The 57,051-nt window shown below is 65.2% G+C and carries 52 protein-coding genes, 2 tRNA genes and 1 pseudogene (2 of these 55 cut by a window edge); 31 read left to right on the forward strand and 24 right to left on the reverse strand.

Going from position 1 to position 57,051, the window contains the following annotated elements; genetic code table 11:
- The 3 genes in view from RIC54_RS24530 to RIC54_RS24540 are tightly spaced (at most 17 nt apart) and all read right to left on the reverse strand, a layout consistent with a single transcriptional unit that may run on beyond the window.
- Window positions 1–282 carry the 5' portion of a CinA family protein gene (locus RIC54_RS24530; protein ID WP_350094847.1) on the reverse strand. The gene continues 231 nt to the left of window position 1, outside the view, so the window shows 282 of its 513 coding nt (coding positions 1–282); the start codon lies at window positions 280–282; its stop codon lies off the left edge, out of view.
- Between the two features lie 17 nt (window positions 283–299).
- Window positions 300–782: a phosphatidylglycerophosphatase A family protein gene (locus RIC54_RS24535; protein ID WP_350094850.1), complete on the reverse strand. Its 483-nt coding sequence runs from the start codon at window positions 780–782 to the stop codon at window positions 300–302.
- Window positions 775–1,944 carry a bifunctional 2-C-methyl-D-erythritol 4-phosphate cytidylyltransferase/2-C-methyl-D-erythritol 2,4-cyclodiphosphate synthase gene (locus RIC54_RS24540; protein ID WP_350094853.1) on the reverse strand — a complete coding sequence of 390 codons (1,170 nt, stop codon included), beginning with the start codon at window positions 1,942–1,944 and terminating at the stop codon, window positions 775–777. The genes RIC54_RS24535 and RIC54_RS24540 overlap by 8 nt, the downstream gene beginning before the upstream one ends.
- A gap of 98 nt (window positions 1,945–2,042) precedes the next feature.
- On the opposite strand from RIC54_RS24540, the gene ccsA reads away from it, so the two are divergent.
- The 14 genes from ccsA to RIC54_RS24610 all read left to right on the forward strand — a co-directional run bounded on the left by ccsA (window position 2,043) and on the right by RIC54_RS24610 (window position 18,009).
- Window positions 2,043–2,840, forward strand: a complete 798-nt coding sequence (gene ccsA, locus RIC54_RS24545) for a cytochrome c biogenesis protein CcsA (RefSeq protein WP_350094856.1) — start codon at window positions 2,043–2,045, stop codon at window positions 2,838–2,840.
- Window positions 2,841–2,914: 74 nt separating this feature from the next.
- Window positions 2,915–3,901 carry a tRNA dihydrouridine synthase DusB gene (dusB, locus tag RIC54_RS24550; RefSeq protein WP_350094859.1) on the forward strand — a complete coding sequence of 329 codons (987 nt, stop codon included), beginning with the start codon at window positions 2,915–2,917 and terminating at the stop codon, window positions 3,899–3,901.
- Window positions 3,898–5,061, forward strand: coding sequence for a two-component system sensor histidine kinase NtrB (locus tag RIC54_RS24555; protein ID WP_350094862.1), 1,164 nt, complete (start codon window positions 3,898–3,900; stop codon window positions 5,059–5,061). Before dusB ends, RIC54_RS24555 begins: the two co-directional genes overlap by 4 nt.
- Window positions 5,058–6,530 carry a nitrogen regulation protein NR(I) gene (gene ntrC / locus RIC54_RS24560; RefSeq protein WP_350151531.1) on the forward strand — a complete coding sequence of 491 codons (1,473 nt, stop codon included), beginning with the start codon at window positions 5,058–5,060 and terminating at the stop codon, window positions 6,528–6,530. The genes RIC54_RS24555 and ntrC overlap by 4 nt, the downstream gene beginning before the upstream one ends.
- A gap of 57 nt (window positions 6,531–6,587) precedes the next feature.
- The gene (locus RIC54_RS24565) at window positions 6,588–8,909 is read left to right on the forward strand and encodes a sensor histidine kinase NtrY-like (RefSeq protein WP_350094868.1); all 2,322 of its coding nucleotides are present in this window, start codon (window positions 6,588–6,590) and stop codon (window positions 8,907–8,909) included.
- Window positions 8,899–10,296, forward strand: coding sequence for a nitrogen assimilation response regulator NtrX (ntrX, locus tag RIC54_RS24570; RefSeq protein WP_350094871.1), 1,398 nt, complete (start codon window positions 8,899–8,901; stop codon window positions 10,294–10,296). Before RIC54_RS24565 ends, ntrX begins: the two co-directional genes overlap by 11 nt.
- 9 nt (window positions 10,297–10,305) lie before the next feature.
- The gene (gene trkA, locus RIC54_RS24575) at window positions 10,306–11,682 is read left to right on the forward strand and encodes a Trk system potassium transporter TrkA (protein ID WP_350094874.1); all 1,377 of its coding nucleotides are present in this window, start codon (window positions 10,306–10,308) and stop codon (window positions 11,680–11,682) included.
- Between the two features lie 49 nt (window positions 11,683–11,731).
- Window positions 11,732–12,595, forward strand: coding sequence for a D-amino-acid transaminase (locus RIC54_RS24580; RefSeq protein ID WP_350094877.1), 864 nt, complete (start codon window positions 11,732–11,734; stop codon window positions 12,593–12,595).
- Window positions 12,592–13,245, forward strand: a complete 654-nt coding sequence (locus tag RIC54_RS24585; RefSeq protein WP_350094880.1) for an HAD family hydrolase — start codon at window positions 12,592–12,594, stop codon at window positions 13,243–13,245. The genes RIC54_RS24580 and RIC54_RS24585 overlap by 4 nt, the downstream gene beginning before the upstream one ends.
- Before the next feature lie 120 nt (window positions 13,246–13,365).
- Window positions 13,366–13,614 (forward strand): RNA chaperone Hfq, encoded by a 249-nt coding sequence (hfq, locus tag RIC54_RS24590; protein ID WP_007675125.1) that lies wholly within the window; start codon window positions 13,366–13,368, stop codon window positions 13,612–13,614.
- Between the two features lie 10 nt (window positions 13,615–13,624).
- Window positions 13,625–14,938 carry a GTPase HflX gene (hflX, locus tag RIC54_RS24595; RefSeq protein WP_350151533.1) on the forward strand — a complete coding sequence of 438 codons (1,314 nt, stop codon included), beginning with the start codon at window positions 13,625–13,627 and terminating at the stop codon, window positions 14,936–14,938.
- Between the two features lie 147 nt (window positions 14,939–15,085).
- On the forward strand, window positions 15,086–15,373 hold the full coding sequence (locus tag RIC54_RS24600) for a co-chaperone GroES (protein ID WP_007675129.1): 288 nt from the start codon (window positions 15,086–15,088) through the stop codon (window positions 15,371–15,373).
- A gap of 37 nt (window positions 15,374–15,410) precedes the next feature.
- Window positions 15,411–17,069 carry a chaperonin GroEL gene (groL, locus tag RIC54_RS24605; RefSeq protein WP_350094888.1) on the forward strand — a complete coding sequence of 553 codons (1,659 nt, stop codon included), beginning with the start codon at window positions 15,411–15,413 and terminating at the stop codon, window positions 17,067–17,069.
- A 103-nt stretch (window positions 17,070–17,172) separates the two neighbouring features.
- Window positions 17,173–18,009: an inositol monophosphatase family protein gene (locus tag RIC54_RS24610; RefSeq protein ID WP_350094891.1), complete on the forward strand. Its 837-nt coding sequence runs from the start codon at window positions 17,173–17,175 to the stop codon at window positions 18,007–18,009.
- A gap of 15 nt (window positions 18,010–18,024) precedes the next feature.
- On the opposite strand, the gene argC is transcribed toward RIC54_RS24610, so the two are convergent.
- From argC to mazG, 3 genes are all read right to left on the reverse strand, one after another.
- Window positions 18,025–18,990 carry an N-acetyl-gamma-glutamyl-phosphate reductase gene (argC, locus tag RIC54_RS24615; RefSeq protein ID WP_350094894.1) on the reverse strand — a complete coding sequence of 322 codons (966 nt, stop codon included), beginning with the start codon at window positions 18,988–18,990 and terminating at the stop codon, window positions 18,025–18,027.
- A 137-nt stretch (window positions 18,991–19,127) separates the two neighbouring features.
- Window positions 19,128–19,883 (reverse strand): SDR family NAD(P)-dependent oxidoreductase, encoded by a 756-nt coding sequence (locus RIC54_RS24620; RefSeq protein WP_350094897.1) that lies wholly within the window; start codon window positions 19,881–19,883, stop codon window positions 19,128–19,130.
- Between the two features lie 16 nt (window positions 19,884–19,899).
- Window positions 19,900–20,754 carry a nucleoside triphosphate pyrophosphohydrolase gene (mazG, locus tag RIC54_RS24625; RefSeq protein WP_350094900.1) on the reverse strand — a complete coding sequence of 285 codons (855 nt, stop codon included), beginning with the start codon at window positions 20,752–20,754 and terminating at the stop codon, window positions 19,900–19,902.
- A gap of 444 nt (window positions 20,755–21,198) precedes the next feature.
- Here mazG and RIC54_RS24630 point away from each other — a divergent pair, with 444 nt between their 5' ends.
- Entirely contained in the window at window positions 21,199–23,049 is a 1,851-nt protein-coding gene (locus RIC54_RS24630; RefSeq protein WP_350094903.1) for a flavin monoamine oxidase family protein, read from the forward strand.
- 132 nt (window positions 23,050–23,181) lie between these two features.
- Here the strand turns inward: RIC54_RS24630 and RIC54_RS24635 are convergent, their stop codons facing one another.
- Complete coding sequence (locus RIC54_RS24635) at window positions 23,182–23,874, reverse strand: hypothetical protein (RefSeq protein ID WP_350094906.1); 693 nt, start codon at window positions 23,872–23,874, stop codon at window positions 23,182–23,184.
- Between the two features lie 104 nt (window positions 23,875–23,978).
- On the reverse strand, window positions 23,979–24,227 hold the full coding sequence (locus RIC54_RS24640; RefSeq protein WP_007675141.1) for a hypothetical protein: 249 nt from the start codon (window positions 24,225–24,227) through the stop codon (window positions 23,979–23,981).
- 33 nt (window positions 24,228–24,260) lie between these two features.
- Here RIC54_RS24640 and RIC54_RS24645 point away from each other — a divergent pair, with 33 nt between their 5' ends.
- Complete coding sequence (locus tag RIC54_RS24645) at window positions 24,261–24,860, forward strand: hypothetical protein (RefSeq protein ID WP_350094909.1); 600 nt, start codon at window positions 24,261–24,263, stop codon at window positions 24,858–24,860.
- Here the strand turns inward: RIC54_RS24645 and RIC54_RS24650 are convergent.
- The 10 genes from RIC54_RS24650 to RIC54_RS24695 form a co-directional block, all read right to left on the reverse strand.
- The gene (locus tag RIC54_RS24650; RefSeq protein WP_350094912.1) at window positions 24,818–25,330 is read right to left on the reverse strand and encodes a GNAT family N-acetyltransferase; all 513 of its coding nucleotides are present in this window, start codon (window positions 25,328–25,330) and stop codon (window positions 24,818–24,820) included. The two genes, RIC54_RS24645 and RIC54_RS24650, sit on opposite strands and share 43 nt — an antisense overlap.
- Window positions 25,327–26,115 carry an MBL fold metallo-hydrolase gene (locus RIC54_RS24655; RefSeq protein ID WP_350094915.1) on the reverse strand — a complete coding sequence of 263 codons (789 nt, stop codon included), beginning with the start codon at window positions 26,113–26,115 and terminating at the stop codon, window positions 25,327–25,329. The genes RIC54_RS24650 and RIC54_RS24655 overlap by 4 nt, the downstream gene beginning before the upstream one ends.
- Window positions 26,112–26,918 carry a TatD family hydrolase gene (locus RIC54_RS24660; protein ID WP_350095058.1) on the reverse strand — a complete coding sequence of 269 codons (807 nt, stop codon included), beginning with the start codon at window positions 26,916–26,918 and terminating at the stop codon, window positions 26,112–26,114. The genes RIC54_RS24655 and RIC54_RS24660 overlap by 4 nt, the downstream gene beginning before the upstream one ends.
- An 11-nt stretch (window positions 26,919–26,929) precedes the next feature.
- Window positions 26,930–28,480, reverse strand: coding sequence for a methionine--tRNA ligase (metG, locus tag RIC54_RS24665; RefSeq protein ID WP_350094918.1), 1,551 nt, complete (start codon window positions 28,478–28,480; stop codon window positions 26,930–26,932).
- A gap of 29 nt (window positions 28,481–28,509) precedes the next feature.
- Window positions 28,510–29,664, reverse strand: coding sequence for a DNA polymerase III subunit delta' (locus tag RIC54_RS24670; protein ID WP_350094921.1), 1,155 nt, complete (start codon window positions 29,662–29,664; stop codon window positions 28,510–28,512).
- On the reverse strand, window positions 29,661–30,314 hold the full coding sequence (gene tmk / locus RIC54_RS24675; RefSeq protein WP_350094924.1) for a dTMP kinase: 654 nt from the start codon (window positions 30,312–30,314) through the stop codon (window positions 29,661–29,663). The genes RIC54_RS24670 and tmk overlap by 4 nt, the downstream gene beginning before the upstream one ends.
- Window positions 30,307–31,464, reverse strand: coding sequence for a D-alanyl-D-alanine carboxypeptidase family protein (locus RIC54_RS24680; protein WP_350094927.1), 1,158 nt, complete (start codon window positions 31,462–31,464; stop codon window positions 30,307–30,309). The genes tmk and RIC54_RS24680 overlap by 8 nt, the downstream gene beginning before the upstream one ends.
- A gap of 79 nt (window positions 31,465–31,543) precedes the next feature.
- Window positions 31,544–32,545 (reverse strand): septal ring lytic transglycosylase RlpA family protein, encoded by a 1,002-nt coding sequence (locus RIC54_RS24685; RefSeq protein WP_350094930.1) that lies wholly within the window; start codon window positions 32,543–32,545, stop codon window positions 31,544–31,546.
- Between the two features lie 58 nt (window positions 32,546–32,603).
- Complete coding sequence (locus tag RIC54_RS24690) at window positions 32,604–33,605, reverse strand: lytic murein transglycosylase (protein WP_350094933.1); 1,002 nt, start codon at window positions 33,603–33,605, stop codon at window positions 32,604–32,606.
- Between the two features lie 144 nt (window positions 33,606–33,749).
- Window positions 33,750–34,286, reverse strand: a complete 537-nt coding sequence (locus RIC54_RS24695; protein WP_350094936.1) for a histidine phosphatase family protein — start codon at window positions 34,284–34,286, stop codon at window positions 33,750–33,752.
- Between the two features lie 330 nt (window positions 34,287–34,616).
- Between RIC54_RS24695 and RIC54_RS24700 the strand changes: the two genes are divergently transcribed.
- The 6 genes from RIC54_RS24700 (at window position 34,617) to yghX (ending at window position 38,767) form a co-directional block, all read left to right on the forward strand.
- Window positions 34,617–35,234: a BRCT domain-containing protein gene (locus RIC54_RS24700; protein ID WP_350094939.1), complete on the forward strand. Its 618-nt coding sequence runs from the start codon at window positions 34,617–34,619 to the stop codon at window positions 35,232–35,234.
- A gap of 156 nt (window positions 35,235–35,390) precedes the next feature.
- The gene (locus tag RIC54_RS24705) at window positions 35,391–35,990 is read left to right on the forward strand and encodes a hypothetical protein (protein ID WP_350094942.1); all 600 of its coding nucleotides are present in this window, start codon (window positions 35,391–35,393) and stop codon (window positions 35,988–35,990) included.
- A gap of 255 nt (window positions 35,991–36,245) precedes the next feature.
- Window positions 36,246–36,335, forward strand: a tRNA-Ser gene (locus RIC54_RS24710).
- A 353-nt stretch (window positions 36,336–36,688) separates the two neighbouring features.
- A complete protein-coding gene (locus RIC54_RS24715; protein WP_350094945.1) occupies window positions 36,689–37,075 on the forward strand; it encodes a carboxymuconolactone decarboxylase family protein in 387 nt (128 codons plus the stop codon).
- A 189-nt stretch (window positions 37,076–37,264) separates the two neighbouring features.
- Window positions 37,265–37,762, forward strand: coding sequence for a PAS domain-containing protein (locus RIC54_RS24720; RefSeq protein WP_350094948.1), 498 nt, complete (start codon window positions 37,265–37,267; stop codon window positions 37,760–37,762).
- 117 nt (window positions 37,763–37,879) lie between these two features.
- Window positions 37,880–38,767 (forward strand): YghX family hydrolase, encoded by an 888-nt coding sequence (yghX, locus tag RIC54_RS24725; protein ID WP_350094951.1) that lies wholly within the window; start codon window positions 37,880–37,882, stop codon window positions 38,765–38,767.
- A gap of 25 nt (window positions 38,768–38,792) precedes the next feature.
- Here yghX and mdoH read toward each other — a convergent pair whose 3' ends face one another.
- Window positions 38,793–40,631 (reverse strand): glucans biosynthesis glucosyltransferase MdoH, encoded by a 1,839-nt coding sequence (gene mdoH / locus RIC54_RS24730; RefSeq protein ID WP_350094954.1) that lies wholly within the window; start codon window positions 40,629–40,631, stop codon window positions 38,793–38,795.
- Window positions 40,632–40,764: 133 nt separating this feature from the next.
- On the opposite strand from mdoH, the gene RIC54_RS24735 reads away from it, so the two are divergent.
- Complete coding sequence (locus RIC54_RS24735) at window positions 40,765–41,421, forward strand: DUF6655 family protein (protein WP_350094957.1); 657 nt, start codon at window positions 40,765–40,767, stop codon at window positions 41,419–41,421.
- Window positions 41,422–41,503: 82 nt separating this feature from the next.
- On the opposite strand, the gene RIC54_RS24740 is transcribed toward RIC54_RS24735, so the two are convergent.
- Window positions 41,504–43,069 carry an OpgD/OpgG family glucan biosynthesis protein gene (locus RIC54_RS24740; protein WP_350094960.1) on the reverse strand — a complete coding sequence of 522 codons (1,566 nt, stop codon included), beginning with the start codon at window positions 43,067–43,069 and terminating at the stop codon, window positions 41,504–41,506.
- A gap of 732 nt (window positions 43,070–43,801) precedes the next feature.
- The gene (locus RIC54_RS24745; RefSeq protein ID WP_350094963.1) at window positions 43,802–44,722 is read right to left on the reverse strand and encodes a ketopantoate reductase family protein; all 921 of its coding nucleotides are present in this window, start codon (window positions 44,720–44,722) and stop codon (window positions 43,802–43,804) included.
- 109 nt (window positions 44,723–44,831) lie between these two features.
- Between RIC54_RS24745 and RIC54_RS24750 the strand changes: the two genes are divergently transcribed.
- From RIC54_RS24750 to RIC54_RS24775, 6 genes are all read left to right on the forward strand, one after another.
- Entirely contained in the window at window positions 44,832–45,590 is a 759-nt protein-coding gene (locus tag RIC54_RS24750) for a tetratricopeptide repeat protein (protein WP_350094966.1), read from the forward strand.
- Window positions 45,591–45,788: 198 nt separating this feature from the next.
- Window positions 45,789–47,255, forward strand: a complete 1,467-nt coding sequence (locus RIC54_RS24755; protein WP_350094969.1) for an NAD(P)-binding domain-containing protein — start codon at window positions 45,789–45,791, stop codon at window positions 47,253–47,255.
- Between the two features lie 13 nt (window positions 47,256–47,268).
- Window positions 47,269–48,564 carry an NAD(P)/FAD-dependent oxidoreductase gene (locus RIC54_RS24760; RefSeq protein WP_350094972.1) on the forward strand — a complete coding sequence of 432 codons (1,296 nt, stop codon included), beginning with the start codon at window positions 47,269–47,271 and terminating at the stop codon, window positions 48,562–48,564.
- Window positions 48,531–50,564: a CocE/NonD family hydrolase gene (locus RIC54_RS24765; protein WP_350094975.1), complete on the forward strand. Its 2,034-nt coding sequence runs from the start codon at window positions 48,531–48,533 to the stop codon at window positions 50,562–50,564. The genes RIC54_RS24760 and RIC54_RS24765 overlap by 34 nt, the downstream gene beginning before the upstream one ends.
- The gene (gene gnd / locus RIC54_RS24770) at window positions 50,551–51,951 is read left to right on the forward strand and encodes an NADP-dependent phosphogluconate dehydrogenase (RefSeq protein WP_350094978.1); all 1,401 of its coding nucleotides are present in this window, start codon (window positions 50,551–50,553) and stop codon (window positions 51,949–51,951) included. The genes RIC54_RS24765 and gnd overlap by 14 nt, the downstream gene beginning before the upstream one ends.
- On the forward strand, window positions 51,948–52,454 hold the full coding sequence (locus RIC54_RS24775; protein ID WP_350094981.1) for a gluconokinase: 507 nt from the start codon (window positions 51,948–51,950) through the stop codon (window positions 52,452–52,454). Before gnd ends, RIC54_RS24775 begins: the two co-directional genes overlap by 4 nt.
- A 1-nt stretch (window position 52,455) precedes the next feature.
- Here RIC54_RS24775 and RIC54_RS24780 read toward each other — a convergent pair whose 3' ends face one another.
- The 3 genes from RIC54_RS24780 to RIC54_RS24790 all read right to left on the reverse strand — a co-directional run bounded on the left by RIC54_RS24780 (window position 52,456) and on the right by RIC54_RS24790 (window position 55,337).
- A complete protein-coding gene (locus RIC54_RS24780) occupies window positions 52,456–53,952 on the reverse strand; it encodes an NAD(P)H-hydrate dehydratase (RefSeq protein ID WP_350094984.1) in 1,497 nt (498 codons plus the stop codon).
- Window positions 53,953–54,016: 64 nt separating this feature from the next.
- Window positions 54,017–54,093, reverse strand: a tRNA-His gene (locus RIC54_RS24785).
- 77 nt (window positions 54,094–54,170) lie between these two features.
- Window positions 54,171–55,337: an aminotransferase gene (locus RIC54_RS24790; RefSeq protein ID WP_350094987.1), complete on the reverse strand. Its 1,167-nt coding sequence runs from the start codon at window positions 55,335–55,337 to the stop codon at window positions 54,171–54,173.
- A 203-nt stretch (window positions 55,338–55,540) separates the two neighbouring features.
- Between RIC54_RS24790 and RIC54_RS24795 the strand changes: the two are divergent.
- Window positions 55,541–56,686 (forward strand): annotated as a pseudogene (locus tag RIC54_RS24795) (pyridoxal phosphate-dependent aminotransferase).
- A 201-nt stretch (window positions 56,687–56,887) separates the two neighbouring features.
- Window positions 56,888–57,051, forward strand: the 5' portion of a protein-coding gene (locus RIC54_RS24800; protein ID WP_007675205.1) for a P-II family nitrogen regulator. 175 nt of this gene lie beyond the right edge of the window; the window shows 164 of its 339 coding nt (coding positions 1–164); its start codon is at window positions 56,888–56,890; the stop codon falls past the right edge of the window.

The raw sequence follows: 57,051 nt of genomic DNA on the forward strand, positions 1-57,051 counted from the left end.
CGAGCGGGCCAGCGCGCCGATCGCCATTGCCTTGGCAACTTCCTCCGAAACCGCGCCATGGCGGCTGATCATCGGCGCCGGCACGCCGAGCTGCTCGGTCTTGGCATCGTTCGAGTAGGTCACGAAGCCGCGCTCAAGGACGTCGGACGATCCGGGCACCTCGGTCAGGCATCCTGCCACCAAGCCGCCGGTGCAGGATTCCGCGGTAGCGATCGTCAGCCCGGCCTCCCGGCAGGCGTCGATCAGGGCGGAGGCGGCATCGGTCAAGGCCACGGGCAGCATGTGGATCTCCGGCAATCTCAGGCGGTCGGGGCGATCGCCCAGCGGGCGAGCAGGATGATGGCGAAAGCGTAGAACCCGGCCACCAGATCGTCGAGCATGACGCCTTCGGCAGTCTTCATCCGTTGGTCGATCCAGTTTGCCGGCGGCGGTTTCAGGATATCGAGCGCACGAAACGCCAGGAAGGCGCCCAGCCACCACAGCGGGTCCGGCGGGCAGGCGGCCAATGCCAGCCACTGACCGGCGACCTCGTCGATCACGATGGCGCCGGGGTCGACCCGGCCGCTCTGGTTCTGATAGGCGCGGATTGCCGGGATTCCGGCGACGGCCGCCAGCATGGCTGCGGCCAGCAGGGCGAGCGATCCGCCGAACTCGGCGATCGGCCATGCCAACGCAACCGCGACGGCCGAGCCCCATGTGCCGGGCATGCCTGGCAGATAGCCGCTGCCAAGCCCGGTTGCGATCAGGATCCGCGGATTGGCAAGGGAAGGGCGATCACGCACCACTGCCCTCCGGAGTCGGCAGCAGCAGAGTTGCGACGGCCTGAGCGGCCACACCCTCCTGGCGCCCGGTGAAGCCGAGCCGCTCGGTCGTCGTCGCCTTGACCGACACGCGCTCCAGGTGAACCCCGCAGATCTCGGCGATGCGCGCCCGGATGGTGTCGCGGTGTGGCCCGATCTTGGGTCGCTCACAGATGATCGTCAGATCCAGATGGCTGATACGGCCCCCTCGCGCCACGACACGGCGCACGGCATCGGCCAGGAACCGGTCCGACGGCGCGCCGCGCCACTGCGGGTCGCTGGGTGGGAAATGCGCGCCGATATCGCCGTCGGCCATCGCGCCCAGGATTGCGTCGGTCAGTGCATGCAGGGCAACGTCGGCATCGGAGTGACCGACCAACGCTCCATCATTCGGAATCGAGACCCCTCCGAGAATCATTGACGTCCCGGGGCCGATCCGATGCACGTCGAACCCGGTGCCGACCCGCGTCTCGAGGTGGTTGGTCAACCGCGCTTCGGCGCGCGCCAGGTCATCGCCGGTTGTCAGCTTCATGGCGTCCTCCGAACCTTCGACCAATGCGACTGCAAGACCGGCCCGTTCGGCCAGGGCCGCATCGTCGGTAGCTGGCGGCGTACCGACAGCCGCACGATGAACTGCAAGCGCCTCGGCATACCGGAACCCCTGCGGCGTCTGGGCCCGCCACAGCCCGTCGCGCGACACGGTCTCCGCCACCTTGCCGTCGCGGCCGCGCTTCAGCGTATCGACCACCGGCAGGACCGGCACTGCCGCCGGCGATGCCGAGAGCGCGTCGAGCACCCGGTCGATCATCGCCGCCGGCACGAATGGGCGCGCGGCATCGTGAATCAGAACGATGTGGGGCGTGTGGTCGGCAAGGGCCTCCAGCCCGCGCCGCACCGAGTCCTGACGCTCGGCCCCGCCGATCACCGGGTCAAGCAGCCTCAGCCCGCAGGTAGCAGCAGCGTAGAGGTCCTGATGACCGTCGGCGATCACCACCCCGACCGAGTCGACCCGCGGATGATCCAGAAACGGCTTCAGGCAATGCCGAAGCACCGGCACGCCGCCGAGCGGCCGATACTGCTTGGGCAAGCCGCCGCCGGCTCGCTCGCCGCTTCCGGCGGCCACGATCAGCGCGATGGTCGTCACGTGCTGGATTTCCTCGTCGTCGGTCGGTCCGTGGCCGGGCAGGCCTTCGCATCTGGCGCCCCTGGAGCGGTGAACGATCTTAGTGTAGGCATCGGCTCATGTCTCTTGCCCTGAACCTGTCGGCGCTTGCCTCTCTCGTCCCGGCCGCCCTTATGGCGCTGCGCCCGGAGTCGGGCGCCGGCCCGCGACTGTGGGCTGCAGTGCTCATTGCCGGCGTCGGAGCCATCGGCTGGAGCGTAAACCGGTTGCTGGGGCACTGGGATCCTGGCCTCGGCACGGCATTGTGGATCAGCGTGGCGGCGACGCTGGTGGTCTACGCCGGAACGGTGCTGGTCCGCCCCTGGGCCGGTCGGTTGATTTGCCTGCTGGGGCCTTACCTGCTGCTTGTCGCGTTGCTTGCGACGATGACCGCAAGGCCGACACCGGCCGGGGTCGTCGACTCGTTGCCGAGTGCCTGGGTGGTCATCCATATCCTGGTATCGCTGACGACCTATGCCCTTGCCACGCTGGCGGCGGTGGCCGGCCTTGCGGTGGTGCTCAAAGAGGCTGCGCTCAAGGCCAAGAACGAGGACGGGTGGCGTGCCGGTCTGCCGGCGGTCGCCGATGCTGATCGCCTGCAGTTCCAGTTGCTGCTGATGGCGCTGGTGGTCCTCGGTGTCGGCATCGCCAGTGGCACGGTGTTGGAGCTTTCGGAAACCGGCCGACCGCTGATCCTGGATCACAAGACGGTGCTGTCGGTTATCGCGTTCGCGATGGTTGCGACCGTTCTTGTGCTCCACGCACGGTCCGGCCTGCGCGGCCGTCGGGCGGCGCGGGTGGTGCTTTTGGTCTACCTGCTGTTGACCCTGGCCTATCCTGGCGTGAAGGCGGTTCACGCGCTCCTGCTCGGGCCGTAACGCCGCGCTTGCCATTCCCGTCGACGACGTTACCATTGCCCAAGAATTCATCAACGAATTGTCATGCCCAAATTATGAGCATATCGATCGGACCGATCTCCCTGCGGGACCCAGTGTTGCTTGCGCCGATGTCCGGCGTGACCGACCGGCCGTACCGTCGGATCGTGCGGAGCTTTGGGGTCGGCTTGGTGATTTCCGAGATGATCGCCAGCGACGCCATGTTGCGGGAGGTTCGCGAAGAACTCCTGAAGGCCGAGATCGACACCGACGATACCCCGGCCGTGGTTCAGCTCGCCGGTTGGGATCCAGCCACGATGGCGGAAGCGGCGCGGCTGGCGGTCGAAGGTGGCGCTGCCGTCATCGACATCAATATGGGATGCCCCGCCAAGAAGGTGGTCAATCGCCTGGCCGGATCGGCGCTGATGCGCGACGAAACCTTGGCCGGCCAGATCATTTCAGCGGTCGTGAACGCGGTCGCTGTGCCGGTGACGCTGAAGATGCGTACCGGCTGGGACGACAACGACCGCAACGCGCCGCGCCTGGCAAAGATCGCCGAAGACGCCGGCGTGCGCATGATCACCGTTCACGGCCGCACGCGCTGCCAGATGTACACAGGCCAGGCCGATTGGGCGTTCATCCGCCAGGTCAAGGACGCGGTTTCCGTACCTGTTGTCGCCAACGGTGACATCGCCTCGCCGGAGGATGCCGCGCAGTGTCTGAGGGAATCCGGTGCCGATGGCGTTATGATCGGTCGCGGCGCCTATGGCCGGCCCTGGATCCTCAAGCAGGTCGCCGCCCGGCTTGCCGACGAAGCACCGGTTCCGGCGCCCTCGCTCGACGAACTGAAATTGCTCATCGTGCGGCACCTGGATGCGATGCTGTTGCACTACGGCGTCCATTCCGGGTTGCGCAACGCCCGCAAACACATCGGCTGGTACAGCCAAGGCCTGCCGGACTCCGCCGGGTTTCGCCAGGCAGTGAACAACACCGTCGAGCCGCAGCGGGTGTTCGTCGCGATCGACCGGTACTTCGACCCCCTGATCGAGCGGAGAGCGGCGTGAGCGCTGGAACGGCCAGGACGGCGCGCCGGCGGCGTGGCAATCCCGCAATAGACGGGACATCGGTCTTGAACGCGCTGTCGTCGGCGGTGGTGGTGGTCGATGCCGACAACCACGTGATCTCGCTGAACATGGCGGGAGAAGACCTGATCGGGGCCAGCGCCGCGCACGCAGCTGGCCGTCCATTGTCTGACTGGATTCCTGACGACAGTCCGTTGACCAGCATGGTCGAACAGGCACGTGTCACCCAGTCCAGCCTGTCGGACTACGACCTGGTGATCGAATCGCCGAAGCTCGGCCAACGCACCGTGAACGTCCAGATTTCACCGATTCCGGAAACGGCCGGCTGCGTCGCCATAAGCCTCCAGGAGCGCTCGATCGCCTTCAAGATGCACAGACAGCTGTCATACCGAGGTGCGGCGCGTTCGGTAACGGCGATGGCGTCGATGCTGGCGCATGAGGTGAAGAATCCGTTGTCGGGCATCCGGGGGGCTGCACAGCTTCTCGAACAGTCAGTGTCGGCCGAAGACGCCACGCTGACCCAACTGATCTGCGATGAAACCGACCGGATCTGCGCTCTGGTCGACCGCATGGAGGTGTTCTCCGACGAGCGCCCGATCCAGCGCGGCCCCGTGAACATCCATGAAGTGCTGGAGCGCTGCCGTCGGATTGCGCAGAACGGTTTCGGCCGGCACGTCACGTTTGTGGAACGCTACGATCCGTCACTGCCACCGGTTCTCGGCAACCGGGATCTGCTGGTTCAGGTATTCCTGAACCTGATCAAGAACGCGTGCGAGGCGGTTCCCGGGGACGGTGGCGAAATCACGCTGACCACCAGCTACCGTCACGGCATGCGGGTCGCCGTACCCGGCTCGCGCGAGCGGCTGCACCTGCCGCTGCAGGTTGCTGTCCAGGACAACGGACCCGGCATATCCGAAGACCTGCGCGCGAACCTGTTCGAGCCGTTCGTGACCACCAAGATCAACGGATCCGGCCTCGGCCTCGCATTCGTCGCCAAGACCGTCGCCGATCACGGCGGTGTCATCGAGGTGGACTCGGCCGCTCGCCGTACGACGTTCCGCCTGACCTTTCCGATCACCGACGAGCCGAAACCGCGGCGGGTCCGGCGACGGGCCGGAGTCGAGGAAGAGAGCGTGCCATGACCGATCAGCGCGCATCCATTCTGGTCGCTGACGACGATCGAGCGATCCGGACGGTGCTGAACCAGGCGTTGGCCCGACTGGGTTACGACGTGAAGAGCACGGGCACGGCCGCAGGGCTGTGGCAATGGGTTGAGGAGGGCGAGGGCGATCTGGTGATCACCGACGTGGTGATGCCCGACGAGAACGGGCTCGACATGCTGCCTCGCATCCGCAGGGCCCGGCCCGACCTGCGCGTGATCGTCATGAGCGCCCAGAACACGCTGCTGACCGCCGTCAAGGCGAGCGAGCGGGGCGCTTTTGAGTATCTGCCGAAACCGTTCGATCTGAACGAGTTGATCGCCACCGTTCGAAAAGCGCTGTCGGCGCCGACCGCAGCGCCTGTCGTGACGGCCGATCAGGCGGAACCGGCGCTTCCGACGGAGGAGCCGCTGCCGCTGATTGGCCGGTCGCCGGCGATGCAGGACATCTACCGGGTATTGGCCCGGCTGATGGGCACCGACCTGACCGTGATGATCACGGGTGAGTCCGGAACGGGAAAGGAATTGGTGGCGCGCGCGCTGCACGACTACGGCAAGCGTCGCGACGGCCCGTTCGTCGCCATCAACATGGCGGCGATCCCGCGAGAATTGATCGAATCGGAACTGTTCGGACACGAGAAGGGGGCGTTCACCGGCGCGACCGTACGGGCCACCGGACGGTTCGAGCAGGCCCAGGGGGGGACGCTGTTCCTGGATGAGATCGGCGACATGCCGCTGGAAGCGCAGACCCGCTTGCTGCGGGTACTGCAGGAAGGCGAGTACACGACGGTCGGCGGCCGACTCCCGATCCGGGCCGATGTGCGCATCGTTGCAGCCACCCACCGGGATCTCAGGCAGTTGATCCGCCAGGGGCTGTTCCGCGAAGACCTGTTCTACCGTCTGAACGTGGTTCCGATCCGATTGCCGGCGCTGCGAGAACGGGTTGAAGATGTTCCGGATCTCGCACGGCATTTTTTCCTGCAGCTTCCTCAGGAAGGTCTGCCGATCAAGCACCTGGACCCGGGAGCCTTGGCCCGTCTTCAACGTTACGCGTGGCCGGGCAACGTGCGGGAACTGGAGAATCTGTGCCGACGGCTGTCCGCACTGTACGCCGAAGAGACCATCGGCGAGGAAGCGATCGATGCCGAACTGGCCGACACGGTCGAGCGCGAGACGCTGTCCGGCGACAGCAGCCCAGACAACCTGTCCAGCGCCGTCGAACACCACTTGACCCTGTATTTCAGCGCCCATCAGGACGGGCTGCCGGCACCGGGCCTGTACGATCGGATCCTGCGGGAGGTCGAGCGTCCGCTGGTCACGTTGTGCCTCAACGCGACGCGCGGCAATCAGATCAAGGCGGCCGAAGTCCTTGGCCTGAATCGAAACACCTTGCGCAAGAAGATCCGCGAGTTGGACATCCCGGTAATCCGTGGCGTACGTTCCGACCTGTAACGCGCCGATGACCGCACGGCACTTCATGGTCGCGACCGCACACAAGCCTCGGGCTCGATGACCGACGCCACAACACCGCCGATACAGGCTGAGTCCGCCGAAGCGCCGGCCGCGCATCCGGCCGCGCCGAGCGCCATTGGCACGCCGCGGCTGAATGCCTTCCTGCGCTGGGCCCGGCGGGTCGACCTTGAGCGCCGGCTGGCGCTTGCCCTGGCCGCCCTGGCCATCATCTCTGGCGTTGGCACCGCGGTGATCCTGACCGGCTCGGGACCGCTCGGCCCCGAGCCGGACATGGTGCTGGCCGCCGTTTACCTCAACATTGCGTTCCTGCTCGCCCTTGGTGCGCTGGTCACCCGGCAACTGGTCCGGATCTGGCTCGAGCGGCGGCGCGGCCAGGCCGGGTCGCGCCTGCACGTTCGCCTGGCGGTCATGTTCGCCGCCGTCGCCGTCACCCCGACCCTGATCGTATCGATATTCTCGGCGGTTTTCTTCGACTTCGGGCTGCGCAGCTGGTTCAGCGAGCGGGTCGCTACCGCTGTGAAGAGTTCAACCGCGGTTGCCGAAGCCTATCTGGACGAGCACCGGCAAACGATCCGTGGCGATGCGTTGGCCATGGCCAATGACCTGAACCGGGAGGCGCCCTTCCTGTTGTCGGACACCCGGCGCTTCAATCAGATCATGTCCGCCCAGGCTGCGGTTCGGAACCTGACGGAAGCCGTGGTCTTCGACGGTTCGGGGCGCCCGCTCGCCCGGTCCAGTCTCTCGTTCTCGTTCGAATTTGAGCCGCTACCCGAAAGGGCAATGGCGCAGGCGAGAGACGGCGAGGTGGTCATCCTGACGAGCGAGAACGACGATCGAATTCGAGCGCTGGTAGCGCTAAATCAGTTCGTCGACGCGTTTCTGTTCGTGGGCCGTTTCGTTGACCCGGCACTGCTGGCCCACGTCGAGCGCACCCAGGAAGCCGTGTCGCAATACCGGGCGCTGGAAGGCAAGCGGTTCGATTTCCAACTGACGTTCGCGATCGTGTTCGCGCTGGTGGCCCTGCTGCTGCTGCTCGCGGCAAGCTGGGTCGGCCTTCTGTTGGCAGACCGGATCGCGCGGCCGGTCAGCGCGCTGATCCGCGTGGCCGAACGGGTTCGTGCCGGCGACCTGTCGATCAGGGTGTCGCCCTCCGAGGCAGTGGACGAACTGGCCACCTTGAGCCGGGCGTTCAACCGGATGACCGCACAGCTTGAATCCCAGCGCACGGAGTTGATCGACGCCAATCAACAGCTCGATGAGCGGAGGCGCTTCTCGGAGGCGGTACTGGGCGGGGTTTCGGCGGGCGTCATCGGCCTCGATCCGGCCGGCAACGTCAATCTGCCCAACCGATCGGCGAGCCGACTGCTTGGGCTCGATCTGGACGCTGCGATCGGCCAGCCGCTCCAGGACCTGCTCCCGGAATTTGCTCCCCTGATCGCCGAGGCACGCCGCCGGCCATGGCGCGATGCCGAGGATCAGGTCGTCGTTCACGGTGCCGACGATCAGCGCAAGACGCTCCTGGCGCGGATCGCGGCGGACAGCGCGGCCGGCCAGATCACCGGGTTTGTGGCGACATTCGACGATGTGACGGAACTCCTGGCGGCACAGCGCAAAGCCGCCTGGGCCGATATCGCACGCCGCATCGCACACGAGATCAAGAATCCGCTAACCCCGATCCAGTTGTCGGCGGAGCGTCTGAAGCGCAAATATCTCTCCGAGATCGTATCCGACCCGGAAACGTTCGAGCGGATGACCGATACCATCGTTCGTCAGGTCGGGGACATCGGTCGTATGGTCGACGAGTTCTCGGCGTTCGCTCGGATGCCGACACCGGTCATGCGGCCTGAGACCATCGGTGAACTGATCACCAGTGCCGTGGACCTGCAGCGGGCTGGCCGAGCGGACATCACGTTCACCACCACCCTTCCTGCCGAGCCGATCACCGTCATCTGCGATTCGCGGCAGATCCGCCAGGCGCTGACCAACCTTCTGCAGAATGCGATGGATGCGATCGAAGGGCGACGCCAGGAGCTCGGCGACACCGGCGAGGGTCCGGCGCGCGACGAGATCGAGGTGGCGGCGCAGTACCAGGACGCCCGGCTCTCCGTGGTGATTTCGGACAATGGGAGAGGGCTTCCCGAAACCGACAGGGACCGTTTGACCGAGCCGTACGTCACCACGCGGGAGAAAGGAACCGGGCTCGGACTGGCAATAGTGAAGAAAATCATGGAAGATCACGGAGGATCCGTCGAGCTAAGAGACCGTCCCGGCGGCGGTGCTATTGTCAGCTTGATGTTTGAAACGGACGCACCGACGCAGACCGAAACCGACCCGGCATCCGAGTCCCATGGCGAATGACATTCTGATCGTCGACGACGAAGCCGATATTCGGATGCTGATCGCCGGAATCCTCGAAGACGAAGGCTATGATACCCGGTCGGCCGCGAACGCTCGCGAAGCGCTGGATGAGATTCGCCGGCGGATGCCGTCGCTGGTCGTTCTCGATATCTGGCTGCAGAACAGCCACCTCGACGGCATCGGAATCCTTGATGAAGTCAGACGCGATCACCCGGACCTTCCGGTCATCATGATTTCCGGGCATGGCACGATTGAAACGGCCGTGGCGGCGATCAAGAAGGGCGCGTACGACTTCATCGAGAAGCCGTTCAAGGCTGATCGCCTGTTGTTCATGATCGAACGCGCGGTCGAGTCCGCCAAGCTGCGGCGGGAGGTGCACGAACTCCGCCGCCGGGCTGGCTCGGCGACCGATCTGATCGGATTGTCCACCGGCCTCAACGCCGTGCGCAGCGCCATTGAGAAGGTGGCGCCGACCGGCAGCCGCGTCCTGATCACCGGGCCTGCCGGCGCCGGCAAGGAAGTCGTTGCCCGCCGCATTCATGAGCGCTCCCGGCGGGCCGACGGGCCTTTCGTAGTTCTCAACTGCGCCACGCTGACGCCGGACCGCCTGGAGTCGGAACTGTTCGGCACAGAGCCCGGCGGGCGCGAGGCGCGCACCGTCGGTACGTTGGAGCTTGCGCACAAAGGCACGCTGCTGCTCGACGAAGTTGCCGACATGCCGATCGAGACCCAGGGCAAGATCCTCCGCGTCCTGCAGGAGCAGGCGTTTCGGCGGATTGGCGGCGAGACCGAGGTCGAGGTCGATGTCCGGGTCGTGGCTGCCACGAACCGTGACCTGCAGTTGGAAATGGGGGCAGGCCGGTTCCGCGAGGATCTGTTCTACCGACTGAACGTCGTGCCGATCCGCGTGCCGCCGCTGCGGGAACGTCGCGAGGATGTTCCCATCCTGGCGAGGCATTTCGTACGCCAGACGGCTGAAAACGGCGGCATGGTGGTTCGCACCCTCGGAGAGGATTCTGTCGCTGCACTGCAGGCCTATGACTGGCCGGGCAACGTTCGGCAGTTGCGCAACGTGATCGACTGGGTGTTGATCATGGCGGCCGGTGATCCACGCGAACCGATCCGCGCCGACCAACTGCCGCCGGAGATCGGGTCGACAACTCCCGCCACCCTGAAATGGGACAAGGGGAGCGAGATCATGGGCATGGCGTTGCGCGAAGCCCGAGAGACGTTCGAGCGGGAGTACCTGATATCCCAGGTCAATCGGTTCGGCGGCAATATTTCCCGGACCGCCACCTTCATTGGCATGGAACGCTCCGCACTGCATCGCAAGATGAAGTCACTTGGGGTGTTCCAAGGGGAGAAGCTGGTCCGCCCGGCCGGTTGAGGACAACCCATGAAAGTCATCATCTGCGGCGCCGGCCAAGTCGGCACCAGCATCGCCCGTCATCTTGCGGGCGAGAACAACGACGTGACGGTGATCGACCAGGAGCCAGCGCTGATCCAGAAAATCAGCGACACCCTGGACGTCCGCGCCATCAATGGCTTCGCGTCCCATCCCGGCACCCTCGAACTGGCCGGTGCCCGAGACGCCGACATGCTGATCGCCGTGACCTATTCCGACGAGGTCAACATGGTGGCCTGTCAAGTCGGCCACTCGCTGTTCAACGTTCCGACCAAGATCGCCCGCGTCCGCAACCAGAATTACCTGCTGCCGATCTGGGCGGATCTGTTCTCCCGCGAGCACATGCCGATCGACGTCATCATCTCGCCGGAACGCGAGGTGGCACGCGCGATCGGCCGTCGTTTGCAGGTTCCCGGCGCCCTTGACGTGGTGCCGATGGCCGACGGCAAGGTCCGCGTTGTCGGTGTGCGCTGCGACGAGAACACGCCGATCGCCAACACCCCGTTGCGGCAGTTGACGTCCCTGTTCACCGACCTGGCGATCGTCATCGTCGGCATCCTGCGCGATGAGCGTGCGATCGTCCCGAAGCCCGAAGACCAGATGCTGCCGGGCGACGAGGTCTATTTCGTCTGCGACAGCACGCATCTGTCCCGTGCGCTGGCCAGCTTCGGCCACGAAGAACCCGAAGCGCGCAGCGTGGTCATTGCCGGGGGCGGGAACATCGGCCTAACGCTGGCCCAGGAAATCGAGCGCGACCATCCAGGGGTCAACACCAAGATCATCGAGTTCTCCCGGGATCGGGCGCGATACATTGCCCAGACGCTGAACCGGACCATGGTCCTGAATGGCGACGTGCTCGATCCGGAAATCCTCGATGAAGCAAACATCGCCCAGACCGAAACGTTCGTCGCGGTATCAAACGATGACGAGGTCAACATCCTGAGTTCGCTGCTGGCCAAGCGCTCGGGTTGCGGCCGTACAGTTACGCTGATCAACACACTGACCTATGCGCCGTTGATCACGCAGCTCGGCATCGACGCGGTCGTCAACCCCAGGGCGATCACCGTATCGTCGATCCTGCAGCATGTGCGGCGTGGTCGAATCCGCAGCGTTTACTCGCTGCGCGAGGATTTCGGTGAGGTCATCGAGGCCGAAGCTCTCGACACCTCGCCGCTGGTCGGACGGCCGCTCAAGGATGCGCGTCTGCCATCGGGGGTCATCATCGGCGCCATCGTTCGTGACGGTCAGGTCATCGTTCCGCGCGGCGAAACGGTGGTCGAAGCGAAGGATCGCGTCGTCGTCTTCGCGACCTATGAGGCGGTCAAAAAGGTCGAGAAGCTGTTCACGGTCAGGCTGGACTTTTTCTGAGACGCGTCGGGGTGTAAGGGAAGGCACTTCTCACGCGCGGAGACCCGGAATGTCACGCATCGCCTATGTCAACGGACGCTACGTCCCACACGCGGACGCTGTCGTTCACATCGAGGACCGCGGCTATCAGTTTGCCGACGGTGTGTACGAGGTGGTGCTGATCCACAATGGCGCGATGGTCGATGAGCTCCCGCACCTCGATCGTCTCGACCGGTCGCTTCGCGAGCTGCGCATCGCGGCTCCGATGACTCGGCCGGCGCTGCGGTCCGTCATGCGCGAGCTGCTGCGCCGCAACCGTATCCGCACCGGGTTGATATACATGCAGGCGACGCGTGGTGTGGCGCGCCGCGACCATCCGTTTCCCAAGAACCCCGTGACGGCGCTGGTGATGACGGCGAAGCGGGTTTCGCTTCCGTCGGCGGCGGCCGTGGAAAACGGCGTGAAGGTGATATCCATCCGCGACATCCGCTGGGAACGCTGTGACATCAAGACCGTGGCCTTGCTTCCCAACGTGCTCGGCAAGCAGCAGGCGAAAGAGGCGGGCGCCTATGAGGCCTGGCAGGTCGATGACGACGGCTATGTGACCGAAGGAACGTCGACCAATGCGTGGATCGTTACCAAGGACGGTGAACTGGTTACCCGCAATGCCAACCAGTCGATCCTCAACGGCATCACGCGGCTGTCACTCCTGAAACTGGCAGAACGCGAGAAACTTCGGTTCGTCGAGCGCGGCTTCACTCTGGATGAGGCCAAGCAGGCGCGGGAGGCCTTCGTCTCGTCCGCAACGTCGTTCGTTACACCGGTCACCCAGATCGACGACGCGGTCGTCGGGAACGGCAAGGCGGGCTCGGTTGGCCTTGGGCTGCGCGAGGCCTACCTCGCCTATGCGGCGGGCGAGGGACGGACGGAATGATGATCCTGCCGGCGCCGCGAGCGGTCGTTTTCGACTGGGATTCGACGCTGGTCGACAATTGGGGTGCGATTGCTCGAGCGCTTGAGCGGACCTTCACGGCCATGGGGCACGTGCCCTGGACCGAGACGGAAGTCAGGGCCCGTGCCAAGAAGTCGCTTCGGGATACCTTTCCAACCCTGTTTGGCGACCGGGCGGAGGAAGCCACCCGGTTGTTCTATGCCGGCTTCGAGGCAGTGCACCTGGAGACACTGACGGTACTGGAAGGTGCTGCGGACCTTCTTGACGGTCTCGCAAGCCGCGGCATCCCGGCAGCGGTGGTCAGCAATAAGTCCGGCGGCTATCTCAGACGCGAGGCGGCGCACCTCGGGTGGGATCGCTACTTCCACAGGATCGTTGGCGCCACCGATGCGCCCCGCGACAAGCCGGCGCCGGATCCTGTCCATATGGCCCTGGCGGGTACCGGGGTTGCGGCGGGTCCCCACGTCTGGTTTGTCGGCGACTCGGCGGTTGACTTGGCCTGTGCGCACGCTGCCGGCTGTACCGCGGTCTTGATTCACCCGGACAATCCGCCTCCGGAGGATGTGTCCTTGCATCCCCCCGCCATGCATTTAGCGGACTGCCGCGAGCTTTTGCTGCAGTTACGGGATTGAGTGGCCGCCGCGCCTCATTATATGTTTAGCTGACATCTCGCAGGTGCGAGATAGAAATGGTGGGCCGCTTCACTGCGGTACCACCGCCGAGCCTTGGGCTCTAACGATAAGGAATGCAAGATGGCCGCCGAGAAGAGCCAAAGCGTTCAGGACGTGTTTCTGAACAAGATCCGCAAGGACAAGACGCCGGTTACCGTGTTTTTGGTCAACGGCGTGAAACTGCAGGGCATCGTCACGTGGTTTGACAATTTCTGCCTGTTGCTGCGTCGGGATGCGCATTCGCAGCTTGTTTACAAGCACGCGATCTCGACGATCATGCCGCAGCATCCGGTGTCGCTGTTTGACGCCAAGGAGGAAGGCGAAGGTTGACGAGGCGGTCATGGGTACCCGAGCGCTCGTTGTCCATCCACGCCTGAAGACCAGGGACGACGCCTCAGCCGACAGTGTCCGCGACCCCGAGGCTCGTCTTGAGGAAGCGGTTGGCCTGACATCGGCCATCGACTTGCTGTCGGTGCACGCGGAGGTCGTGACGGTCAACAAGCCGCGTCCGGGTTCGCTGCTCGGAGGTGGCCAGATCGAGCGCATCGCCCAGATGGTCGAGGCGCTGGAGATTGAAGTGGTGGTCGTCGACCGGCCGCTGACTCCGGTTCAACAGCGCAATCTTGAAAAAGAACTCGACGCCAAGGTCATCGACCGGACGCAGTTGATCCTTGAGATTTTCGGCGCCCGGGCGCGGACCCATGAGGGCCGGCTTCAGGTCGACCTGGCGTCGCTGACCTTTCAGCGCTCCCGACTGGTCCGGTCCTGGACCCACCTCGAGCGGCAGCGCGGTGGCGGCGGCTTCCTGGGGGGGCCGGGTGAGCGCCAGCTGGAAATCGACCGCCGGCTGATCGACGACAAGATCATCCGGATCCGTCGTGAGCTGGAGGAAGTCAAGCGAACCCGCGAACTGCACCGGGGCGCCAGGCGGAGGGTGCCTTACCCGATCGTGGCCTTGGTCGGCTACACCAATGCCGGAAAGTCGACCCTGTTCAACCGGCTGTCCGGGGCTTCGGTCGTGGCCGAGGACCTACTGTTCGCCACCCTCGACCCCACGATGCGACGCATCGAGGTTCCAGGCGGACGCACCATCATCCTGTCGGACACCGTCGGCTTCATTTCGGACCTGCCGACCCATCTGGTGGCGGCATTCCGGGCGACCCTCGAAGAGGTCACCGAAGCCGACGTCGTCGTGCATGTGCGGGACATCTCACACCCTGATTCCAACGCACAGAAGGCCGATGTGGTCGGGGTTCTTGCCGGTCTCGGGATCGATGAGACCACCCGGTCCGGTCGCATGCTGGAAGTGCTCAACAAGATCGACCGCTTGCCGGATGACCAGCGCATTGCCGTGAAGCAGCGGGCCGGATCGGGGAATGAGCCGGTTGCTGCGGTTTCGGCGATTACCGGCGAGGGGATCGGCGAACTGACGTCCGCGATCGCCCAGCTGTTGGGCGTCAACGACCAGGTTTGCACGTTCACGCTCGATCTGTCGGACGGTGCGGCGATTGCTTGGCTGTACGCTCACGGCGAGGTTGTGGAGCGCACCGACGATGCCGAAGGCTCCGCGGCGGTCAGCGTAAGGCTCTCCGTGGCGGACGCAGATCGCTTCGAGAAGCGGTTCGGATCGTCAATCCGGCATCGTGCGTCCTGAATACCGGCTGGGAATCGGCCAATCGCTGCGATTGACAGCGACCAATTGACGCTTCTATACCCTCTAGCACTCGACAAAGGTGAGTGCCAACAGCACCGCCGACCGCCGTGCCTTGCTTGGCCGGGGTCATCAACACGGAGGTTTCCCATGAAGTTTCGCCCGCTGCACGATCGCGTCGTGATCGAGCCGATCGAGTCCGAGACCAAGACCGCCGGTGGAATCATCATTCCGGACAACGCCAAAGAGAAGCCGTCCCAGGGCAAGGTGCTTGCCGTCGGTCCCGGCGCTCGCGACGAGGCCGGCAAGGTCCACAAGCTTGACGTCAAGAAGGGCGACACCGTGCTGTACGGCAAGTGGTCCGGCACCGAGGTCAAGCTCGACGGCAAGACCGTCATGATCATGCGCGAAAGCGACCTCATGGGAATTGTCGGCTGAACCGACACTCCTCATTGAATCGGTTACGGAGGAAGACATGGCTGCCAAGGACGTGAAGTTTAACGTCGACGCGCGTGATCGCATGCTGCGCGGCGTGGACATTCTGGCGAACGCGGTGAAGGTCACGCTGGGCCCCAAGGGCCGCAACGTGGTCCTGCAGAAGTCGTTCGGCGCGCCGCGGATCACCAAGGACGGCGTCACCGTCGCCAAGGAAATCGAGCTCTCGGACAAGTTCGAGAACATGGGCGCGCAGATGGTGAAGGAGGTTGCGTCCAAGACCTCCGACGTGGCCGGCGACGGCACCACCACCGCGACCGTTCTGGCCCAGGCGATCGTCCGCGAAGGTGTGCGCGCGGTTGCCGCCGGCATGAACCCGATGGACCTCAAGCGCGGCATCGACATGGCGGTCGACGCCGTCGTGGCCGACGTGAAGGGCCGCACCAAGAAGATCAAGACCTCCGACGAGATCGCGCAGGTCGGCACCATCTCGGCCAACGGCGCGCGCGACATCGGCGAGATGATCGCCAAGGCGATGGACAAGGTCGGCCGTGAAGGCGTGATCACCGTCGAGGAAGCCAAGTCCCTGGGTACGGAACTCGACATCGTCGAGGGCATGCAGTTCGACCGTGGCTATCTGTCACCGTACTTCGTGACCAACGCCGACAAGATGGTGTGCGAGCTCGAGAGCCCGCTGATCCTGATCCACGAGAAGAAGCTGTCCGGTCTGCAGGCGATGTTGCCGCTGCTGGAGCAGGTGGCGCGTGGCCAGCGTCCGCTGCTGATCATCGCCGAGGACATCGAGGGCGAGGCCCTGGCCACCCTGGTCGTGAACAAGTTGCGCGGCGGCCTGAAGGTCTCGGCCGTGAAGGCCCCGGGCTTCGGCGATCGCCGCAAGGCGATGCTCGAGGACATCGCGATCCTGACCGGCGGTACCGTCGTGTCCGAGGATCTCGGGATCCAGCTCGAGAATGTCACCCTCGAGATGCTCGGGACCGCCAAGAAGGTGTCGCTGACCAAGGACACCACCACGATCGTCGACGGCGCCGGCAAGAAGAAGGACATCCAGGCGCGGTGCGCTCAGATCCGTGCGCAGATCGAGGACACCACCTCGGACTACGACCGTGAGAAGCTGCAGGAGCGGCTGGCCAAGCTGGCCGGCGGCGTCGCGGTGATCCGCGTCGGCGGTGCGACCGAGATCGAGGTGAAGGAGCGCAAGGATCGCGTCGACGACGCGATGCACGCCACCCGCGCCGCGGTCGAGGAAGGCATTGTGCCCGGTGGCGGTACCGCGCTGCTGTACGCCGCCAAGGCGATCGACAAGCTGACCCCCGGCAATACCGACCAGCGTACCGGCTTCGACATCATCCGGCGGGCCCTGCAGGCTCCGGCCCGGCAGATTGCCGAGAATGCCGGTGCGGATGGCTCGATCATCGTCGGCAAGCTGCTCGAGCAGAAATCGACCAGCTTCGGCTACAACGCCCAGACCGGGGTGTTCGAGGATCTGATCAAGGCCGGCGTGATCGACCCGACCAAGGTCGTCCGCACTGCCTTGCAGGACGCGGCGTCGATCGCCGGCCTGCTGATCACCACCGAGGCGATGGTCGCCGACAAGCCGGAGCCGAAGCCGGCTGGCGGCGGCATGCCGGACATGGGCGGTATGGGCGGTATGGGCGGTATGGGCGGCATGGACTTCTGATCCACAGTCCGTTCGGCTTCCGGCCACGACAGGGCCGTGATAGGGAAGGGCTGCGGCATTGCCGCGGCCCTTTCGCTTTCAAAGAGCAGTTTCGGAGCATGCGATGACGACCGTCGATCTCGACCGGGTGGCGCAGGCGCTTGCAGAGGTGGCCGAGCAGGAGATCATGCCGCGTTGGCGCAATCTGGCGGCCGGCGATGTGCGGGAGAAGACCGGCCCGAACGATCTGGTGACGGTCGCCGACGAAGCCGCCGAACATGCCCTGGCGGCGCGGCTGCCCGACCTTCTGCCCGGCTCGATCATGATCGGCGAAGAATCGGTCGAGAAGGACCGTGGGTTGCTGGACGTCCTGAAGGGCGACCACCCGGTCTGGATTGTCGACCCAGTCGATGGCACCAAGAACTTCGCCGAGGGCAGCGACCGGTTCGGGGTGATGGTGGCGCTGGTCGAACGGGACGTGACGATCGCCGCGGTGATCTACGAACCGGTGACCGGCCGGGCCCTGATGGCCGAGGCGGGCGGCGGCGCGGAACTGATTGATCGCGCAGGCGAACGCACGCGGCTGAGCGTCACCGATCCGACCGGGTTGGAGACCATGCAGGGGGCGTTCAACTTCCGTTTCATCCCGGACGAGACGGTGCGCAAGGCGGTCCGCGCCAAGGCGGATGCCATCCTGACCGACCGGCACTACCGCCGCGGCTGCGCCGCCTACGACTACCGCATGCTGGTCACCGGCGAATGGGATTTCGCCTTCTACTGGAAGAACATGCCCTGGGACCATGCGCCCGGCCTGCTGATCCACCAGGAAGCCGGCGGCTACAGCGCGCGCTTCGACGGCAGCCCGTACCGCGCGAGCGAACTTGCCGGCGGCATCCTCGCGACCCCGGACCCAGCAAGCTGGCGCGACTTCCGCAGCGCCGTGCTGGCGCCGATCGGGTGAGGGAAGGCGGCGGCTTCAGGCCGCCTGCTTCATTTCCAGTCCGGCGTCTTCCGGAAGGCCGAGCAGCAGGTTCATGTTCTGGACTGCAGCACCCGACGCGCCCTTGCCGAGGTTGTCGAGGCGGGCGGTGACCACTGCACGCCCGCTTTCGGCGTGAGCGAACACGAACAACTCCATCATGTTCGTGCCGTTCAGCGCCTGCGGGTCGAGCTCCTTGAGTCCCTCGGCCTCGCCCAGCGCCGCCACCCGGACGAACCGCGCGTCCGCATAGCGCTCCGCCAGCACCGCATGAATGTCCGACGCACTCGGCTTCTTCGGTAGTGCCCACAGGGCGAGCGGCACGCTGACCAGCATGCCCTGGGCATAACGGCCTACCGCCGGCTGAAAGATCGGCGGATGGCCGAGGCCCGTCCACCGGGTCATTTCCGGCACATGCTTGTGGGTGAGGGTCAGGCCGTAGGTCCAATAGGCGTCGGGCTTGTAGCCGTCCTGGCCCTCGGCCTCGTAGCGCTGGATCAGCGCCTTGCCGCCGCCGGTATAGCCGGAGACCGCGTTGACGGTCACCGGGAAGTCAGCCGGGACGACCCCGGCGGTGACCAACGGCGCCAGGATGGCGATGGCGCCGGTCGGATAGCATCCGGGGTTCGACACCCGGCTTGCCGCCGCTATGGCCTCGCGCTGTCCCGGCTTGAACTCCGGAAAGCCGTACGCCCAGCCGTCCGCCGTGCGGTGCGCGGTCGAGGCGTCGATCAGCTTGGTGTCGGCGCCTTCCACCAGTAGGGCCGCTTCGCGGGCCGCATCGTCCGGCAGGCACAGGATCGCAACATCGGCGGCGCGCAATGCGTCGCGGCGGGCCGAGGGATCCTTCCGACGCGCGTCGTCGAGCGAAATCAGCTCGATGTCGCGGCGCGCAGCGAGACGATCCCGGATCTGCAGACCCGTCGTTCCCGCTTCGCCGTCGATGAAGATCCGTGCTGCCATAACCGCCTCCCGGCCGGAAAGTCGCCTGTGAAAAGGGGGCTGACCATACTGCAATCCCGCATGGATGTGGAGATATTAACCAGCCGGTTTCAAGCGAGTCCGCGCGCGATCCTGAGGACAGGCAAAGGCGAGTGTCGTCAGGTCAGCCCGCGGACGATGTTGAACGACGCGAAAGCCTGGCAGCCGGCCATCATCTCGATCCGGTTAATGTTGACATTGCGCGGGCGCGATGCCGCCCAGTACACCGCGTCAGCAATATCCTCAGGCCGCATCGGCTGGGTATCCGTGTAGACCTGCGAGGCCTTGTCTGCGTCACCCTTGAAGCGTACCTGGCTGAACTCGGTCTCGGACAACCCGGGCTCGATGTCGGTGGCGTGGATGTTCTTGCCGACCAGGTCGGCCCGCAGATTCAGCGAGAACTGGCGCACGAAGGCCTTCGTGGCGCCGTAGACGTTGCCACCCGGATAAGGCCAGTTGCCGGCGATCGAGCCGATGTTGACCACATGGCCGTACCCGTTATCGATCATCTGCGGCAGGATCGCCTTGGTGCAATACAGGACGCCCATGATGTTGGTTTCCACCATGGTCTCCCAGTCGGTGATGTCGGCCTGGTCGGCCGTTCCCAGCCCCAGCGCCAAGCCGGCGTTGTTGACCAGTACATCGATCGGCGTGAAGGCGGCGGGCAGGGCGGCCACCACCGCGTTGACCGCGGCCTTGTCGGTCACGTCCATGACTGCCGCATGACACGGGGTTTTCAACTCGGCCTTCAGGGCATCGAGCCGCTCGCCGCGCCGGCCGGTTATGATCGTCTGCCAGCCCTCGGCGGCGAACCGGCGGGCGGTCGCCATGCCGAACCCCGAGGTCGCGCCGGTGATGAAAACGGTCTTTGTCATCTGACTACTCTCCCAATTAATCAGTAGGCTCGGAGGTTTTCTTAAACCTCTCGGCGGCCTTGACGCGCTGCCAGTGAGCCTCCATGACGCTCAACGGCACCGCGTCGATCGCCTGACCGTCGGCGCGCACCCCGTCCTCGACCCCGCGAAAGCGGCGCTCGAACTTGGCGTTGCAGCGCCGCAGCGCCGTTTCGGGATCGACGCCGAGATGCCGGGCCAGATTGACCACCGTGAACAGCACGTCGCCAATCTCGTCTTCCAACCGGTTCGCATCGCGCTCGCCGTCGACTTCGGTCTGCAACTCACCGAGTTCCTCGTGGATCTTGGCGACAACGTCCGAGGTGTCCGGCCAATCGAAGCCGACCCGCACCGCCCGCCGCTGCAGTTTGACGGCGCGCATCAGCGCGGGAAGGGCGGTGGACACCCCGTCAAGCACGCTTGCCGTGCGGCCTTCGGCCTTGGCCTTGCGGGCCCGTTCGTCGGCCTTCTGCTGCTCCCAGGCGCCGGTCTGCGCCTCAGCGTCGGCGACCGTCTCGTCGCCAAAGACATGCGGGTGCCGGCGTATCATCTTTTCGGCGATGGCGGTTGCGACGTCGTCGAAGCCGAAGCTGCCTTCCTCCTCGGCCATCCGCGCGTGGTAGGCGACCTGCAGGAGGAGGTCGCCCAGTTCGTCCTTCAGTGCGGCACGGTCTCCGGTGGTGACCGCCTCGGCGACCTCATAGGCTTCTTCGATGGTGAAGGGCGCAATGGTCTCGAATGTCTGTTCAAGGTCCCATGGGCACCCGCCATCCGGGTTGCGCAGCCGGGCCATGACGGCAATCAGCCGGGCGATCGGAGGTCCGGGGGGCAGGTCGTCGGACGAGTGGGTCATGTCACCGGGCACTGCTCAGGTTGAGTCGGCGGCAGACTAACCGCCGGAACCGGCAGGGGAAAGCGTGGAGGCCGAATGCCAGGTGACAACGCGGTGGCGGCGCCACGAGCCTCAACTCGGACGCCGCCTCACGCACATGGAGATGCGCTCAAATCACTCGCAAGAGTGAGAATTATCCCAAATTGTAAGTTGTCTTTAGCCCCGTCCGTTCACTTTGAAGAGACGGGGCGGTGCTGCGCCGGTGGTTCCATGCGTAAGCACCCCCTGGTTTCAGTCCAAGTTCGGAGCGACGACTTGCATCGCACAGCCGATCATCGCCCAATTTGCTTGAGGATGGAAGAGAAAATCTGTCCACGATCTTGAACGGCAATACGCTGTTCGTCATGGACAGCGCCCGGTAACCTGCTACCGAGACGTGTGTATTCAGGCTTGCAGGAGAGTTCCATGAGACTTGATACCGGGTTGCTGTCGCGAAGGAGCATTCTGCAAGCTCTCGCAGTCCTTGCCGGTGCGGCAGCGCTGCCATCCGCATTCACCGGGCGACATGCCCATGCCGCGATGCCGACCCTGCCGCCTGACTTCGGCCGTGGGCGCAGTGTCGCCGTCGCCGGTGCCGGAGTGGCCGGCCTGACCTCCGCCTATGTCCTGGCCCGCCACGGTTTCCGGGTGACCGTGTACGAGGCCGACAGCCGGTACGGCGGGCGCAGCCTGACACCGCGCCCAGTCCGCGCGGAGTACCGCGACTGGTGGTTCGCCAAATACCACTCCGAACGTCAGTTCCCGGCGATGTACGTATCAGAATACCGCGAGGATCCGGCACGCAGCCCCGACCCGCAGCCCCAGGTCTGCCGGTTCGACGACCCGTTGTGGGACCCGCAATCCGGCAAGGACCCGCTGGAACTGTTCCTCAACGCCGGACCGGGCCGGATCCCCAGCGACCACGTGGCGGTCCTGGACCTGTGCCGCCGAATCGGCGTCGACCTTGAGCCGTATATCTTTCTGTCCGCCTCCAACCTGCTGCAGAGTGCCGCCTTCAACGGCGGCGTGCCGATCCCGTTCCGCCAGATCAACTACAGCCTGATGGGCCAGATCGCGGAAATGCTGGCAACCGTGGTGCGGGACGGCCACGCGCTCGGCCAATACTCCGACGGGTACCGCAACCGGGTGCTGGCGATGCTGCAGCAGTTCGGCGACCTGAACGGCAATCTCAAATATGACGGATCCTCGCGGCTGGGCTTCAGCCACCCGCCGGGCGGTTGGCGCGACGCGGGCGTGGTCAACCCGGTGGTGCCGTTCGACCAGACGCTGAACTCCGGCTTCGCCGGCGGTGGCGGACCAGCATCGACGGCCGGGCCGGTCCTGTTCAACGCCGACAACATCATCTGGCAGACATCGCTGCTGCAGCCGATCGGCGGCATGGATCGGATCTGGCAACGCCTGATGATGCAGGAGATCCCGGCCGATGCGGTCGAGTTGCGCAACGATGATCCACGCACGGCAGCCCTCGGCGCCCGGGACGCAGGTGCATCCGGCCGCAAGCGCTATGTCGGCGATCTGGTGGTGCTGAACCATCGCATCACCGCGTTCGAGGATGACGCCGCACAGCCACGGATGCATGTCGGCTTTGCCTGGAGCGATCCGGCCACCGGCAAAGCCGGGGAAGGATCGGCCGCACATGATTTCTGCATCTCGACCATGGCGCCGAACCTTCTGGCCACGCTGAAGACCAGCCTGCCGAGCGGGTTTCGTGCTGCGCTCGGCGCGGTCCTGCAATCCCCGGCGATCAAGGTTGGCTGGCAGAGCAGGGACCGGTTCTGGGAAACCGGAAACCAGATCTACGGCGGCATCAGCTGGACCGACGATCCGATCCGGCAGATCTGGTATCCGTCCGAGGACTACGGCGCTCACACCGGTGTGCTGACCGGCGCGTACAACAGCGGGCCGCAAGCCGAAGCGTTCGGCAATCTCACTCAGACGCAGCGCATCGAGGCGGCGCTGAGCGGCGGCGAGAAACTGCATGCCGGGTTCAGCCAGAAGGTCCACGCCGACAAGGGCCTGACGATCGCCTGGCACTTGATGCCGCACCAGGTCGGTGGCTGGGCAGTCGACACCGCGAACACCCAGCCGGAGATCTATCACAAGATCACCACCTTGCCGCAGGGCCGGCTGTATCTGGCCGGCGATGCCTGGAGCCAACTACCGGGCTGGAAGGAAGGTGCAGTGACCTCGGCCTATGCGGCGGTCGAGGCGATTGCATATGGGATGACCGCCGGGAAGACCAAAACCGCGCGTTGATGCGAGGTAGGGAGGCGATGGTGATGGAGGCCGGCAGTTCCGGCCTCACATCCTCGATTGGTCGCATCATTAAGGCGCATAATGTATATTATGGGAAATACAATCAAACGATCTGGCTCTGTGTACTCTACGCTACCCGCGCCGAGACCGCGGGATGCCGATGGACGCCATCAACCTCGACCCACGCTCGCGACCGACCTGCGCAAGCTCCGGGAATGCCGATGCCGCCGCATCAAACTCATCGTCGATCCGCACCCGCCCGGTTCCATATGAAACCAGCACCATGGTGCCGACATACACCACGTCGCCGGGGTTCACCGTGAATCCGTATCCGCCAATGTCATCGGGTGCGATCAGCCGGTTGTTGCTACCGGCGCTGAACCGCAAGACGTAGACCGTCTTCGACCCCGGGAATATAAGCCCCCTGATCGTTGCGTAGTCTCCAGCGAAAAGAGACGCCGATACGAACGTAGTCGCCGAGCCTTCGGTTTTCGGCTCGGCCATCTTCCCGCTGTATCCGGGTAAAATCGGCAGATCGATTCCGCCCGTCTTCGGTTCGATATAGCCAAAGGAGACTTCGGCACGTGGCGCCGGAGGGGGCCGGTCGAACAACGACCAGGGCGAGGAAGAACTGTTCCGGTTCGCATCTTCGGACGGACGATCTCCAAGACGCAGGCCGATGATCGCGGTTCCCTGGGCTTGACTGGCACCCGAATCGGTGGCGCCCCCGGCACAGCCGCTCAGAATCAGCGCCCCGCCGCCGGTGAGTACTGCCCGACGCCCCGGAGATTCGAAAGATGCCTGTTTCATCGCGCGACCGGTCATGGAGTTGTAGGAACAGTTGCTGACCAACCTCACACGAACCGTTCTTGAACGAAAACGCTTTTTGTCCGGAATGGTTGTCGACGTCCGGTCCGGTTCTGTGACCGCTATTTGTAGTCGATCTGCGCCGCCGGACAGCGGCCTTCCCGATCGATCATGGCGCGCAGCACGGTGCGCTGCTCGCTGTCGGCGAACACCTTGGAGAACCGCACCGTCTGGTCGCTTGTACGCAGGAACACGCGGTGCCGCCGGCACACCTCCATGATGTCCTTCAGGAACGCTCTCGCCTCATCGCGGGTCAGCAGGTTCTTCTGGTGATCCTTGGCGAGGTCGCCAAGCAGGTTCGGATCGATCATGACGACGGCTCGTTGCGCTTGTAGGATTGGCGGATGGCAAGGGTAGCATTGGAACGCGCGCTGAAGAAACCGGGCCGGGTTCTGACCTGGCACCTCGGCGCCGGGTGCCGCTCCTACCGCAGTTCCGACCGCGAGGACTATTTCACCGTGCTGCCTCCCGAGCTGGCGGGTTTCGTCCAGCGCTTCGGCTCCGACGCCACCGAACCGGAGGTTCTGGAGCTGTTCCTGGACGACATGCTGCACGATCTGGCGGTCGAGGAAGCCGAGCACCGGGCGCTGCACGGCGACGATCCGCTGGTTCCCGCCATGCCGTCGGATGCGGTGCTGTTCGAGATCCGCGGCTATTTCCAGGGCTGCCTGGAGTTCTACGTCACCCAGTGGGCCGCACCACCGCGCGACCCATTCCGGCGCGGACCGGAGCCGCGCTGGCTGATCCTGGCGAGCCCGAACGTCCGATCGGTCGGGCGGTGTGCGGCCGCGTTCGATGACCTTCTGGACCGGTGCGACAGCGTGGCGCGCTGCCACGACCTGGTCCTGGACCTGGAAACCGTTCGTGATGGGTTCCGCACCATGCTGCGGCGCAAGACCGGCTATATGCCGTCGCTGGTGCCTGCTGCGGCGGCCCTGAGGTAGATGTCGCGGTCGGTGCGGTGCAGGGCGAAGCCCGGCCGGCCCGGTTCGGTGAAGCCATAGCGCTTGTACCACTCGACCGGTCGCTCGCCGCACATCAGCATCCAGCGCCGCAGGTTCTGCAGGTCCGGATGGGCAAACACGCAGTCCATCATCCAGCTTCCCACGCCCTGCCCGCGCACGGTGTCGTCCAGCAGAAACACGTCGCCGAGATAGGCGAAGGCGGCGAAGTCGGTCACGACCCTGGCGTAGCCAACCATCGGCGCTCCAGTCTCCGGCGCCCCTGTGAACAGTCCGAAATTGACGCTGTTGGCGATGAAGCTGCGTACGACTTCGATCGGGATGCCCGGGGACTGCCGGCCGGATGCGAGATACCGCTGCACCGCTTCGGCGTCGATCAGGGTCGGGTCGGTGACGACCACCCTTCCCTCGCGTTCCCATCGTTGCGGATGGATGTCGTCCAGGCGGCTCACTCCGGGATCTCCAGTACCAGCCCGTCATAGCCCGGCTCGACCCCTGGCGGGCACTTGGCCAGGGTCCGTCGGTAGTCGAGGCGTGCGTTCATGTGCGTGAGATAGGCCCGCCGCGGCCGGACCCGTTCGATCCAGCCCAAGGTGCGCTCCAGCGTCGAGTGGGCGCTGGTCGGCTCCTCGCGCAGGCAGTCGACGATCCAGGTATCGAGCTCGAACGCCGCAAGGTCGTCAAGTTGCGCCTCGGTCAGGGTATGCACGTCGGTGGAGTAGGCCACCCGCCCGTCAAACACGAAGCCCAGGCTGGCGCCGGAGTTTCCGTGGTCCAGCCGGGTGACGTCGACGGTGACGCCCGCGACCTCATGCCGGCCTTCGTCGACCGGATGGTGGATCAGCGGCGGCGAATGATGCGGCGGCGATCCCGGGACCGCCTCGAACATATAGCCGAAGCGGGCGCGCAGGTCGGCGAAGGTCACCGGGTCGGCGTAGGCCGGGATGCGCTGGCCGGCGCTCCAGTACAGCGGGCGCAGATCGTCGATGCCGTGGGTGTGGTCGGCGTGGATGTGGGTGAACAGCACGGCATCGATCGATTGGACATCAGCGTCCAGCAACTGCTCGCGCAGATCCGGCGAAGCGTCGACCAGGACCCGCCGGCCGGCCTTCTCGACCAGGATCGAACACCGCCGCCGCCGGTTGCGCGGCTCGTTCGGATCGCACAATCCCCAGCCGCCGGACAGGCTCGGCACACCGACGGATCCGCCGCATCCGAGCATGGTCAACCGTATCATGCAGCGTCGAGCGTCAGGTTAGCGGGCGGCGGTACCTTGCTGAACAGCTTGAAGAAATTGCGGGTGGTTCGCGCGGCCGATGCGGCGACGTCGAGTCCCTGAACCTCGGCGACCACTGCGTGGGTGTGCACCACATAGGCCGGCTCGTTGCGCTTGCCGCGGTACGGCGGAGGCGCAAGGTACGGCGCGTCGGTTTCGACCAGCAGGCGGTCGGCCGGCAGGTCGGCCACAATGGACCGCAGGTCGTCGGACTTCTTGAAGGTCACGATCCCGGACAGCGAGATGTAGAAACCCAGGTCAACCGCACGCATCGCCAGTTCCCGACCGGAGCTGAAGCAGTGCATCACTCCGGTGAACGGCCCTTCGGCGTAGCACTCCTCCAGGATCTTCCACGTATCCTCGTCGGCGGCGCGACTATGCACGATCACCGGCAGTCCGGTGCGTCTTGCCGCCTCGATGTGGGCCCGGAATCCCGCCGCCTGATCGGCCCTCGGGCTGCTGTCGTAGTGATAGTCGAGGCCGCACTCTCCGATCCCGACGACTTCGGGGTGCGCCTCGGCAATGGCCACGAGATCGTCGGCGGTTATGTCGGTTTCCTCACCCGCCTGGTGCGGATGGGTACCGACGGTACAGTACACGTCGTCGAACCGCTGGGCGATCGCCAGCACCTTGTCGAAGCGCCTGACCCTGGTACCGATCGTCACCATGCGCACCACACCCGCCCGGCGGGCGCGCGCCACCACCTCGTCGAGCTCCGAAGCGAAGTCCTCGAAGTCGAGATGACAGTGTGAATCGACCAGTATCGGAAGCGACGTCACGAGTCGTCCCCTTCCTCCTCGGCGACCCAGCGCGGGAACACGCCTTCGGGCTTCGGCAACGGCGTACCGGGAACCAAGCGGTGTTCCGGGGTCAAGCGATCGAAGCCACGGGCATCCGCCGGGACCGCCAACTGGTCGAGCATTCGTTCGCAAGAGCCTGGGACGATAGGCTGAAGCAGGATCGCCACGTGGCGTATGGTTTCGACCAGCGTGTAGAGTACGGTCGCCATCCGCGCCGGGTCGGTCTTGCGCAACGTCCAGGGCGCCTGCTCGTCGACATAGCGGTTGGCCCGTCCCACAACGTCGAAGACCGCGTCCAGGGCCTTGTGGAAGGCTTGCGTATCGTAGGCGGCGCGCTGGCCCTCCAACAATGCGTCGGCGGCACCCAGCAGCGTCTCGTCGGCCGGGGCGAGCGCGCCCGGCTGCGGTACCGCGCCGCCGCAGTTCTTGGCGACCATCGACAGCACGCGCTGCGACAGGTTGCCGAGATCGTTCGCAAGCTCGGAGTTCATGCGGTTGATCACCGCCCGGTGCGAGAAGTCGCCGTCGTTGCCGAACGGCAGTTCGCGCAGCATGAAGTACCGGAACTGGTCGAGGCCGTATGTGCTGACCAGGGCTGCCGGATCGATCGCATTGCCGAGCGATTTCGACATCTTCTGACCCTCGACGGTCCACCAGCCGTGGGCGAACACCCGCTTCGGCACATCCAGCCCCGCTCCCATCAGGAACGCCGGCCAATAGACCGCGTGGAACCGCAGGATGTCCTTGCCGACCATGTGCAGATCGGCCGGCCAGCGCTGGGCGTACTGCCCGTCCGTATCGGGATAGCCTGCTGCCGTGATGTAGTTGGTCAGGGCGTCGAGCCAGACGTACATGATGTGGGCATCGTCGTCCGGAACCGGCACGCCCCACTTGAAGCTGGTCCGGCTGACCGACAGGTCCCTGAGGCCGCCGCGGACGAACGAGAGCACTTCGTTGCGGCGACTCTCCGGCGCGATGAAGTCGGGGTTGGCCTCATAGAACGCCAGCAGCGGCTCCTGCCACTTCGACAGGTCGAAGAAGTAGGACGGCTCCTCAACCCATTCGACCGGAGCGCCGCTCGGCGCCCGCTTCTCGCCGTTCACGGTCGTCAGTTCGGTTTCGACGTAGAACGCCTCATCGCGTACCGAGTACCAGCCGGCATAGGACCCGAGATAGATGTGGCCCTTCTCCTTCAGACGACGCCACAGGGCTTGCACCGCTTCGACATGCCTGGGCTCGGTGGTCCGGATGAAATCGTCGATCTTGCAGTTCATGACGCCGATCAGGTCGCGAAAATTCTGCGAAACCTGGTCAGTAAAGCTCTGCGGGTCGACACCGGCGGCGGCGGCGGCGGCCTCGACCTTCTGGCCGTGCTCGTCGGTGCCGGTCAGGAACATCACGTCATAGCCATCGAGGCGCTTGAAGCGCGCCAGCGCATCGCAGGCCAGCGTGGTGTAGGCGTGGCCGATATGCGGCTTGTCGTTGACGTAGTAGATCGGTGTGGTGACGTAATAGCTGCGGCTCATCAGAGACCTCCGGCCGACGGGCTCCCTGCCTACTCCGCCACCCCGCCGCGATCAAGCCCGTCGCCCAGTGCCAACGTGTGGATCGAGTCCAGAACGACCTGCCGACGGTCGAGATTGACCGCCCGCTCGAGGTGCAGCAACCGCTCGACCTCGGCGCGCCGGCGAAACACCGGCTCTATGCCGGCTGAAGCGACCCAACGCCGCCCGACTGACAGATCCCCGGGAACCACCTCCCGAAGACCCGTTGCGTCAGCCGACGACCGGACTGCACGGTCGATCCACCAGAGCATCAACTCCATGCCGGCCGCAAATGCGTCGGCCTCGCCGGCTTTGGGACGCCGTCCCCATGCCGTTGCCAGGGCATGCAGCGCCTCGCCGGGTACCAGGTCACCGCGCTTGACCGGCAAATGCCCCATCAGCCCGGCGACCCCGCGGTACAGATCAGCGCCACCGGCATCGGCCAGGGCAATCGCCCGGCCGATACTGCCTTCCGCCAACCGCACCAGAACCGAAGCGTCTGTTTCGCTTATCGCCGGCCTGGCCCGCAGCAGCAGGTCGAGAACCAGTTCATCGGAGAGCGGCTTGAGCGTCAGGCGGCGGCACCGCGATCGCGTCGTCGGAAGCATCGAGTTCAGAGCATTAGATGATAATATAATCAATGTATTATGAGGAGGTTCCTCAAGTATTTTGAGAAGTGCATTCTCGGCATTCCGGTTCATCCGGTCAGCTTCGTCGACGATCGCCACCCGCCAGCCGCCCTCCGCGCTCTTGAAGCGCAGCGACGCTTCGAAAGCCCTGACCTCTTCGACCTTGACGACCGCGCTCATCGTTCCCTTGTCGGTCATCTGGCGCCGCAGGATCTTGAGATCCGGGTGGCTTTCACCGGACACCATGCGGGCTACCCTGGTGTCCGGCGCAATGGCCAGTGAGGTCGGCGGAGCTTCGGACGTGCCAAACAGTCCCGCCTCGCCCTCCGCCTCGCCGCCCGACAGGACAAAACGGGCAATGCGGTACGCCAGGGTCGCCTTGCCTATTCCTGGCGGTCCGGCGATCAGCCAGGCATGCGGCATCCGACCCGAGGCCCACGCTTCCAGGACCATCGCCTCCGCGGCTTCGTGGCCGATGAGGTCGGGATTGGCTGCCGGTGACGGCAGGCCGACCACCGATTCGTTATCATCGCTCACGCCGAGACACCAAGACGCTCGGACACGGCGGCGGCGATTGCCTGGGCAATCCGGTCCTCGGGCAGCGTTCCGGCATCGATAACGACGCAGCGTCCAGGATCGCCGGCAGCGATCCTCAGGAAGCCGTCCCGGACGGCGGCATGAAACACCGATCCTTTGCGTTCGAAGCGGGCCTCGGTCCCATCCTTCCCCCTCAGTGTCCGGGCGAGACCGGTTTCCGGCGAGAGATCCAGGACAAGTGTCAGGTCTGGACGCGTATCCTCGACGGTGGCGGCAATCAGCGCTTCCAGCGAGGCGAACGGGACGCCGCCGGCGTAGCCCTGATAGGCCAGCGTTGAATCGATGAAGCGGTCGCAGATCACCCATTGGCCGCTGGCCAGCGCCGGCCGGATGGTCCGGATCACATGATCGCGCCGGGCAGCGTTCATCAGCATGGCTTCGGTGACCGCATCCCACCGCCCCGGCTCGCCGGTGACCAGCAGGTTTCTGATGGCCTCCGCTCCCGGGGAGCCGCCGGGCTCCCGCGTCAGAACGCAGTCCACGCTCCGCGCCTTCAACCACGCTGCCAGATGGCGCGCCTGGGTGGACTTGCCCGCTCCCTCGCCGCCTTCCAGGGTGATGAGGCGGCCGCGCGCTGCTGCGTCAGCCACCACTCCCCCAGACCAGATGGCCGATTGCCGACGTGATCCGCCCCAGCGGACCGAGTTGACCGACATCGGCGCCAGCATACAACGGCACCGTACGATCCTGCATGTCAGGGGACGCGATCCGCAGCATGGCGATCGGCTGGCCGGCGACGATCGGCGCCGGAATCGGGCCGGAGTACTCGACCGTGACCGTCATTTCCTTTCGGGCCGCGCGTTTGACCGCCACTACCACGTCGCGGTCCGTCACCAGCGGAACTTTCGGGCGGTCACCCAGCCAGACCTCGGCGGTCTCGATCGGCACGCCCTTTTTGGCAAAGGTCAGGTTCTCGAACTCCCGAAATCCCCATTCGATCAGTCGCTCGGACTCGTCGGACCGTTCGCGCACGCTCGACATGCCGTTCAACACCAGGATCAGCCGGCGGTCGCCGCGCTTGGCACTCACCGTCAGGCCGTACCCGGCGTTTTCGGTATGGCCGGTCTTCAACCCGTCAACCCCCATGGCCTTGTAGAGCAATGGGTTCCGGTTGCCCTGCTTGATCTTGTTGTAGGTGAACGACGTCTCGGAGAAGAGCGAGTAGTATTCCGGAAAGCGACGGATGGTTTCGGCAGCAAGAACCGCCAGATCGTGTGCCGTCATCCGATGTTCGGGATCCGGCCATCCGGTGGAATTGCGGAAAATCGAGCTCTCCAGCCCGATCTCACGCCCCCGCGTGGTCATCAACTCACCGAACGCTTCCTCGGACCCAGAGATCGCCTCGGCGAGCGCGATCGTCGCGTCATTGCCGGACTGGACGATGATGCCCATCAGCAGATCGGAGAGCGAGACCCGCGACCCGACCTCGACGAACATCTTCGAGCCGCCCTTGCGCCAGGCATTCTCGGAGATCGGGATTTCATCGGTCATCTTCAGGCGTCCATCCTTCAGACGCTCGAAGGCCAGAAACACCGTCATGATCTTTGTCATCGATGCAGGCGGCATCAGGTCTGTCGAGTTCTTCTCGAACAGGACCTGGCCGGTGTCGTAGTCCATCAGAATGGCTTCGCGCGCGCTGGTATCGAGCGCAGCGGCCGGTTGGACTCCGCCAAGGACCAGGGGCACCACGGTGACCAGGGCAACGAGAAGTCGGACAAACACCCGATGACGACGTGACACGGTCTGGGACCTCCTCGTGCTTGAGTTCTCCACTGTTCCTAGGTGGACTTTGCGGAGAAACTTGGGCATGGCGCAGTTCTCAGTCGACGACGATGCGGGATCCCGGGAAACCGGCCGCGATGAGCTGCTCAAGCGTCCGGTCCGCGGAAGCGACTTCGGTCAATGGGCCGACACGCACCCTGTAGTAGGTCCGGCCCGCCACCAGCGCCTCCTGAACATTGGCCGGCCCGATATCCTTCAGCTGGCGTGACAGCCGCCGGGCATTGTCCCGGTTCTCGAAGGCTCCAACCTGCACCCAGATGTCGGTATCGCTGACCGGCACCGTCTCGACCGTTCCGGGCGGCGGACCGCCAGCGGCGACCGCCGAGGTTCCGCTGCCGCCGGGAGGTGTCGCCGGGCTCGGCAATGCCTTGTTTCTGGCAGCCGGGGACGGTGCGGCCCCGGTGGGGGCTTCCAGGCGGGACACCTGCACGGGCGGCGAAGGCACCGCGTTCGGCACCGGCGCCGGCGTTGCATCCGGCGTGGCCGATGCCAGCACGGGGCCGACCGCTCCGCCGCGCGCGGCGATCTGATCGCGCCGGCTGTCTTCTGGAAGAATCTCGACACGGACCTTGGCCGTGCCCTGCCGCTCAAAGCCGAGAAGCTGAGCCGACCGGCGGCTGAGATCGATGATACGGCCATGGGCAAACGGTCCACGATCGTTGACGCGCACCACCAGGGCCCGCCCGTTCGTCAGGTTGGTCACCCGCACGACGCTCGGCAACGGCAGCGTACGGTGGGCCGCCGTGACGTCGTTCTCATCGAAGGTCTCACCGTTGGCGGTGGAACGCCCATGGAATCCGGGGCCGTACCAGGACGCGATGCCGGTTTCGACGTACTCCCAATCTTCCTTCGGGTAGTACCAGACACCGCCAATCTGATACGGGTTTCCGACCTTGTAGGTACCGACCGAGCTGGACTTGGTGCCTTTGGCCTGTTTCGCCGTATTGGCCAGGAACTCGGTTTCCGCGCAGCCGCCCAACGCCAGCGCAGCGATCAGCGCCATGGCAACACCAACCGTCACGCGCGGGCGGCCCGTCAATCTCCCCTCGCCCATGGATCTTGTGCCGTCGCTGTTTAGAGTTACTAGATGTCGCACGTTACCGTGCATCCAGCGCATCGGCAAGCGTACCGACCGCAACTGCGAAATAAGTTGAACGGTTCCATTTCAGGATGACATCGAAGTCCTCGTAGGCAGCGAAATGCCGCGCGCGTCCGCTCCGCTCGGTGACTTCAACGATCTTCGCCTGAAGATCGCGACCTGGCAGCGGACCACCATCGGCGCGACGAACTCCCAACGCTTCCCAGTCGGACAACGGCTTGCGGGCATCGCTTCCGATCAGCTTGCGATCGAATCCGTCCGGCAGCATCACCTCCCGACCCCACGTCATGTCATCGCGCCAGCCCGAACCCGACAGGTAGCGGGCGATCGACGCAAAGACATCCGGAAGGCTGTTCCAGATATCCTTGTGGCCGTCGCCGTTGTGATCGACCGCAAAGCGGTGAAAGCTCGACGGCATGAACTGGTTCTGCCCCATCGCGCCGGCCCACGATCCTTTCATGTCGGCCGGGGCAATATGGCCTTGCTCCAGGATCTCCAGGGCGAACATCAATTCCCGCCGGAAGAACGTGCTGCGACGGCCGTCGTATGCAAGCGTTGCCAGCGATGCGATGACTGGAAATCCCCCGGTGATCCGGCCGAAGTCCGTCTCGATGCCCCAGAGTGCGACGATGAACCGCTTCTGGACGCGATACTTCGCCTCAACCTCGTCCAGAAGTTGGCGGTGCTCCTCCAGCAGCCGACGTCCCCGGTCGATGCGGGTTTGGGTGACGACCCGGTTCATGTATTCGTCGAACTTCAGCCTGAACTCGGGCTGATTCCGGTCGAGTTCGATGACCCGGGGGATCGGCGCCACCCCGGCAAACGCCGCGTCAAGCGTCCGGTCCGACACGCCGCGGCCCTTCGCCTCCGTGCGGACGCCGGAGAGCCACTGGTCGAACGGCTGTGTTGATGCGCCGGCGGCGGGGGGAGCCAGAACCGCGACAATGGCAACGGCGCGGAGAGTATCGAGAATGCGTCTGACAGCGTTGGTACGAAACACGGGCTTCTCCTGGGCGTTGCCGATCGTTACCCCCCGCCCTGTCTCGCATGCCCCGTGTCGAGTATCAACGGCCGGTCAATCGAACAGCCGGATGCCGAAGGATGATCGCGGCAACCTCACCGACTCGTGCCGCCAGACCGGCGGTCAGTTCGGGTTGGCGATCTGGTAGCGCAAACGAACCATGGTGGCCGGACGATCCGGATACATCTGGATCACGAACAGATTGTCGTAGTCGGTATCCGGATCCAGCTTGATCTGGCCGCCGTTGGGAACTCCCAGGGCATCGAGAATGCGCGGGATGTTGCGGGTATGCCCGACGATCAGCCGGTCCTTGGTGTCGGGGGCCTGGCGCAGGCGGGCGGCATAAGCCACCTCCTCTTCTCGCGTCATCACCTGGGGCTGCAACCCGCTCAGCTCGGCGAACGGGGCGCCGGTCTGGCGACTCCGCAGGGCATCGGTGGTGACCAGTTCGTCGATGCCCGCGTCGGCCAGCATGCGGGCCAGAGTCCGGGCGCGATCATTTCCAACGGGCAGCAAGGGAGCGGCGTCACCGGGAACATCCAGGCTCTTCTCGGCATGACGGGTGAGGAAGACCACCCCTTCTGCCTGGGCCGGTGGCGCATGCAGTACCCCGGCCAACAGCAGGAACAACGACAACAGCGCAGTCAGCAGCTTTCCCATGTACCGTCCCCCGATCCCGGTGCTTCTGCCACGCCATGAAGCCCGCCCGGCGAATAGTCGGCTCCCATTGCGACCTGTCAAGCGTGACCAGGCAAGGCCCTTTGGCGAGGGTGTCTTCGCTCTGTGAATGCAGCGACAAGACCTTGGCCGGCCCCGCTGCGGGAGTTTCTAGGCTCCACCAAAAACGGCACCCAAAATCACTGAATACAGCAACGCTCTTCGGGGCGCCCGCCGTCGTTGCACGCAACGTCCGCAATAGTCACGACTGACTCGACTCCCTAACCCTGGGTTGCGACAGTTTCAGTCTACGCGTCCTTTCGGGAGGGGAGCATGTCCGAGTACCTGTACCGTGCCTTTGACCGCGCCCGCATCGATGATCGGCAAGTCAACGAACTACTGGGCATTGCTCATGGCCTTATGGCGGATGGGAAGATCGATCAGGTTGAGGCGGAGTATCTTCGAAAGTGGCTCACCAACAATGTTTCCCTGACTGAGAATCCGATCATCGGAACATTGTTGTCCCGCGTTTCCGCCTTCTTGTCTGACGGCGTTTTAGATCAGGACGAAGCACTTGAACTGTTCGACACACTTCGACGGTTCACGGGCGGTCAGTCACACCTCGACGGATTGCAGAAGTCGAGCGAGTTGCCGATTGACTATCCTCCACCCGTTATCCAGGTCGACCGAAGTGCCTTTTGCTTCACCGGAACATTCGCCTTTGGGTCGCGAAAGGACTGCGCTGCCGCTGTTGAGCGGCTCGGCGGAATCCACGCCCCACTGAACAAGGGGACTCGCTATCTGGTAATCGGCGTATATGCCACCGGCAGTTGGGCGCACTCTTCGTTCGGGCGAAAGATCGAGAAGGCGCTACGCTTGAAGGAGACCGGAGTACCAATCGCGATCGTTGGCGAAGAACATTGGGCGATGCATGTCAGACCAGGGGTTTAGCTACATCGACACCCTCCCGGAGAACGGCGACGCTGCTGGCGTGCGGATGCGGAAGGTGTAGCCTTCCGAGCGTCTCCAGTTGTGTTCGGCCTCGACACCAGCCAGTCAGGGTTGCACTCTGCCAAGAGTTCGCGTGCGGAATTCAGGAGAGACGACATGCGCTGGCTTTACGCCATCCCGCTTTTTTTGGGTCTAACTGCATGTGCCGAAATAACGCCTTCGACTCGGCTTTCGAAACCCGCCTACGTGCCGCTGTCCGCTGGCGTTGGCGATACCGTGCTTGAAGTTGATATTTTCGAAAGCATGCCGAATGCCTTCGGCAAAGCCGATCTTTTTGGCCGGACTAGGCCGAAGGGCAAAAACATCGTCATCTATCTTGGCCAGGAACAGGGGAGAGCCGTCTTTGAGCGGCAGACCATCCGCATGCAATCCAACGCCACGACCATGAATAGCACGCCGACTGTCATCTCACAGACATCAACGACATCTTATAGCGGTAGCACCGTAGTGCTTGGATCTGGTGCGTCGGGGCCTTTCTCCGGCACGGCGTACTCATCTGGTTCAATGACTACGTCAGCCCCACCGATCATCCTTCCGCCGAGAGGTTCTCAGACCCAGGTGATTTCAAGCGACCGGCTACGCTACTTCATTGATGTAAAGAATGATCCGGTGCTCCATATCGAAGGCAACGCAATTGTCATCGACAGTGCGAGCGACACTAAACTTAGGTACCGGATCGAGCCGGCTGGCTCATGAAAAGTCGCGGCACTTCGACAGAGTGCTCAATGTCGCCCTGAAGCGTGCCCGCGCTCTTCGTCTGATCGCCGGCCATTCGTCGGTCGCAATCACCTTGGACACGTACTCGCACGCAGTTCCGGGCTTGCAAGAGGATGCCGCCTTGCGTATCGATGCCGCGCTCCGGGGCGTTCTCGGAGAATAGGGTGGCAACTGGGTGGCAAATGACCTCCCTCCCCTATGTGGTCCGGTTCTAAGATATTGAATTTCTTAGCTGGACGGGTGGCCGAGTGGTTTAAGGCAGCGGTCTTGAAAACCGCCGGGGGTGTAAGCTTCCCGTGGGTTCGAATCCCACCCCGTCCGCCACTCTCCTGCCGTACTGACCTGATTTCACTCAGACTCTCCGAGCACGCGGAGTATCAGTCCACAATCGCTCCCCTATAACGTCTCGAAGACACGCGGACGGGTCCGGACGTTGCCGCATGCAACGTCCGAGGATCCATCAGCCGGATCGGGCAGTGGTCGGAACTGCTCCCCGCTCCGCTCGCGCACAGAAGGACGCTTGCGCTCACCCCCCGACGCCACCACCGTGTCGGCGTACCCGCGGCCACACCTTTCACCTCATCCCGGCCATGCCAGGCCTTGTCTGTCATCAGCGCGCAGCGGACCGGGACGGTCGCCTGTGCCCATCACCCATCCAGAGCGGAAGGAGAGTTCTCATGTCTGACATCACCAAGGCGGCGCTCGAAAAAGGCATTGCCAGTTTCATGACGACATCGGGGCGTGTTCCGCCGTCCTACGAGGTTATGATCGAGCACGCCCCGCAGGCATTTGCCGGTTACGGCCTGATGCGGGATTTCGCCATGCGGTCGCCCGAGGATGGCGGCGCGCTCGACATCAAGACCAAGGAACTGATTTTCGCATTGCTCGACACGCTGGCCGGACAGAAGGACGGCGCGATCGCCCATGCCAAACTAGCCGTGAAGAACGGGCTGACGATGGCCGAACTGACCGAGGGGTTGGTGCAGGTGGTGATCGTCGGCGGCATCCCGACCTGGAACTCCATCGGCGTCGACATCATCGCCGCATGTGCCGAGGAACAATGACGACCCCGGCTTGAACGACGTCCGGGCCCATTATCACCGGAGCCCGGACCCGGTCGGGCCCTCATGGCCTTTGCGAAGCAATGCCACCGGGGCTATCGTCGATCGACGACTGCCACACGACCGATTTTGCGGTCGTGGGTCCAGGTGTGGCAATTTGGGTAGCTACTCCGCGGTGACTTGGGAGAGAGCGTGCCGACCGACAGCGGAGAGCCAGCGTATCCGGTTCCGGCCGAGTTCGACGACGACCGGTTCCACTGGTTGTTCGACTATTGGCTTCAGCGCCGCGAGAACGGCCGCCTGCCGGGTCGCCGGGACATCGATCCCCTGCACTTTCGTCACCTGCTCGGCCGCGTCTACCTGATCGAGGTGGTGCGTGAGGGCGAGCGCATCCGCTTCCGGTTCCGGCTGTGGGGGAGCAAGATCAGTGGAATCTTCGGGCACGAGCATACCGGCCACTGGCTGGAGGATATCGCCGCACCGGGAACCCTGGCAGAGCTTGAGAACACGCTGCGGACCTGCGCGCTGGGCGCTCGGCCGCATTTCTGGCGCCGGCCGATGACAGCGGAGAACACGGACTATGTGGCCACCCGCCGGATGCTCCTGCCGCTGGCCGGCGACGGCCAAACCGTTGACATGCTGTTCGGCCTGATTATCGAGGAACCGGCGCCGGCGAACAGCGCCCGTTGAACGGCTCCGGTTGCCTCGTCGGGCCGGTTGTTCACGTAATCGTTCTCCCGGGATTTCCCGCGCCAGTGTACTCTTGATGCCCAGTTGGCCGCAGCGACTGATGGAGTGAAACCAGCCATGCAACGCAAACGCGCCCGCGATTTCGACCAGCGCATCCTCGAGCTTTATGACGGCTATGTGCATGGCACCCTGTCCCGGCGCGAGTTCATCGACCGGGCCGGTACAATCACCGCCGGAGCGGCGGCCGGGGCAGCCCTGCTGGAGAGCCTGCAGCCGAACTATGCCCTGGCCGCCCAGGTCGCCCCCGACGACCCGGCGATCCGTACCGCGACGGTCGAGTACTCGTCACCGAACGGGCACGGCACGGTGCGCGGCCTGATGGCCCGTCCGGCCGGCGCCGCCGGCAAGTTGCCGGCCGTTCTGGTGGTGCACGAGAACCGCGGGCTGAACCCGTACATCGAGGACGTTGTTCGCCGTACCGCCAAGGCCGGCTATCTGGCGCTCGGCCCGGACGGGCTGACCTCGCTCGGCGGCTATCCAGGCACCGACGACGCCGGCCGCGACATGCAGCGCAGCCTCGACCCTGCCAAGTTGATGGAGGATTTCTTCGCCGGGTTCGAACACCTGGCGAACCACCCGGACAGCACCGGCAAAGTGGGGGCCGTCGGATTCTGCTACGGCGGCGGGGTGTGCAATGCCCTGGCGGTCGCCTATCCGAGCCTGGCCGCCTCGGTGCCGTTCTACGGACGCCAGGCAAACGCCGCCGACGTGCCCGCAATCAAGTCGCCGCTGCTGCTGCACTACGCTGGCCTGGACGAGCGCATCAACGCTGGCTGGCCGGCTTATGAGGCCGCGCTGAAGCAGCACGGCAAGACCTACACCGCCCACATCTACCCCGACGTGAACCACGGTTTCCACAACGACACCACCCCACGCTACGACGCCGCGGCGGCTGAGTTGGCGTGGAGCCGGACGCTGGCGTTCTTCAAGACGCATTTGGGGTAGTGCGGGCCGAACAATTGGCCGGGCGTCAGCTGGCGGTCGGCACCGTCGGACGGGCGGTCTGGTCGAACACGCCGGAGCCCGCTTGCTCCAGTTCTTGCTCCAGCGCCATGACGATCGCCGGTGGCTCGCCCTCCTCCGGGGTACGGAACAGGCCTAGCCAGCGCAGGATGGCGCCGACGGAATCCCGGCCGCTCAACCAGGACACCGGGACCGCCAGGATCAGCCCCAGCACGATCGGGGCAAGCCAGGTCAGCGCCTCGACCGACACCCAGCCCACGCCGGCCACGACCGCGATCCCCAGGAGCGTGTGCACCGCGTGCACCCGAACGATCTGACCGAACGGCTCGCCGTCGCCCCCACGACGCTGCGGTCCCCACCCCGAGCTGCGGCCGAGAACGATGTCGAGCACGAAGCGGCTGTGCAGCAGCATCATCACTGGAGCAATCAGCGTGGTCACGACCAGTTCCAGCAGCATGCTGACGGATATGCCGATCAGGCCGCCGTGGCCCTGCCGAAGCCGGCGGTCGAAAACAATGGCGATCATCCCGAAGGTTCTGGGCAACAGCAGGAGCAGCAGCGGCAACCCGATCAGGATCCGCAGATCGGCATTGCGTGGAATGAACAACGGGATCGGCTGGAGGATATCGACGGTGTGCAGCACGTCGGTGGCCGCCAGGATCTGAACGGTCCCGAGGACCAGGAACAGCAGCCAGATCGGCGAGGCGAGATAAGCCATCACCCCCATCAGGAAATGGTAGCGGCTCATGCCCGCCAGTCCCTGGGCCAGGACCAGTTGGAGGTGCTGCAGATTGCCCTGGCACCAGCGACGGTCCCGCTGGGCGCTGGCAATCAGGCTGGGCGGCGGTTCCTCGAAGCTGCCAAGACGGTCGGACATCATCCTGACCTTCCAGCCGTCCGCCACCAGCAAGGCGGCCTCGACGAAGTCATGGCTCAGGATCTCACCGCCGATGGGCGCTTTCCCGGGCAGGATCGGCAGTCCGCAGCTGGCCGCGAATGCCCGCACCCGGATCATTGCGTTATGACCCCAGTAGCTGCAGGAATCGCCCATCAGGACGTTCAGCCCCTCGGCAATCGGCTGGCCCTGCACAGAGGTCGCGAACTGCTGCAGGCGGCCGAACATCGACTCCCCCCGCACCAGCCGCGGCCATGACTGCAGCAGTGCCAACTGCGGATCGGCGTCCATCCGGTCGGCCATGCGCTGCACCGTGGCACCATCCATCATGCTGTCGGCGTCGAGCACCAGCATGAATTCGTAGTGTCCGCCCCAGTTCTCGCAGAAATCCTGGATGTTTCCGGCCTTGCGGCCGACGTTCTGGGTCCGTCGACGGTAGAACACGCGGTCAACCGCCCCGAGGTCCCGGATCATCGCGCTGCACGCCAGTTCCTCACGCCGGGCGATCACAGGATCCCGGGTGTCGCTCAGGATGAACAGGTGAAATCCCGAGAGGCGCTCTTCAGCCTCGATCGACCGGTACATTGCGCGAAGACCGGCGAACACCCGCGCGGTCTCCTCATTGTAGATCGGCATGATGACCACCAGACGCCGGCCGACCGGCCGCACAGCCGGCGCGCCGGCCCGGCGCGACGCGAAGCTTCGCCAGAACAGCGAGGCCGCGCCCAACGCCGCAATCCAGAAATTGGCTGCCAGCCACCCGATCAGGATCGGAAAGATCACGAGCAAGGCAATCTCGAAGGCGTTGAGCCGCGACGCCGGGAACAACTGCCGAAACTCCAGCACGGCTGCTGCGGTGGTAATGATCACCAGAATTGCGAACAGCAACCTGACCATGACGGTCGCGACGGTTCCATGAGACCGCGACCGGCCGTTCTCGGAGTTAGGCATGGGCCTCTCTTCGTTTCATCGCGGCGCTGGTTGAACGCCGCGTGGAATACTTTGTTCCCAGACGTGGTCGCCATTGGCAGGGCGCCGTCTGCGTGTCCAACCCGCACTCATACCGACCCGGCGGCATCCCGACATGATCCGACCCATCGTTCAATGGATTGCTTTGGCGGTCCTCGTCGCAGCCATGGTGCCCGGATGCACCAAGACGAAGGAATCCTCGCCGAAACGCACTGCGACCGAACAGATCCTGCTGTCGACGGCGGTCGACCGGGCGGCTCGGGAACTGGTGGTCAACCTGCCGCCGGGGACCAAGGTTTTCCTCGATGCCAGCCGCTTCGAGGCCTACGATCGAGGGTACGCGATCAGCGCGATCCGGGACCGGTTTCTCGCCAGCGGGGCTCATATGGCCGAGTCCCGGGAGAAGGCCGATGTGATTGCCGAACTGCGGGCCGGCGCCCTTTCGACCAACGAGAGCGAGTCGATCGTCGGCATACCGTCCTACTCGATTCCCATTCCGTTGGCCGGCGACCTGGAACTCCCGGAACTCGCACTGATGAAACAGACAACCAGGCGCGGGCTGGCAAAATTTGGCTTCACCGCGCACTGGACCGAGAACGGCGCGTTGGCCGCGCGCACCGATCCGGTGATCGGTATCTCCGGATTCGACAACTGGAAGCTCCTTGGCCTGGGCTGGCACGAGGGTGACACCATCCCGTCCAAGGTGCCGAACGCCGCAAACCGTGAACGCCGGGCACCGGAAAAGAACGGGTCCGCCGAAGCGGACCCGTGAGGCGCAGGACGGACGTTCACACGGGGGCCGGTTCGGGCCCCAATATGCAGACCGCCGACCGTCGGGTCTATTCCTCCGCACCCTAGAGATCGGAGGCATGCCACTGATAGGTCCAGGTCTCGCTCAACGCGCCACCTCGATGCTCCAGAAACAAGCGCAGATCGACCATGGCAGCGCCTTCCGTCAGCAGATCGAAGGTGACGCGCCAGCCGGCGTGTTCCTGGATGCGTCGGGCGACGGGGCGCGCAATCTTGCCGGTATTGACGGTGATCACCGGTCGCACCGGTGCCGCGCCATCCAGCATCATCAGATCGCCGCCGACGAAATCAACGACGAACATCCGGTTTTTCCGGTCCCGCTCGGTCCACGGCACCTCCGGAATACCGATGCGGGTGGCAACCGCCCGCGCCGGCGCCGGCAACCGGTCCGGCATGGTCGTTCCCCAATGCATCCGATATGACAGTTCGGCCGGTTTGTCCGGCTGCGGGGGCTGGTCCGGCCGCCAATAGGCGACGATGTTGTCGTCATCTTCATCGCGGGCAGGAAGCTCCACCAGCTCGATCCGGCCGGGGCCCCAATCGCCTTTTGGCTCGATCCACAGGTTGGGCCGACGCTCGAAGAAGATCCGGTCGTCCTGGTAGTGGTCGAAGTTCCGGTCGCGCTGCAACAGCCCAAAGCCACGCGGGTTGTTGTCAGTGAACGCGTTGACATGCGGCTTCGCCGGGTTGTGCAGGGGGCGCCAGATCCATTCCCCGGCTCCCGTCAGCATGCACAGGCCGTCGGAATCGTGCACCTCCGGTCGATAGTCGTCGCGCTGCCGATAATCGTTCTCACCATGCAGATACATCGACGTGATCGGTGCGATCCCGGCACTGTCCAGACGGGTCCGCGGAAAGATCGCGGTGTCCACGTCGATCACCGTCGTCCGCCCGGGCTCGATGACGAAGCGGTACGCGCCGGCCGTGCTCGCACTGTCGAGCAGCGCCAGGACGGTCAGGCTGCCGTCATCCTGCTTCGGGCGATGAAGCCACAACGCCCGGAACATCGGAAACTCTTCGCTCCCGAACCGGGCAGTGTCGACCGCTAGGCCCCGCGCCGACAAACCGTATTGCAGTTCCCCACCGACCGCCCGGAAGTAGCTCGCCCCCAGGAACGAGGCGAGGTCGCGGTCCCAGTTCAATCGGCCGTACAGCCGGAAGCCTGCATATCCAAGGGCGTCTTCCTCGTCGACTGTCGGCCGGACGTCACCATAGGTGAAGCGGGCGGGGTCAAAGCCGATCGCCCGGGTCTCCCCACCGGCGATCTCAAATATCCGCACTGGATACTGAAACAACCCGCCAGCGTGGAACATGCCGACCTCGAACGGCGAATCGCCACCCGACCAGAGCCTGGTCTTGCGTCCGGAATGGATCGCGAAATAGGCGTCACGATCAAGTTTGGCGAACCGGTCGGGGATACGCGGGGGGGCCTTGAAGGTTCCTCGGGCCAGCGTTTCCGCCAGCGCCCGGACTCCTGCATAATCGCGCACGCCGAGGTAGGCGGCACCGGCTGCCTCGTCGCCAGCCGCCTGTCCCTGCGCGGGCAGGCCGGTCGCGCAGACAGCCAACAGGACGCCCCTGATCAGAGCGTCTCGCCTGGAAATCGACATGGCGCAATTTTCTCCAAAACCCGGATTGAAACCGACTGATCGCCGTCCGACATCTGCGTTTCGCGACGATCGCTGTGGTGCAGCATAATCCATCTCGACGAGGATGGGATGCTTAGAGTAGCTTGCCGCAGTTTCGTCGGTTTGCGATACCCAAAACGGGGAACCGGTGTCCGGTCCGTTGGTTAATGGACACACGCACTGGAGACTTCCATGACCGACACTATCTTCCTCGCGCCCGCGGAAGCATTCGTGCTCGACCCGCCGGTCGGTGTTCCTGCCCCTGCCCCGCTTGAGATGCCGCGCCGCACAATTCGGCGATTTCCAGTGGACTTCCGCCGCCTTCTGCCGCGGTCGGTTCCGGTCGGCAACACAGCCCAGGACTCGCACCGCGCTTAGGCATCGGCGCTCAGGAGGGAATGGGGCGTCACGATGCCGCGGGCAATGCGAGCCTGCGCCGAACCTCGTCATCGAACAGGACCCAGGTCGGCAATTCCCGTTCGACTGGGTCAACCAGACCTGATCGGCGTCCCGAACCAATGAAGATCGGCGCGTAAGGGTCCGCGCCCGCTGCGCGCGCCCTGAGGACTGCATCGGCGGCCCGAGCCTCGCGCTCCACCAACCCGGAATCTGTCCAAGTCATCGTCGCCTCCCACTCCTGGCGATTGTCCTTGGCTATACGAAGCAAATGCCGGGCCACCTGGGCGTTGAAGACGGGTTTGGTCGTGGAACTGGTCAGTCGCCGTCTACGTAGGGCTTCAGAGCACACCAGATCGACGTGTGGTGCGGAACCGGAACGCCGAGTTCGGTTCCACGCCGCGCCACCAACCCGGACAGGCTGGCGACCTCGATCCGACGGCCGCGGGCCAGGTCGTGGTACATCGACGCGTACATGCCTGGCGGGAAACTCTTCGACAGGGCGACCGAACGCTCGATGATGTCGCTTGATGTACGCACCCCCTCGGCGGCGGCGACCGCCACCACTTCCTTCATAAGTTCTTTGGCAAGGGCCATGATCTCAGGGTCGGTATAGACTTCGCCGGCCGGCTTGCGCAGCAAGGTCGTCAAGCCGGCGTTGGTTGCCAGCAGAACGAACTTGTCCCAGAGAGTCGCGCGGATGTCGGACGATACCTCCGCCTCGAAGCCGGCCGACCGACAGGCATCGCGGAAAGCGACGGCCCTATCCGAGACCCGACCGTCAAGTTCGCCGAAGACGACCTTCGACATATCCGACGTGTAGCGAACCACCCCCGGTTCGGCGATCAGCGCCGACACATAGGCGGCGCCCCCGAGGACGGCCTCGTTGCCAATCACCGCAGCCAGCCGGTCCGGTCCGTCGACACCGTTCTGCAGGTTGATGACCATGGTCTGTGGTCCCACCGCCGGCCGGATCGCCGCGGCCGCCGCTTCGGTGTCGTACAGCTTGACGGCAAACAGGATGACGTCGGCTGGGCCGTCGAGGGTTGCGAGGTCGTCGGTCGCGCCGACCGATGGAAGAACGATGTCCCCCCGCGCGCCTTCGAGCCGGAATCCGCCGCGACGGATGGCGTCAAGGTGGGCACCTCGGGCAACGAATACGGTTTCGTGCCCGGCTTGCGCCAGATGCGCGCCGAAATACCCGCCGACCCCGCCGGCTCCCATGACCACGATCCGCATTGGCCGTCCTTGCGTTGTTCTGCCGCAACGTTAGGCGACCCGCGAGGCAGCGCCAAGCAGGTTGGATGAATGACCCACACACATCGGAGTTTCGGAAACGAATCGAAATATGTTTACTATTCAGAAATCATTTTCCTATAATGTCTTTCCAATCGCGATGTCATTCGTTGATATTGCCTTCGATAGGGGTCAAGAAATGACTCTGAGCCGCCTGATAGTGAAATGCGTGATCGCGACTGTCGTCCTGGTCGTTGGGACCTCCAGCGTGGTTCAGGCGGCCGATCAGCCAAGCAGCTTGCAGTCGCTGCTGTCCGCAGCACGCAGCGCCGAGGTTGACGGCCGCGACGATCGCGCCGCGGTCCTCTATCGCCACGCCCACGAAACCTTTCCTCTGACGATCGAACCTCTGGTCGGTTGGGGCCGACTCGCCAACCGCATCGGAGCGCATGACGAAGCGGTTGTTCTGCTGAATTCGGCCCTGTCGATTCACCCACAGGACCGCGAAGCGCGACGGCATCTGGGCGACGCGCTCGTTAATCTGGACCGGGGCGACGAGGCATTGGCGGTTTATGAGAGACTGCTGGCCGAAGATCCGATGCACCCGTCGGACTGGAACGGCAAAGGACTGGCGCTTGAGCTGGTTGATCGCCGACTAGAGGCTCGCGACGCCTATCGAACCGGCCTGGCTCGTTCGCCGCACGACCCGCAACTGTTGAGCAACCTGGAACTCCTGCTCGCGTCAGAAGACGTTCCGGACCGCCCGAAGCCGTCGAACGACATCGCGCTCGCCTATATCGCAAACGACGCCGCTTCCATGATCCGTGCCCGATCAGGTGCGGCACCCAGATCCGCCGGGCGCGATCCCTGATCGCGTCTCGACGGCCCTGCCCGGTCCTGCCGGGCACCTCCTCCCGACTCCCACAGAGAACTCAAGGGCCGGTTCAACTGAACCGGCCTCTTTCTGCGTTGACGCACCTGATCACCGGTCCCACACCCTCCAGGTACGCCACTTGGCCGATGTCCGGGCCGAAGGCTAAGCTCGCGCTCACACAACGACCGGCGCGCAATGACCCGATCTCCCTCACGCACCCTTGCCGAGCTTGAAGACCGTCTGGCCTATGATCTGGCCTGCCTGAACGAGCCACCAGCGCGCTGGGCGCGACCGGTGTCGGGTCTTGACGGACGGCCGATGCTGGATGCCCTGGTCATCGGCGCCGGCATGTGTGGTCTGGTTGCTGCCTCGGCATTGCGCCGGCGAGGGTTGACGGCGCTGCGCATTGTCGACCGCCGGGCGGAGGGACACGAAGGCCCCTGGGTTACCTATGCGCGGATGCGGACTCTCCGGTCTCCCAAGCACCTTGCCGGGCCAGCCCTCGGAATCGCTTCCCTCACCTTCCGGGCGTGGTTCGAGGCGCAATGGGGCGAAGCGGCCTGGGACGCACTGGACCGCATTCCCCGCACACAGTGGATGGACTATCTGCGCTGGTACCGCCGGGTGCTGTCCCTGCCCGTGGAGAACGGCGTCGAAGCGGTCAGCGTCGATACGGTGCCGAACGGCCTTGGGGTCCGGCTCACCCGATCCGATGAGACCGAGACGGTCTTTACCCGTCGGCTGATCCTGGCATCCGGACGCGAAGGGATTGCGAGCCCGCGCTTGCCTGACTGGGCTGCAGCCCTTCCGCCGGCTCGGGTGTCGCACACCGCGGAGGCGATCGACTTTCCTTCGCTCGCCGGCAAGGCGGTGGCGGTCGTCGGATATGGCGCTTCCGCATTCGACAATGCGGCCGAGGCGCTGGAAGCGGGTGCTGTCTCGGTCCTGCTGCTGAGCCGGCGGCCGAACATGCCACGGGTGAACAAGTTCAAGGGTGTGGTCTACCCGGGGTTCACTCTCGGCTTCCCGACCCTGTCGCCAGCCGATCGATGGCGGCTGCTGACCTACCTCTTCGATTCCAAGGTGGCACCGCCACGGGCATCCGTGTTGCGGGTCTGCGACGATCCGCGCTTCTCGATCGCCAACAGAGCCGGCGTTACCGGTGCTGCGGTGCAGGGTGGACGGATCCGCCTGGAGACCTCGGCCGGCGCCTACAGCGTCGACCACGTCATCCTGGGAACCGGGTTCAAGATCGATCTCGCCGGATCGCCCCTGCTGGCGCCGGTCGCGCACCGGATTGCCACATGGCGGAACCTGATCGAGCCGCCACCCGCCCAGGCGAACCATGAGTTTCTGGACTTCCCCGACCTCGGGCCGGGCTTCGAGTTGCAGCCGAAGACGCCGGGCGACCTGCCCTGGCTGTCGCGGATCCACGCCTTCACCTTTGCCGCCGCCATGAGCCACGGCAACGTCTCGGGGGACATTCCGGCGGTCAGCGACGGCGCCAACCGGTTGGCCGACGCGATCGCCGCGGCAGAGTTCCGTGACGGACTGGGTCATCACGAGGCAACCCTGCACGCCTTCGACGATCCCGAACTCTCGGTCGAGGACGTTGCCCGGCTTCGACCGATCGCCACATCGATCCCCGATGTCGCCGACTGACCAGGAAGCACCGATGACTGACTACGCGGACAGCTACTACGCCCGAACCCGGGTCGACAATGTGCGGCGGCCCGCGCTCGACGGATCCGCAAGCTCCGAAATCGCGGTGATCGGCGGCGGCATGGCGGGTCTCTCGACCGCTTTGGGTCTGGCCGAACGCGGTCACAAGGTCGTTGTCCTGGAGGGTCGCCGGGTCGGGTGGGGTGCGTCCGGCCGGAATGGTGGTTTCGTTTCCGCCGGTTTCGCGCTCGGGCCTTCGGAACTCGTGCGCAAGGTCGGCCGTCCGAGGGCACAGGAACTATACCGGCTGACCCAGGACGCGGTTGCGCTGGTCCGCCGCCGTGCCGAAGCCATGGAGGGCGTCCAGCCGATCGTCGACGGTATCGCCGGCTGCTCCTGGTTCGACGACCGGGACGCGGTCGAGCGTCGCGCTGCCTGGATGAGCGAAACATTCGGGGAGCATCGCGAAGTCTGGCCGCGTGAGAAGGTCCGTTCGATCTGGCGTAGTCCGCGCTACTACGATGCGGTCTTCAACCACGACGCCTTCTCGTTTCACTCGCTGAACTTCACGCGCGGAAACGCCGCCGCGATCGAAGCGTTGGGCGGGACGATCTACGAAGATACGCCGGTCCGTCGCGTCGATCTGGCGTCCGAACCGAAACGCATCCAGACCGATCGCGGAACGGTGACCGCAGATCAGGTCGTGATCTGCTGCTCGGGCTATATCGAAGGTCTGGTCGGACCACTGTCCCGTGCCATCCTGCCGATCGGCACCTACGTCGTCCTGACCGAACCGGTGGGCGAGCGCATCAAGGACATCATTGGTGCACCGAACGGTGTGTCCGACGACCGGTTCGCCAACGACTACTACCGCCCATTGCCCGACACCCGGCTGCTGTGGGGTGGGCGGATCAGCCGATGGACCGACCCGCAGAGCCTGTCCGACACCATGATGGGTGATCTGAGGCGGGTATACCCCCAACTCGCCGACCTGAAGGCCGAGGTCGCCTGGCCCGGCACCATGGGCTACGCCGTCCACAAGATGCCGCAGATCGGCTGCCTGCGACCCGGCGTCTGGTACAGCCAGGCCTACGGCGGCCATGGCATGGCGACGACGACCATGGGCGGGGAACTGGTGGCGTCGGCAATCTCGGAAAGCGATGAGCGCTGGCGCCTGTTCAAACCGTTCGGCCTGATCCCGGCCGGCGGGCCGCTGGGCACTTGGTACGCCCAGTCGGTCTATTGGAGCTATCAGGCGCGCGACGCCTGGAATCTGTGGCGGCAGCGGACCCGGCGCGGGTCGGCGTGAAGACCGTCGACACTTTCCCGCGGCAGGTCGTCGAGCACGACCCTGTCTGGATCTCAATGCCTGACGGGACGCGGCTGGCGGCGCGGATCTGGCTGCCCGCCGACGCCGAAGCCGACCCGGTCCCGGCAATCCTGGAGCCGATCCCCTACCGCCGCCGCGACGGCACCGCCGAGCGCGACGCCCTCTCCCACCCTTGGATGGCTGGCCACGGCTACGCGGTCATCCGGGTCGATCTGCGGGGCAGCGGCGACAGCGACGGTGTTCTGGAGGACGAGTATCTTGCTCAGGAGCAGGCCGACGGGCTCGCCGTTCTGGCCTGGGCCGCCGCGCAACCCTGGTGCACCGGCCGGACCGGGGTTTACGGCATTTCCTGGGGAGGATTTGCGGCGCTGCAGATCGCTGCCCTGAAGCCGCCGAGCCTTGGCGCGATCGTTGCGGTGGGTGCCACCCATGACCGGTTTGCCGAGGACATCCATTTCAAGGGCGGCTGCCTGCTGACCGAGAATCCAAGCTGGGCGTCCTACATGTTCGCCTACCAGAGCCGGCCACCGGATCCGAACATTGTTGGCGATCGCTGGCGCGACATCTGGATGGATCGCCTGACGCGCAAGCCGCTGACCACCCGCTGGATCGAGCGGCAGACGCGCGATGCCTACTGGCGGCATGGCTCGGTTTGCGAGAACTGGCGCGCAATCCAGGTGCCGACCCTGTCGGTCAGCGGTTGGGTCGACGGCTACGTGAATCCGGTGTTCGAGTTGCTGGAGAACGCCCAGGCGCCGGTCAAGGCCCTGCTCGGCCCCTGGGGGCACCGCTACCCTCACATCGCCCGCCCACACCCGGCGATCGGGTTCCTGCAGGAGGTCCTGCGCTGGTGGGATCGCTGGCTGAAGGATCTGCCGACCGGGGTCGAGGATGACCCCGCCCTGCGGGCATACATTCAGGAACCGTACGTTCCGGTTCCGTCTGCGCCAGAGCGTGAAGGCCGTTGGCTCTCGGTCCCGGCATGGCCGCCGGTCGGATCGCTGACCCGAGTGCTGTATCTCACTCACCGACGGCTGTCGGCCGAAGCTGGACCGACTGGCGAAACCGCAGTCCTGGCCGATCCGCTCCGGACCGCATTCGGTGCCGGCCGATGGCTGGCGTTCGGAGAAGGTCCTGAACTGTCGGATGATCAGCGGGCTGATGATGCCGGCTGCGCTGTATTCGACACCCGGACGCTGCACGAACCGATGTCGCTGCTCGGTCGGCCGGAGCTTCGCCTGTCGGTGGCATCGGACCGGCCGCTCGCCCAGGTTGTCGCCCGCCTGTGCGCGGTCGCGGCGAACGGAGCGGTTCGCCGCCTGTCCTGGGGCGTGTTGAATCTTGCTCACCGCGACGGTTCGGATAAGCCGAGACGGCTGCAATCGGGCAGGCTGTACGACACCATGATCCGGTTGGACGGGCTGGGTGACACCGTGGCCGCCGGCGAGCGGCTTCGGCTGGTTCTGTCGTCTTCCTATTGGCCAATGATCTGGCCGTCGCCGACGCAGACCCGTCTGACCATCAGGCTCGACCAATGCCGGCTGGCCTTGCCAACCGCGTCAGACGGCGCCGAATCCTCGTTCGAGCCCCCCGAAGCGTCTCCGCCACTGGCCACCACTAAGCTGTCTGCCGCTCGATCGACCCGATCCGCAGAAGTCGCGGATGATGGTGAAGAGCGCGTGCAGGTGAACGACGATCGAGGCCGGGTGCGGTTCGAGGCGATCCGCGAAGTGAAGCACGAGGTCAGCCGGGAGACCTGGCGCCTGCGGCCCGGCGATCCTTCCTCCGCGGTCTATGAGTCGGAATGGCGGATCGCGATGAGTTGGGATGGCGGCCCGTCAGTCGACACTGTAACTCGCCAGACGGTTACCGCTGACGCGCGGCGTTTCCGGGTCACGTCTTGCCTGGAGGCGCAGGAGCACGGTACATCCGTCGCCTCCTACGAATGGGACGACGAGGTCGATCGTGAGTTCATCTGAACGGCCCTTCGGCGTGCTGGGACTGATCGGCCTCGGCACCATGGGACGCAACCTGGCGCTGAACCTTGCAGACCACGGGACGCCATTGGTGGTGTGGGAGCGTGACACCGCCCTGGCCAGTCTCGCCCGCGAGGCCCTGCCTGAAACAACGATCTGGACCGACGGCCCAGCCGAGTTGGCAGCCGCATTGCCGGCACCACGAGCCATTCTGCTGATGGTGACCGCCGGACCGGCGGTCGACGCCGTGATCGCGTCCCTGCATCCGGCTCTGGAGCCCGGAGACGTGATTCTCGACGGGGGCAATGCCGATGCCCGCGACACCGCCCGACGGCAGGCAGCGCTGGCCGGCAGCGGTATCGAACTGATCGGGTTGGGCGTCTCCGGCGGCGAGGAAGGCGCCCGGTTCGGTCCGGCGCTGATGGCTGGCGGCTCGCACGAGGCTTGGGCCAGGGTTGCGCCGGCGCTGAACGCGATCGCCGCCCGTGCGCCGGACGGTTCCCCGTGCTGTGACCGGCTCGGCTCCGGGGCCGCCGGGCATTTCGTGAAGACGGTGCACAACGGCATCGAGTACGCGGTCATGCAGGCGTTGGCGGAGACCTACGACCTGATGCGCCACGGCCTGGGCTTGTCTCCCAGTGCTATCGGCGATGTGTTCGAGCGCTGGAACACTGGCCCGCTGCAGAGCTATCTCGTCGAGATCGCCGCCGACGTTGTCCGTACCCGCGACGCGGATGGAGCACCGCTGCTCGACAAGGTGGTCGATCAGGCCGGCCAGAAGGGGACCGGGCGCTGGGCTTCGTTCGCCGCTCTCGACTACGGCACCCCCGCCGCCACCATCGCCGAGGCGGTGTTCGCCCGCGCGGTGTCGGCGCACGCCGAGGATCGGCGCGCTCTTGCCGCGGGCTCTCCAGGTTCCATCAGCCTTGGCCTCGACGACCTCGAACGGGCGCTGCGCGCCAGCACCCTGGCCGCATTCGTCCAAGGCTTCGACCTGATCGCTGCCGCCGACGCGGCTGAAGGCTGGGGTGTCGACCGGACTGCCGTCGCCCGGGTCTGGCGGGCCGGCTGCATACTGCGGGCGTCCCTGCTCGATCGCCTCGCCGACGCAGCAGGGCAGGCCCCAGATGGCGCGATGCTCCTGCACGCGCCGGACTTGATGTCGGAGATGCAAGACGTGCTCCCCGGCCTTCGGCACGCCGTGTCGGCCGCCGCCCTCGCCGGCTATGCGGCACCGGCGATGATGTCGGCCCTGTCCTGGGTCGATGGCATGACCCGGGCTCGTGTCCCGGCCGATTTCCTGCAGGGCCTGCGCGACCGGTTCGGCGCCCACCGCTTCGAGCGCACCGACCGTCCGGGCAGCTTCCATGCCGACTGGAGCGGGTCATGAGCGTTGTCGTCATGATGGGCGTGTCCGGCATCGGCAAGACCACGATCGGTCGCCGGCTGGCTGAGGCTCTGGGCTACGGCTACGCCGAGGGCGACAGCTATCACCCGGTCGCCAACGTGGAGAAGATGCGTTCCGGCACGCCGCTGGAAGATGCCGATCGTTGGCCCTGGCTCGCCGCCATGGCAGCCGATATCGATCGTTGGCTGACCGATGGGACCGGCATGGTGCTGGCATGCTCCGCCCTGAAGCGCGCTTACCGGGATGTCCTGATCGGCGCGCGCAGCGGCGTCCATCTGGTGCAGCTGACCGGCGAGGAGTCGCTGATCCGCAGCCGGATCGAGGCCCGCCGCGACCACTACATGCCGCCTGCCCTGCTGCTCAGCCAACTGGCCACCCTCGAACCACCGACGGCGGACGAGCGGCCGATCGTGGTTGACGTCCGCTCCGAGCCTGACATCTGCGTCTCGGCCATCTGCCGATCCCTGAACGGCGCCCGGCGTTAAATCACACCATCTCCAGGTTCGGTCCGATGTGTGCGATCAGATCCTCGGCCAGGACGCTCGGTCCGGCCGCCGTGCCCGCCTCGCCGTGAATCCAGGCCCCGGCCGCCGCCGCCTCGAATGCCGGGACGCCGCGCGCCAGCAAGCCGCCGATGAGCCCGGCAAGAACGTCGCCTGATCCGGCGGTTGCCAGGGTCGCCGGCGCGTTGTCGCTGATCGATGCCCGGCCGTCGGGCGCTGCCACCACAGTGTCGGCGCCCTTGAGCAGAATGACCGCGCCCAGGCGTGCCGCCGCCGTCCGTGCAGCCTCCAGCTTGCCGACAGCCGCGGGCTCGATATCCGGAAACAGCCGCCGGAACTCGCCTTCGTGCGGTGTCAGGACCGTCGGTGCAGTGATCAGCCCGGCAAGATCGTCCGCCGCCCCCGCAAACGCACCGATCCCGTCGGCATCCAGAAGCACCGGCCGATCGGTCGACAGGGCGGTGTTCACCAACGCCTTGGCGCCGGAGCCGCTTCCGAGCCCCGGTCCGACAACTGTTGCCGAGAACCGGGTGTCGCTCAGCAACGCCGCAAGCCCATCTGCGCCCGCGATTTCCCGCACGATCGCGCCCGGCGCGTCACCGGCGTACAGCGACATGCAGCCCGGCGGTACCGCAGCGGTTGCCAAACCGGCGCCGGAGCGACGGGCGGCGGCCAGGGCCAGCCTCGCCGCACCGGCCATCTGACCGCCGACCACCACCACATGTCCGCGCCGGTACTTGTGGTCGGTCGCACCTCGGCTCACCAAACCGTGCCGCCACAGCGCCGGAGTGTTCACCGTCGCTTTCGGATCGATCCCTCCAAGTGCGGCGTGCGGAATGCCGATGTCAGCCACCCGCAGTGTCCCGCACAGCTGCCGGCCTGGCAGAAGCATATGCCCCACCTTGCGCCGAAAGAACGTCACCGTCAGGTCGGCCGGCGCAGCCACACCCCGAACCCTGCCAGTGTCGCCGTCAACGCCGCTCGGCATGTCGATCGCCACCGAGATGGTGCTTCCAACGTCAACGCGGGTCTTCAGAGCCGCAATCACCTCGGCCGCCACACCGGTCACGTCGCGGGTCAGACCGGCGCCGAACAGTGCATCGACCACCAGGGCGGCGCCGGCCAGGGCATCCGGCACGGCGGCCTCGACCGGTCCGGACCATAGCGTCCGCGCCCAGGCGGCATCGCCACGCAGGGTCTCCGGGTCGCCGAGAGCCGCCACCCGGACGACCCAACCGTGATCCAACAGGTTGCGCGCGATCACCCAGCCGTCGCCGCCATTGTTGCCGGGCCCGGCCAGGACCAGCACCGGACGCGGACGGTAGCGCCGTCGAATCATCGTGGCCGCCGCCGCACCGGCACGCGCCATCAACGTCGTGCCCGGGACACCGTGGTCCACCGCACAGCGATCCGCCTGCGCCATCTCGGCGCAGGTCAGCAACAGTTCTGTATGGTTCGGGAACAGGGTCATTGTCAGCATCGTCCTTCCCGGACGACGCTAGCGGCCCTGACGTGCCCGGGAAAGGGCTTCCGTCAGGGGGTAGTGGGGCGAGTGATGGGGATCGAACCCACGGCCTCCAGAGCCACAATCTGGCGCTCTAACCGACTGAGCTACACCCGCCATAGTCTTCGCACGACCTCGACCGTGCGAGGCCGGTTTGCTATCCCAGCGCTCCGGCCGCGTCAACCTAATTGGGATCAGGCGAGGTAACTCGCCAGTCTGTCGGCCGCACCGTCGAGCACCGCGTCCTGCTTGGCGAAGCAGAACCGGATGAAATCGGTCGGTGCGGTCGCCCGGTCCTGGTAGAACGCCGAAACCGGCACGGCAGCCACCCCGGCCTCGGTGACCAGGCGGCGGCAGAACCCTTCGTCATCCTCGCCCGGCTTCAAGAATCGGCTGGCGTCGACGAACAGGAAGTACGATCCCTGGCAGATCGCCGGCGTCAGCCCGATACCCGACAACGCCGTTGATAGCCGATCACGCTTCACTTGCATTGAGTTCCGCAACTCATTGAAATATCCGTCATTCTGGCCAAGCCCGAAGGCGACGGCGCGCTGCAGGTTCGGTGCGGTCGTGAACACCAGGAACTGATGCGCCTTGGCGATCGGCTGCATCAGGTGTTCCGGCCCGGTCAAATAGCCGACCTTCCAGCCTGTCAGCGAGAAGGTCTTGCCTGCCGAGCCGATTCGCACGCAGCGTTCGCGCATGCCCGGCAATGTCATCAGGGGGATGTGCGCGCGCCCGTCAAACGCCAGATGCTCGTAAACCTCGTCACAGACCGCGTAGGCGTCGTGGCGACGCACCAGATCCGCGATCGCCTCCAACTCGGTGCGGGTGAATACCTTGGATGCCGGGTTCTGAGGGTTGTTCAGGACGATCAGCTTGGTCCGCTCGCTGAACGCCGCCGACAGCGCGTCCAGATCGAGGTTCCAGTGCGGGGGTGTCAGGCGAACCGTCTTCGGAACTCCGCCAGCCCGTCTGATCATCGGCAGATAGCAATCATAGAGCGGCTCGATCACCACCACTTCGTCGCCCGGCTCGATCAGCGCCAGGAAGCAGGCCGCCAGCCCCTCGGTGGCGCCGGTCGAGACCATGGTCTCGGCCTTCCAGTCGACGTCGATGCCATAGAATCGCTTGTTGTGACCGGCCACCGCCTCGCGCAGTTCCGGAACGCCGAGCATCGGCGGATACTGGTTCGGCGGGTCGTACAGCGCCTTGGACGCGGCATCCAGGACGGCGTCCGGACCGCGGTCGTCAGGAAAGCCCTGGCCGAGGTTGATGGCCTTGTGCTCGATCGCCAGCCGCGACATCACTTCAAATACGGTGGTTCCGTAGCTGGACAGCAAAGAATTTGCAGGCTTCATCGACCGATCTCCCACCCGCATTCGGGGATCGCTCGGATACCGCGCGATCAGGGTGCGCGCAAGCCCGCCGCTCTCTGCATATCAGGATTGGCTTTCCACGCACTGCCGCACCGTTAGAATGCCGGCCGATTCAACAACGCGCCACCAATTGGCGCCTGCCGTCACGCGAGAGGAAGCGACCCATGCCCGTCCTGGCTGACCGGATGAACCAACTCGGCACCGAGACCGCGTTCGAGGTGCTCGCCCGGGCCAACGCCCTGGCCGCCGCCGGCAAGAGCATCATCAACCTCGGCATCGGCCAGCCGGACTTCAAGACACCGGAGCACATCGTCGAGGCCGGCGTAAAGGCGATGCGCGACGGCCACCACGGCTACACCCCGGCCGCCGGCATCCCACAGCTGCGCGAAGGCGTGGCCGCCGATCTGAAGAAGCGCCACGGGGTCGACGTGGACCCCGGCCTGATCATGATCATGCCGGGCGGCAAGCCGACGATGTTCTTCGCTTGCCTGATGTTCGGCTAGCCGGGCACCGAGATCCTGTATCCGAACCCCGGATTCCCGATCTACGAGAGCTCGGTGAAGTTCTCTGGCGCCACGCCGGTCCCCTACCCGCTGAGCGAGGCGAACGGCTTCGCGTTCTCGGCCGAGGAAGTGCTGGGCAAGATCACGCCGCGCACCCGGCTGATCATCGTCAACAGCCCGGCCAACCCGACCGGCGGCACGGTGCCGAAGGAAGAGTTCGACGCCCTTGTTGCGGGCCTCGCCGCCTGGCCAGACGTCCACGTCATGTCCGACGAGATTTACGGCCAGATGCTCTATGACGGCCGGGAGCACACCACCCTGCTGTCGTACCCGGAACTGCGCGACCGGTTGATCCTGTTGGATGGCTGGTCCAAGACCTACGCCATGACCGGTTGGCGTCTCGGCTACTCGCTTTGGCCGAAGGCGATCTTCCCGCACGCAGAAAAGCTGGCGGTGAACTGCCATTCCTGCGTCAACGCGCCGACCCAGTTCGCCGGCCTCGCTGCCCTGACCGGCCCGCAGGACGCGGTCCGTGCGATGGTCGAGGCGTTCGACGGACGGCGTCGGGTGATCGTCAGCGAACTGAACCAGATCCCGGGTTTCCGCTGCGTCGAGCCGGGTGGCGCGTTCTACGCCTTTCCGAACATCGAGGGCACAGGGATGGGCGCCAAGGCGCTGCAGACCAAGCTGCTCGAGGACGCCGGGGTAGCGGTGATCGCAGGTACCAGCTTCGGCGCGTTCGGCGAAGGTTACCTGAGGTTCTCCTACGCGAACTCCACCGAGAACATCCGGGAGGCCATCACGCGGATCAAAGCGTGCCTCTCATGAAGGCGAAGCGCTGCATCAATGTTGATCATGTGCTTTAATATTGGGCACTTCAATGTGGCTGACACTCGGCGACGCATCGGCAGAACCGAGGATTTCCGCGGTTGAGAAGGCCTTTGGGCGGTTGGCATATGGCGTGCTATGCCGCTCATGGATCAGGCCTTTCGGCCATCCGTTTGTACGCAATCCGAAGGCACGGACCCAATGAAGAAGGTCGAGGCGATCATCAAGCCGTTCAAGCTGGACGAGGTGAAGGAAGCGCTCCACGAGGTCGGGATCCAAGGGATCACGGTCACTGAAGCGAAGGGCTTCGGCCGTCAGAAGGGGCACACCGAGCTCTATCGCGGCGCCGAATACGTCGTGGACTT

Source organism: Thalassobaculum sp., from assembly GCF_040219215.1.
Lineage (GTDB): Bacteria > Pseudomonadota > Alphaproteobacteria > Thalassobaculales > Thalassobaculaceae > Thalassobaculum_A.

What these genes read in the sequence shown, in the direction of transcription:
- ccsA (WP_350094856.1), top strand. Translation starts at nt 2,043, where the DNA reads ATGTCTCTTGCCCTGAACCTGTCGGCGCTTGCCTCTCTCGTCCCGGCC.
- dusB (WP_350094859.1), top strand. Translation starts at nt 2,915, where the DNA reads ATGAGCATATCGATCGGACCGATCTCCCTGCGGGACCCAGTGTTGCTT.
- ntrC (WP_350151531.1), top strand. Translation starts at nt 5,058, where the DNA reads ATGACCGATCAGCGCGCATCCATTCTGGTCGCTGACGACGATCGAGCG.
- RIC54_RS24565 (WP_350094868.1), top strand. Translation starts at nt 6,588, where the DNA reads ATGACCGACGCCACAACACCGCCGATACAGGCTGAGTCCGCCGAAGCG.
- ntrX (WP_350094871.1), top strand. Translation starts at nt 8,899, where the DNA reads ATGGCGAATGACATTCTGATCGTCGACGACGAAGCCGATATTCGGATG.
- trkA (WP_350094874.1), top strand. Translation starts at nt 10,306, where the DNA reads ATGAAAGTCATCATCTGCGGCGCCGGCCAAGTCGGCACCAGCATCGCC.
- RIC54_RS24580 (WP_350094877.1), top strand. Translation starts at nt 11,732, where the DNA reads ATGTCACGCATCGCCTATGTCAACGGACGCTACGTCCCACACGCGGAC.
- RIC54_RS24585 (WP_350094880.1), top strand. Translation starts at nt 12,592, where the DNA reads ATGATGATCCTGCCGGCGCCGCGAGCGGTCGTTTTCGACTGGGATTCG.
- hfq (WP_007675125.1), top strand. Translation starts at nt 13,366, where the DNA reads ATGGCCGCCGAGAAGAGCCAAAGCGTTCAGGACGTGTTTCTGAACAAG.
- hflX (WP_350151533.1), top strand. Translation starts at nt 13,625, where the DNA reads ATGGGTACCCGAGCGCTCGTTGTCCATCCACGCCTGAAGACCAGGGAC.
- RIC54_RS24600 (WP_007675129.1), top strand. Translation starts at nt 15,086, where the DNA reads ATGAAGTTTCGCCCGCTGCACGATCGCGTCGTGATCGAGCCGATCGAG.
- groL (WP_350094888.1), top strand. Translation starts at nt 15,411, where the DNA reads ATGGCTGCCAAGGACGTGAAGTTTAACGTCGACGCGCGTGATCGCATG.
- RIC54_RS24610 (WP_350094891.1), top strand. Translation starts at nt 17,173, where the DNA reads ATGACGACCGTCGATCTCGACCGGGTGGCGCAGGCGCTTGCAGAGGTG.
- argC (WP_350094894.1), bottom strand. Translation starts at nt 18,990, where the DNA reads ATGGCAGCACGGATCTTCATCGACGGCGAAGCGGGAACGACGGGTCTG.
- RIC54_RS24620 (WP_350094897.1), bottom strand. Translation starts at nt 19,883, where the DNA reads ATGACAAAGACCGTTTTCATCACCGGCGCGACCTCGGGGTTCGGCATG.
- mazG (WP_350094900.1), bottom strand. Translation starts at nt 20,754, where the DNA reads ATGACCCACTCGTCCGACGACCTGCCCCCCGGACCTCCGATCGCCCGG.
- RIC54_RS24630 (WP_350094903.1), top strand. Translation starts at nt 21,199, where the DNA reads ATGAGACTTGATACCGGGTTGCTGTCGCGAAGGAGCATTCTGCAAGCT.
- RIC54_RS24635 (WP_350094906.1), bottom strand. Translation starts at nt 23,874, where the DNA reads ATGACCGGTCGCGCGATGAAACAGGCATCTTTCGAATCTCCGGGGCGT.
- RIC54_RS24640 (WP_007675141.1), bottom strand. Translation starts at nt 24,227, where the DNA reads ATGATCGATCCGAACCTGCTTGGCGACCTCGCCAAGGATCACCAGAAG.
- RIC54_RS24645 (WP_350094909.1), top strand. Translation starts at nt 24,261, where the DNA reads ATGGCAAGGGTAGCATTGGAACGCGCGCTGAAGAAACCGGGCCGGGTT.
- RIC54_RS24655 (WP_350094915.1), bottom strand. Translation starts at nt 26,115, where the DNA reads ATGATACGGTTGACCATGCTCGGATGCGGCGGATCCGTCGGTGTGCCG.
- metG (WP_350094918.1), bottom strand. Translation starts at nt 28,480, where the DNA reads ATGAGCCGCAGCTATTACGTCACCACACCGATCTACTACGTCAACGAC.
- RIC54_RS24695 (WP_350094936.1), bottom strand. Translation starts at nt 34,286, where the DNA reads ATGGGAAAGCTGCTGACTGCGCTGTTGTCGTTGTTCCTGCTGTTGGCC.
- RIC54_RS24700 (WP_350094939.1), top strand. Translation starts at nt 34,617, where the DNA reads ATGTCCGAGTACCTGTACCGTGCCTTTGACCGCGCCCGCATCGATGAT.
- RIC54_RS24705 (WP_350094942.1), top strand. Translation starts at nt 35,391, where the DNA reads ATGCGCTGGCTTTACGCCATCCCGCTTTTTTTGGGTCTAACTGCATGT.
- RIC54_RS24715 (WP_350094945.1), top strand. Translation starts at nt 36,689, where the DNA reads ATGTCTGACATCACCAAGGCGGCGCTCGAAAAAGGCATTGCCAGTTTC.
- yghX (WP_350094951.1), top strand. Translation starts at nt 37,880, where the DNA reads ATGCAACGCAAACGCGCCCGCGATTTCGACCAGCGCATCCTCGAGCTT.
- mdoH (WP_350094954.1), bottom strand. Translation starts at nt 40,631, where the DNA reads ATGCCTAACTCCGAGAACGGCCGGTCGCGGTCTCATGGAACCGTCGCG.
- RIC54_RS24735 (WP_350094957.1), top strand. Translation starts at nt 40,765, where the DNA reads ATGATCCGACCCATCGTTCAATGGATTGCTTTGGCGGTCCTCGTCGCA.
- RIC54_RS24740 (WP_350094960.1), bottom strand. Translation starts at nt 43,069, where the DNA reads ATGTCGATTTCCAGGCGAGACGCTCTGATCAGGGGCGTCCTGTTGGCT.
- RIC54_RS24745 (WP_350094963.1), bottom strand. Translation starts at nt 44,722, where the DNA reads ATGCGGATCGTGGTCATGGGAGCCGGCGGGGTCGGCGGGTATTTCGGC.
- RIC54_RS24750 (WP_350094966.1), top strand. Translation starts at nt 44,832, where the DNA reads ATGTTTACTATTCAGAAATCATTTTCCTATAATGTCTTTCCAATCGCG.
- RIC54_RS24755 (WP_350094969.1), top strand. Translation starts at nt 45,789, where the DNA reads ATGACCCGATCTCCCTCACGCACCCTTGCCGAGCTTGAAGACCGTCTG.
- RIC54_RS24760 (WP_350094972.1), top strand. Translation starts at nt 47,269, where the DNA reads ATGACTGACTACGCGGACAGCTACTACGCCCGAACCCGGGTCGACAAT.
- RIC54_RS24775 (WP_350094981.1), top strand. Translation starts at nt 51,948, where the DNA reads ATGAGCGTTGTCGTCATGATGGGCGTGTCCGGCATCGGCAAGACCACG.
- RIC54_RS24780 (WP_350094984.1), bottom strand. Translation starts at nt 53,952, where the DNA reads ATGCTGACAATGACCCTGTTCCCGAACCATACAGAACTGTTGCTGACC.
- RIC54_RS24790 (WP_350094987.1), bottom strand. Translation starts at nt 55,337, where the DNA reads ATGAAGCCTGCAAATTCTTTGCTGTCCAGCTACGGAACCACCGTATTT.